This is a genomic window from Paracidovorax sp. (genome assembly GCF_057642795.1).
Window position 1 is genome coordinate 224,779 of sequence record NZ_JBXYZY010000037.1, and the last position, 56,212, is coordinate 280,990.

The window sequence follows — 56,212 nt, forward strand, 5'->3', positions numbered from 1 at the left end:
ACATGAAGTCCTTGATCTCGACGATCGAGGGCACCGCGTCCTTGGCGTTGCCGAAGAATTCGAGGCACACGGTGCGCGTGTGGGCCGGCATGCGGTGCACCACCCAGCGCGCGCTGGTGATCAGGCCGTCGCAGCCTTCCTTCTGGATGCCGGGCAGGCCGGAGAGGAACTTGTCCGTCACGTCCTTGCCCAGGCCTTCCTTGCGGAAGGTGCGGCCGGGGATGGCCAGCCGCTCGGTACGGATCGGCGTCCTACCGTCGGCCTCGAAATACTGCAGCTCGAAGGTGGCCGTCTCCACGTCGTGGATCTTGCCCATGTTGTGATCGAGGCGCGTGACTTCGAGCCACTGCGCCTCGGGCGTCACCATGCGCCAGCTGACCAGGTTGTCCAGCGCCGTGCCCCATAGCACGGCCTTCTTGCCACCCGCGTTCATGGCGATGTTGCCGCCGATGCAGGACGCCTCGGCGCTGGTCGGATCGACCGCGAAGACGAAGCCCGCGCGCTCGGCCGCATCGGCCACGCGCTGGGTGACCACGCCGGCCTCGGTCCAGATGGTGCCCACCTCGCCCTCGATGCCTGGCAGGCGGCGCATCTCCACCTCGGTCATGGCTTCGAGCTTCTCGGTGTTGATGACCGCGCTGCGCCAGGTCAGCGGAATGGCGCCGCCGGTGTAGCCGGTGCCGCCGCCACGCGGGATGATGGTCAGCTCGAGTTCGATGCAGGCCTTGACCAGCGCGGCCATCTCGGCCTCGGAGTCGGGGGTGAGCACCACGAACGGGTATTCGACGCGCCAGTCGGTGGCGTCGGTCACGTGCGAGACGCGCGAGAGGCCGTCGAACTTGATGTTGTCCTTGGCCGTATGACGGCCCAGGCGCTTTTGCACCTGGCGGCGCAGCTGGGCGGCCAGGGCGAAGGTGGCGTCGAACTCGGCGATGGCGCGGCGGGCGGCTTCGACCAGCTGGCCGACCAGGCGGTCGCGCTCCTCGTCTTCGCCCGGGGTGCGGCGCTTGCCGATCTCGGCCAAGCGGTGCTGCAGGGCCTCCACCAGCATCTTGCGGCGGCCCTCGTTATCCAGCAGGTCGTCCTGCAGGTAGGGGTTGCGCTGCACGACCCAGATGTCGCCGAGCACCTCATACAGCATGCGCGCGGAGCGGCCTGTGCGGCGCTCGCGGCGCAGCTGGTCCAGCACATCCCAGGCATCGGAGCCCAGCAGCCGGATGACGATTTCCCGGTCGGAAAACGAGGTGTAGTTGTAGGGAATCTCGCGCAGGCGAGCGGGCTCGGCGACCTGGGCCTGCAGGGTGGCCAGCGCTATCGGAACATTCATGGGGATCAACCTGGGTCGGGCTCGTGGGACGCCCGCTGTGCCTTGGGGGAGGGGACGGGATTTTAAGTCACCCGCCATCCAGGCGCTGCGACGCGGCTCCGTGGGCACCCGCCCGCAGAGCTTGCGGCGCCCCCTGCTCGACCGGATCGACCTGCAGTCCGCCAATAGCGGGCGCTCCGCGCTATTATTTGAATAGCAAAAGGCCCCGCCCCACGTTCAGAAAAGCACCCGGCTGCGCAGGGTGCCGGGCACCTGGGCCAGCTTGTCCAGCGCCAGATCGGACGACTGGGCGTCGATGTCGATCACCACGTAGCCGATCTTCTCGTTGGTCTGCAGGTACTGCGCGGCGATGTTGATGTGGTTGTCGGCGAACACCTGGTTGATGGCCGAGAGCACGCCCGGCACGTTGCGGTGAATGTGCAGGATACGGTGCTTGCCCGGGTGCGCGGGCAGCGCCACCTCGGGAAAGTTCACCGACGTGATCGAGGTGCCGTTGTCGCTGTACTTCACCAGCTTCTCGGCGACCTCCAGCCCGATGTTGGCCTGCGCCTCCATGGTGGAGCCGCCGATGTGCGGCGTGAGGATGACGTTGTCCAGCCCGCGCAGGGGGCTCACGAATTCGTCCTTGTTGGTGCGCGGCTCGACCGGGAAGACGTCGATGGCCGCGCCCAGCAGCTTGCCGGACTTGAGCGCCTCAGCCAGCGGCTCGATCGCCACCACCGTGCCGCGCGAGGCGTTGAGCAGGATGGCGCCGTGCTTCATCGCCGCAATCTCGGCCGCGCCGATCATCCACTGGGTGGAGGGCAGCTCGGGCACGTGCAGGGTCACGATGTCGCTCTGCGCCAGCAGCGCCTGCAGTGAGGGCGCCTGGCGCGCATTGCCCAGCGGCAGCTTGTTGATCACGTCATGGAAGACGACGTGCATGCCCAGCGCCTCGGCCAGCACCGACAGCTGCGTGCCGATGGAGCCGTAGCCCACGATGCCCAGCGTCTTGCCGCGGATCTCGTAGGCGTTCTCGGCGCTCTTGAGCCAGCCGCCGCGGTGCGCCACGGCGCTCTTTTCGGGCACGCCGCGCAGCAGCAGGATGGCTTCGGCCAGCACCAGCTCGGCCACCGAGCGGGTGTTGGAGTACGGCGCATTGAAGACGGCCACGCCGCGCTCGCGGGCCGCATCCAGGTCGATCTGGTTGGTGCCGATGCAGAAGGCCCCCACGGCCACCAGCTTGTGGGCCTGAGCCAAGACCTCGGCCGTCAGCTGCGTGCGCGAGCGGATGCCCAGGAAGTGCACATCGGCGATCTTGCGCTGGAGCTCCTCGTCCGGCAGCGCCCCGGACACCAGCTCAACCTGCGTATAGCCCGCGCCGCGCAGCACCTCTACCGCAGACGGGTGGATGCCTTCGAGCAACAGGAACTTGATCTTGCTTTTGTCCAGAGAGGTTTTGGCCATGGCGATGAGGAAAAAGAAGGAAGAAGGGAAGAAAGACGGAGGGACAAGGGCGGCGACGGCCCGAAGGCAGGCGCAGGGGACGCGCCCCGCTCAGGCTGCAGGCCCACCGCGGCCCCGCTGGCCCGCGCCGCCAACGCCGCAGAGCCGAACCGGGCTGGCCAAATCATTGTGCATCGCACCAATTCCCTTAGGGCAGCACAGTATTCGGCCGCCCTGGGGAGTGGCAGGCCCTGGGCCACACCGTGACTTGTCACAATACCGACACGTCACCGACACGACTGCAAAGGCCGTCCGCGACGGGTTTCCCCCGTTGAACCGCCGGCCGTGGCATGTCACAACGTCACGGGGACGTCACGGAGTGCGCTATACGATGGCTGATCCGTGCCTTCCCGCACCATCCCCTACGCAGGAGTTTTCATGCAATTCAAGCACCTGGCACTGACCGCCGCCCTCGCCGCGTCGGCATGCCTGTCTGCACAAGCCCAGACCGAGATCCAGTGGTGGCACTCGATGACCGCCGTCAACGGCGAATGGGTGAACGATCTGGCCAAGCAGTTCAACGAGAGCCAGAAGGACTACAAGATCGTGCCCACCTACAAGGGCACTTACGACGAATCGATGACGGCCTCGATCGCCGCCTTCCGCGCCGGCAACGCGCCGCACATCCTGCAGGTGTTCGAGGTGGGCACCGCCACCATGATGGCCAGCAAGGGCGCGATCGTGCCCGTGGGCAAGGTCATGCAGGACGCGGGCGCACCGTTCGATCCCAAGGCCTACATCCCGGCCGTCGCGGGTTATTACACGGCTCCTAACGGCCAGATGCTGAGCTTCCCGTTCAACAGCTCCACCACCATCTTCTATTTCAACAAGGACGCCTTCAAGGCCGCCGGCCTGCCCACCGACAAGGCGCCCGCCACCTGGCCCGAAGTGGTCGCCGCCGCCGCCAAGCTCAAGGCCGCCGGCCACAAGTGCCCGTTCACCACCGCCTGGCAGGGCTGGACGCAGCTGGAGAGCTTCTCGGCCTGGCACAACGTGGAGTTCGCGAGCAAGTCCAACGGACTGCAGGGCATGGACGCGCGCCTGAAGGTCGATTCGCCGCTGCACGTGCGCCACATCGAGAACCTGGCCAACATGGCCAAGCAGGGTCTCTTCGTCTATAAGGGCCGCGGCAACGTCCCTGAAGCCAGCTTCGTCTCGGGCGAGTGCGCCATGATCAACACCTCGTCCGGCTTCTACGGCAACGTGGCCAAGAACGCCAAGTTCGCCTACGGCCTCGCGCCCCTGCCCTACTACCCCGACGTGCCCGGCGCACCGCAGAACACCGTCATCGGCGGTGCCAGCCTGTGGGTGATGTCCGGCAAGAAGCCCGCCGAATACAAGGGCGTGGCCGAGTTCTTCAAGTTCATCTCGCGCCCCGAAGTGCAGGCCGCCAGCCACCAGCGCACCGGCTACCTGCCCGTCACCCTGGCCGCCTATGACCTGACCGAAAAGTCCGGCTTCTACAAGCAGCACCCGGGCACCGACGTGGCCGTCACGCAGATGATCCGCAAGGTGACCGACAAGAGCCGCGGCATCCGCCTGGGCAACTACGTGCAGATCCGCGCCATCGAGGACGAAGAACTCGAACAGGTCTGGTCCGGCAAGAAGACGCCCCAGGAAGCGCTGCAGAACATCGTCAAGCGCGGCAACGAGCAGCTCGAACGGTTCCAGAAGGCCAACAAGAGCTGATGCCGCGGGCTGCGGCCGGCCGCCGGCACGTCCGGCACCAGGTCGCAGCTGCCTTCTCGCCCCAACCCTCCCCGCGTGTGCGGGGAGGGTTTTTTGTCGTTCAACCCTTCACCCTGCAAGGATCGCAGCGTGCGGCCCTCGCGAGGGCCTTTCGCAGACATCATGGAAAAACGCGTCCGATTCAAATCCGCCTGGCTGCCGTGGCTGCTGATCGCACCGCAGATGGCCGTCATCGTGGTCTTCTTCTTCTGGCCGGCCAGCCAGGCCCTGGTGCAGTCACTGCAGCTGCAGGACGCCTTCGGCACTTCCACCGAATGGGTGGGGCTTGAGAACTTCCGGCGCCTCTTCGAAGACCCCGGTTACATCGATTCGTTCAAGACCACCGCCTTCTTCTCGGTACTGGTGGCGACCAGCGGCATCGTGCTGTCGCTGCTGCTGGCGGTGTTCGCCGACCGCGTGGTCAAGGGCGCGATGTTCTACAAGACCCTGCTGATCCTGCCCTACGCCGTGGCGCCCGCCGTGGCCGCCGTGCTGTGGGTGTTCATGTTCTCGCCCTCGCTGGGCGTGGTCTCCTACGCGCTGGGCCACTTCGGCATCGACTGGAACCACCTGCTCAATTCAGGCCAGGCCATGGCGCTGATCGTGATGGCCTCGGTCTGGAAGCAGATCTCCTACAACTTCCTCTTCTTCCTGGCCGGGCTGCAGTCGATTCCCAAATCGCTGATCGAGGCCGCTGCCATCGACGGCGCGGGCCCCCTGCGCCGCTTCTGGACGGTGCAGTTCCCTCTGCTTTCGCCCACGACGTTCTTCCTGCTGGTGATCAACGTGGTCTATGCGTTCTTCGACACCTTCGCCATCGTCGATGCCGCCACCCAGGGCGGGCCCGGCAAGGACACCGCCATCCTCGTCTACAAGGTGTATTACGACGGCTTCAAGGCCATGGACCTGGGCGGCTCGGCTGCGCAGTCGGTGGTGCTGATGCTGATCGTGGTCGCGCTCACCGTCGTGCAATTCCGCTACGTCGAAAAGAAGGTTCAGTACTGACATGGTCGAACGCAGCCTCACGCGCGGCATCCTCGCGCACTTCATCATGGTGCTGGGCGTCGTCATCGTCGCCTTCCCCCTGTACCTGGCCTTCGTCGCCTCCACCCACACCGCGCAGGAGATCGTGCAGGCGCCCATGCCCCTGCTGCCCGGTTCGCACTTCTGGGAAACCTACAAGGCCGCGCTCTTCGGGCGCGACCAGGGCGCCGGCTCCACCGCGCCCGTGGCCCGCATGATGTGGGTGAGCTTCGTCTCGGCCATAGTCATCACGGTCGGCAAGATCGCCATTTCTCTGATGTCGGCCTTCGCCATCGTGTACTTCCGCTTCCCGTTCAAGGGCCTGTGCTTCTGGCTGATCTTCATCACCCTGATGCTGCCGGTGGAAGTGCGCATCGGACCGACCTACCAGGTCGTCTCCGACCTGGGGATGCTCAACAGCTATGCGGGCCTCACGGTGCCACTGATCGCCTCGGCCACGGCCACCTTCCTCTTCCGGCAGTTCTTCCTCACGGTGCCCGACGAGCTGGTCGAGGCCGCGCGCATGGACGGCGCCGGGCCGATGCGCTTCTTCAAGGACGTGCTGGTGCCGCTCTCGCGCACTTCCATCGCGGCGCTGTTCGTGATCCAGTTCATCTACGGCTGGAACCAGTACCTCTGGCCGCTGCTGGCCACCACCAGCGAGGACATGTACCCGGTGGTCATCGGCATCAAACGCATGATCGCCGGCGGCGACGGTCAGAACGAATGGAACATCGTCATGGCCACCGCCCTGCTGGCCATGCTGCCACCCGCGCTGGTGGTCATCCTCATGCAGAAATGGTTCGTCAAGGGGCTGGTGGATACCGAGAAGTAATCCACCCAAAACCCCTTGCAGCGCCCATTCCATCAACGCATACAGCTACGGATTCAATAGCAAAATGGCATCTCTTTCCCTGCGCAACGTCATCAAGCGCTACGGCCACGGCCCCAAGGCCAACCAGGTCATCCACGGCGTCAACGCCGAAATCGCCGACGGCGAATTCATCGTCATCGTCGGCCCCTCGGGCTGCGGCAAGTCCACCCTGCTGCGCATGGTCGCGGGCCTGGAGGAAATCTCCGGCGGCGAGATCGCCATCGGCGACCGCGTGGTCAACGACCTGGAGCCCGCCCAGCGCGACATCGCCATGGTGTTCCAGAACTACGCGCTCTACCCGCACATGACGAACTTCGAGAACATGGCCTATGGCCTGAAGATCGCCAAGGTGCCCAAGGACGAGATCCGCGCCCGTGTGGACAAGGCCGCCAAGATCCTCGAACTCGGCCACCTGCTGGAGAGAAAGCCCCGCGAACTCTCCGGCGGCCAGCGCCAGCGCGTGGCCATGGGCCGCGCCATCGTGCGCCAGCCGCAGGTGTTCCTGTTCGACGAGCCGCTCTCCAACCTCGACGCCAAGCTGCGCGCGCAGACCCGCCTGGAAATCCAGAAACTGCACCGCGAGCTGGGCATCACCAGCCTCTTTGTCACCCACGACCAGGTCGAGGCCATGACGCTGGCCCAGCGCATGATCGTGATGAACGGCGGCGTGATGGAGCAGTTCGGCACGCCCGAAGAGGTCTATCACGCACCCGCATCGACCTTCGTGGCGAGCTTCATCGGCTCGCCACCCATGAACCTGCTCAAGAACGCACCGGGCTGCCAGGCCGGCGCGGTGCTGGGCGTGCGCCCCGAACACCTGGACGTCACGGCCGCCGACGGCTGGGAGGTGCGCGTGGACAGCGTGGAGCTGCTGGGCGCCGAACGCCTCGTCTATGCCCGCCTGGGCGACGAGCAGCTCATCGTGCGCGTGGAAGAAGGCACGCTGCACCCGCAGCCCGGCGACACGCTGCGCGTGGCCCCGCGCCCTGACCGCCTGCACTGGTTCGACGCGGCCAGCGGCAAGCGGCGCTAAGCCACAGCCAACGCCACCGGCACAATCCACCTGATGCACGACGACGCCCCCGCCCCTGCCGCCCGCCCGGCCGCGCCCGCCTGGCCCTATCCCCGCTGGATCGCCCACCGCGGCGCCGGCAAGCTCGCCCCGGAGAACACGCTCGCGGCCTTCCGGCTGGGTGCCTCGTACGGCTTCCGGATGTTCGAGTGCGACGCCAAGCTTAGCGCCGACGGCGTGCCCTTTCTGCTGCACGACGCCACGCTGGCGCGCACGACCAACGGCACCGGCACGGCCGGCGACCGGCCCTGGAGCGAGCTGGCGCAGCTCGATGCCGGCGGCTGGCACTCGCGCGCCTGGGCGGGCGAGCCGCCGGCATCGCTGGCGGGCCTGGCGCGCTTTTGCATCGCCAACGGCTATTTGCTGAACATCGAGATCAAGCCCACGCCGGGTACCGAAGAGGCCACCGGCCGCGCCGTCGCCGCCCAGGCCGCACGGCTCTGGCAGGGCCAGGCGGTGCCGCCGCTGCTCACCTCGTTCAAGCCCGCAGCCCTCGCCGGCGCCCGCGACGCCGTGCCCGCGCTGCCGCGCGGCCTGCTCCTCGACACGCTGCCCGACGGCTGGCTCGATACCGCACAGCAGCTGGGCTGCGTGGCCATTGTCTGCAACCACGCCCTCTGGACGGCCGAAACGGTCGCCGCCGCGCAGGGCGCCGGGCTGCGCACGCTGAGCTACACGGTCAACGACGAATGGGCCGCCCAGCGGCTGATCGACCTGGGCACGGACGGCATCATCACCGACCGGGTCGATCTGTTCAGCCCGGCGGCGAACTGAGTCGAGCCCAAGGCGCCCGGCGGCCTTCCGCTGGCGAGCGGGCGGCAGCCAAGGCTACGTGCTCGCCGGCATGCCACCACGGCCCCAAGGCATCGCACAATCCGGGGATGATTTCGCCCCGTCCGACCCGCATTCCCTGCCGCACCGCCTGCGGCGGAATTCCCACCGCCCCCCCCCCCACCCCATTCCTCACCCAGCTCCTGGCCTGCCTGCTGCTGGCCATCGCCTTCCTCGGGCTGGGCGGCGGCCCGGCCCATGCCCAGCCCGGCGGGTCCAGCAGCGGCAACGGCAGCAGCACACAAGCACAGACGGGCAACGACGATGACGGCAACCCTGTCGACACGCCCATGCCGCCCAGCGTCGATGTGCTGCGCAAGCAGTTGGACGCCATCCCGCAAAAGCTCGCCGAAGACGACGACGGACGCAAGCTGCTGGGTGAAGTCAACGCCATCGGCACCGCAGCCGAGCAGCTGGCTACCAGCCGCGCCGCCGATCTGGCCGACATCGACTCGCGCCTGGCTGGCCTGGGGCCCGCGCCTGAAAAAGGCGCGCAGGCCGACTCGCCCGACGTGGCCGCTCAGCGGGCCGCGCTGACCAAGCAGCGCGCCGCCGTCGATGCGGAACTGAAGCTCGCGCGCCTCATCATGGTGGATGCCGAACAACGCGGCGCCGATCTCATCCGCCAGCGCCGCGAGCAGTTCCAGGCGGCGCTGACCCACCGCATCGACTCACCGCTGGGCCGCGTGTTCTGGCGCAACCTGCGCAATGCCCTGCCGGGCGATGCCGTCCGTCTCGAGTCCCTGGCGAACGAAGTGCGTACCGCCGTGCGCGCCGCGATGCAGTCCGAAAGCCGCGGCACCTTCCTCGCAAGCCTGGCGGGGGCGCTGCTGCTCGCGGTCGCCGGCACCTGGCTGGCCGAGCGCTTGCTGATCCGCCTGGTGCCGTCGCGCCTGCCGGGTGGGCGGCTGCGGCGCTCGCTGCTGGCGGCGGCGTCGGTGCTGGTCCACACCCTGCTCATCGGCCTGGCCGCGCAGTGGTTCTGGAGCGCGCTGGAAGCCGGCGCCCCGCTCTCGGATTCCGTGGAGTCGCTGGCCGACAGCAGCGTGCGCTCGGCCGTGTTCGCCGCGGTGCTCATCTCGCTCGGCCATGCGCTGCTCCTGCGAAAGCGCAGCTCCTGGCGGCTGACCGGCATCTCCGACGGTCTGGCCACGCGCCTGAGCCCCTACCCATGGTGCATCGGCATCGTCGCGGCGCTGAGCGCGCTGGTAACGGACATCAACAGCATCATCGGCGCCAGCCTGGCCGCCGAGGTGTCCGTCCACGTGGTGTCGGCCTTGCTGGTGGCGGCCCTGATGGCGCTGGCGCTGCGCCATCTGCGCACCCCCTCGGCGCCCGCCGCCGCCCCTGCTGCCGGCGACGCTGACGGTGGGAATGCCGCAGATGCAGATGCACCGGCAGCCGAGCCCCGCCCGGTCTGGGTCGGCCTGGTCGTCGCCTGCGCCAACCTGGCCACGCTCGCCATTGCGCTGATGGTGGCCGTGGGCTACGTGGCGCTGGCCGGCACCCTGGCGCGGCAGATGGTGTGGACGGGCGTGGTCTTCGCCACCACCTACCTCGCCTTCCAGGTGGTGGACGACGTGTGCGAGGCGCTGCTGTCGTCCAAGAGCGGCTTCGGCGGCCGCCTGCACCGCGGCCTGGGCGTGGATGCCAATTTGCTCGACCAGGTCGCCGTGGTCACCTCGGGCGTGCTGCGCGTGGCGCTCTTCTTCTACATGGTGATTGCCCTGCTGGCACCCTTCGGCACCGGCCCGGACGAAGTCTTCCGCCGCGGCACCAATGCCGACCACAGCCTGAAGGTGGGCAGCGTGGTCATCGCGCCGCAGGCCATGTTCACGGCGATGGCCGTACTGCTCGCCGGCTTTCTCACCATCCGCGTCTTCAAGCGCTGGCTCAGCGACCGGTACTTTCCCAGCACCTCGCTGGAGCCGGGCATGCGCAGCTCCATTACCACGCTGCTGGGCTACGTGGGTGGCGTGGTCGTCATCGCCGTGGCGCTGGCAGGCCTGGGCATCAGCGTGGAACGCATCGCCTGGGTGGCCAGCGCACTGTCGGTGGGTATCGGCTTCGGGCTGCAAGCCATCGTGCAGAACTTCATCTCGGGCCTGATCCTGCTGGCCGAGCGGCCCGTGAAGGTGGGCGACTGGGTGGTGCTCGGCACGACGGAGGGCGACGTGCGCCGGGTGAACGTGCGTGCCACCGAAATCCAGCTGGGCGACCGTTCCACCGTGATCGTCCCCAACTCGGAATTCATCACCAAGACCGTGCGGAACATGACGCTCACCGGCGCCCCCGGCCGCGTGCTCCTGCGCCTGCCTGCTCCGCTGGATGTGGACGCCCGGCGCATGGGCGACCTCATCCTGGCCGCGTTCACTGCGCACGAGGGCATTCTGGACAATCCCGCGCCCGTGGTGCAGCTGGAAGACATCGTCAGCGGTACCCTCACCTTCCTGGCTATCGGCTACGTGAGCAACCCGCGCAACGCCGGCGGGGTGAAGAGCGAACTGCTGTTCTCCATTCTCGAATCGCTGCGCGAAGCCGGCATGGCGCTCTCGCCCCCGGCATCGACCAGTGTGCCGCCCCCCACGATGGCGAGCGCGCAGGCCCTGCCCACCGTGGCCATTCCCCAGCCGAAGGGGCCGGCAGGCGATCCGACGCCGGACGCTACGTAAACCATAGCAATACGCCTGCGCAAATCAAGGGCCTGCAATCCATTCCTGCCGGGATTCGGCCTTGCATAGCGACCCACCCTGCGGCGGCCGGCCGGTGAGCAGCCGCAGGTCCGCAGGCATCGGGCCAGCCGTACGGTGTGGCCGTCGAGCGGCTGGCTAAGAGGGCGCCGGTACCGGTGCGGCGGCGCGGGTGAAGCGGCCTCCGAGGGCGCGCAAGGCCACGACATCGAACCGCAGATCATGAAACTGCCCGGGGCGAGAACGGGCTGCGTGCTGGCGCTGAGGTGCCGGGCGATGGAGCGAAGCCTTGACTGGCTGGCAAGGCCCCGCAGGCTGTCGCGCGACGACGAGCGGCGACCGGAGTGCTCGGCGTGCGGCACCTCCCCGGTGTGTGCGCTGCTCATGTTGCCGGGGCAGCGCCGGGAGCGGAAGCCGGAAGTTCACACCGTGCTCCGGCCCCGGCTCAGGGAGTTTTTCGCTGCAAGCGCTCGCAGATCGGACGCAGGCAGCTATGAAATAAGGAGCGCCCCGCGGCAGGGCGCCCGGCCTCTACCGCCCGGCGCTGGGACAGCTCAATAGAGCTGAAGGCTGACCCAGTAGGCAATGGCCGCGACAAAGGCGCTGGCCGGAATCGTCAGGACCCACGCCCAGACGATGTTGCCCGCCACGCCCCAGCGCACCGCGCTGGCGCGCTGCGTGGAGCCCACGCCGACAATGGCGCCGGTGATGGTGTGGGTGGTGGAGACCGGAATGCCCAGCGCCGTGGCCAGGAACAGGGTCAGCGCTCCGCCGGTTTCGGCGCAGAAGCCGCCCACGGGCTTGAGCTTGGTGATCTTCTGCCCCATGGTCTTCACGATGCGCCAGCCGCCAAACATGGTGCCCAGCCCGATGGCTGCATAGCAGGCAACGATGGCCCAGGTGGGCGGAGAGGCGTCCGAAGCGGAGGCGTAGCCGGTGGCGATCAGCAGCAGCCAGATGATGCCGATGGTCTTCTGCGCATCGTTACCCCCATGGCCCAGACTGTATGCGCCGGCCGAGAGCAGCTGCAGCCGGCGGAACCACTTGTCCACCTTGCCCGGACGCGCGCGGCGGCAGATCCATGCGACGGCCACCATCATGAGCGAGCCCAGCAAGAAGCCCAGCAGCGGCGACACGAAGATGAAGGCCACGGTCTTCAGGATGCCGGCGGACACCAGCGCACTCGCGTCGGCCTTGGCCATCACGGCGCCCACGATGCCACCGATGAGCGCATGCGAGGAGCTGCTGGGAATGCCGTAATACCAAGTGATGAGGTTCCAGCTGATGGCACCGACGAGCGCGCCGAAGACCACGTGCGTATCGACCACGCCCGGCTGCACGATGCCCTTGCCGATGGTGGCCGCCACGCTCAGGTGGAAGATGAAAATGGCGACGAAATTGAAGAAAGCGGCGAAGACCACGGCCTGGCCGGGCTTGAGCACGCCGGTGGAAACGACGGTGGCGATGGAATTGGCCGCGTCGTGGAACCCGTTCATGAAGTCGAACAGGATGGCCAGCGCGACGAGCAGGACCACGACCCAGAGGGCGGTTTGTACGGTTGCCATGGAAAGCTGTTGGGAGCTAGAGGGGACGACCGCTGCGCGTCAGGAGTTCTCGAGGATGATGCCCTCGATCAGATTCGCCACGTCTTCGCACTTGTCGGTGATGGTCTCGAGCAGCTCGTAGATGGCCTTGAGCTTGATGACCTCGCGCACGTCCGGCTCTTCGCGAAAGAGCTTGCTCAACGCGCTGCGCATCACGCGGTCGGCATCGCTTTCCAGCCGGTCGATCTCCTCGCAGGTCTTGAGCGCGGCCTCGGCCACGGACGGCTCCGCGATCTTGTCGAGGAGCTTGACGGCGTCGCGCAGGCGCTCGCAGCACTTGAGGCTGAGATCGGTCAGGCGGGTGATCTCTTCCGTCATGTGGCGCACATCGTAGAGCGCCATGGTTTCGGCCGAATCCTGGATCAGGTCGGCCACGTCATCCATCGTATTGATGAGCGAGTGGATCTGCTCGCGGTCGATGGGCGTGATGAAAGTCTTGTGCAGCGTGCGGTTGACTTCGTGCGTCACCCGGTCGGCCGCACGCTCAGCGTTGTCCACATCCTGGTTGTACTTGTCGCGCAGGTGAGGGTCGTTGTAGTTGGCGACCAACTGGGAAAAGGCACGTGCGGCCTCCACGATGCGGTCCGCATGCTGATTGAACATCTCGAAGAAATTGCCTTCACGCGGCAACAGCTTTCCAAACAACATGCGAACTCCTGAGCAGACCTGGACAAGAAATAATGACGCCGCCGTGAACCTTTTGTGACGATCCGGCGAAAAGCGCGAGTGTAACCGGGCGCCCATAGCGTCGGCGCGGTCCTACAAAAGGCCGTCCTAACCCCTGTGTTTTGCCGATCACGCACCAATGCGCGGACAGCCACGGAAACGACAAGGGCACCCGAAGGTGCCCTTGCTCAACCTTTCGCCGCGGCCATGCCACGGCGGAAAGAATCACTCGCCCAGGTAGGCGGCGCGCACGCGCGGATCGCTCAGCAGGTCCTGGCCGGCGCCGGTCATGCCGATCTGGCCGGATTCCATCACGTATCCACGATCGGCAATGGCCAGCGCGCGGCTGGCATTTTGCTCGACCAGCAGCACGGTCACGCCCAGGGCGTACACATCGCGGACCACCTCGAAGATCTTGTCCACCATGATGGGCGACAGGCCCATGGAGGGTTCGTCGAGCAGCAGCACCTTGGGCTGACTCATCAGCGCGCGGCCCATGGCCAGCATCTGCTGCTCGCCGCCGGACATGGTGCCGGCCAGCTGGTCCTTGCGCTCGCGCAGACGCGGGAAGATGGTGAACATCTTCTCGATATCGGCCTGGATACCGGCCTTGTCCTTGCGGATGTAGGCGCCCATCAGCAGGTTCTCGGTGATGGTCATGCGGGCGAACACGCCGCGGCCTTCCGGCACCATGACCAGGCCCTTCTTGACCAGGTCCCACGCGCCTTTGCCCTTGATGCTCTCGCCCAGGTACTGGATGTCGCCATCGACGAAGGGCAGCGTGCCCGTGATCGCCTTCATGGTGGTGGTCTTGCCGGCGCCGTTGGAGCCGATGAGCGAGACCAACTCGCCCTCACGCACCTCGAAGTCCACGCCCTTGACGGCCTGGATGCCGCCGTAGGCCACCTTCAGTCCCTTGACGGCCAGCAAAACTTTGTTCGATTTCTCGGCCATCTCAGTGTCCTCCGGTGCCCAGATAGGCCTCAATCACTTTTTCGTTCTTCTGCACGTCGGCGGGGTGGCCCTCGGCGATCTGCTTGCCGTAGTCGAGGACGGTCACGCGGTCGCACAGGCCCATCACCAGCTTCACGTCGTGCTCGATCAGCAAGATGGTGCGGTTGTCGTTGCGGATGCGGTCGATCAATTCGCGCAGTTGCACCTTCTCGGTCGCATTCATGCCGGCGGCGGGCTCGTCCAGAGCGATCAGCTGGGGGTCAGTGGCCAGGGCGCGAGCGATTTCCAGGCGGCGCTGGTCGCCGTAGCTCAGCGTGCGCGCCTTGTAGTCGGCGAAGCGGCCGATGCCCACGTAGTCCAGCAGTTCCTGGGCACGGGCACGGATGGCCTGCTCTTCCTGCTTGAAGGCCTTGGTGCGGAAGACCGCGCCCAGCAGCCCTGAACGGGTGCGGATGTGGCGGCCGACCATCACGTTCTCGAGCGCCGTCATGTCGGCGAAGAGGCGGATGTTCTGGAAGGTACGGGCAATACCCGCCTTGGCCACCTCATGGACCGCCGTGGGTTCATAGGGCTTGCCGGCCAACGCGAAGCTGCCGCTGTCGGGCGTGTAGAGCCCGGTGATGACGTTGAAGAACGTCGTCTTGCCGGCCCCGTTGGGACCGATCAGGCCATAGACCTGGCCACGCTGAATGGTGATGCCCACGTCGGAGAGGGCCTGCAGCCCGCCGAAGCGCTTGGAAATGCCGGAGACCTGCAGCACCACATCTTTGGAGTTTTCTGCCATTGCTAACTTTCCGCGGTGTTGTTGTCAGTTCTTCTGCGTGAGGCTCTTGCCGTGCTCGGGAGCAGGCCAGAGACCACGCGGACGCAGCAGCATGATGACGATCATGGCCAGCGCGATGAGCAGCTGGCGCAGGATGGACGCGTCGAGGCGGCCGTCGGTCATGGATTGCAGCGGGCCGGCCACGTAGCGCAGCACCTCGGGCAGCGCCGACAGCAAAACGGCACCCAGGATCACGCCGGGGATGTGGCCGATGCCACCCAGCACCACCATGGCAACGATCATGACCGACTCCATCAGGCTGAAGGATTCGGGCGACACGAAGCCCTGGAAGGCACCGAACATCGCACCCGACACGCCACCAAACGAAGCGCCCATGCCGAAAGCCAGCAGCTTCATGTTGCGGGTGTTGATGCCCATGGCCTTGGCGGCGATTTCGTCTTCACGGATAGCCATCCACGCGCGGCCGATGCGCGAATCCTGCAGGCGGTAGCAGATCACAACGCTGACGATCACCAGCACCAGGAAGAGGTAGTAGTAGAGCGTGACGGAGTTGATGTCGTAGCCGAACAGCTCCAGCCGCCGGCCGAGGTCGAGCCCGAATATCTTGACCGAGTCGATCTGGCCGATGCCCTTGGGGCCGTTGGTCAGGTTGATGGGGTGGTCCAGGTTGTTCAGGAAGATGCGGATGATCTCGCCGAAGCCCAGCGTCACGATGGCCAGGTAGTCGCCCCGCAGCTTGAGCGTGGGCGCCCCGAGCATCGCCCCGCATATCGCCGCAATGAGCGCCGCAAGCGGTATGACGATCCAGAGCGAGGTGTGCAGGCCGTTCGGGAACATCGCCGCGAAACCGGCGAAATTGTCGGACAGCTGGGGGGAAGCCATCAGCGCAAAGAGATACGCGCCCACAGCGTAGAAGGCCACGTAGCCCAGGTCGAGAAGGCCGGCGTAACCGACCACGATGTTCAGGCCGAGGGCCAGCATCACGTAGAGCAGCGCCAGGTCGGCGATCCGCACCCAGGCGTTGCCGAAGAACTGCAGCAGCAGCGGCAGCACCAGCAGTGCGATGCCGCCCAGGATCCATTGGACTTTGGTGTTTTTCATGGTGTGTCCCTCTCGGTCAGGCACGATCGGCCACACGTTCGCCCAGCAGGCCCGAGGGGCGCAGCGTGAGGATGATGATGAGCACGATGAAAGCGAAGATGTCGGCGTAATTGCTGCCCAGGATGCCGCCCGTCAGGGTGCCGATGTAGCCCGAGCCGATGGCTTCGATGAGCCCCAGCAGGATGCCGCCCACCACAGCGCCGGCCAGATTGCCGATGCCGCCGAACACGGCTGCGGTAAAGGCCTTCAGGCCCGGCAGGAAACCCATGGTGTGCTGCGCCGTGCCGTAGTTGGATGCATACATGATGCCGGCGATGGCGGCCAGCACGGCGCCGATGATGAACGTGGCCGAGATGACCATGTCGGGTTTGACGCCCATCAGCGCCGCGACGCGCGGGTTCTCCGCCGTGGCGCGCATGGCACGGCCCAGGCGGGTGTAGTTGACCAGGTACATCAGCGATGCCAGGGCCACCACCGTCACGCCCAGGATCAGGATCTGGGTCGAGGTGATCACCGCGCCGCCGACGTTGAACGGCGTGGTGGGCAGCAGCGTGGGATAGGGCTTGTAGTTCGGCTTCCAGATGATCATCGCCAGCGTCTGCAGCAGGATCGACATGCCGATCGCGGTGATGAGCGGGGCCAGCCGGGGGCTGCTGCGCAGCGGCTTGTAGGCCACCTTTTCGATCACGAAGTTGAGCGTAGCCGCCACGACGCACGCGATGATGGTCGCCAGCAACAGGATCAGCCAGCCTGGCGCGCCAGGCATGGCCTCTTGCATCAGGCCGATGCAGCTCCAACTGGTAAGAGCGCCGATCATGAGCACCTCGCCGTGAGCGAAGTTGATCAGTTGAATGATGCCGTACACCATCGTATAGCCCAGGGCTATCAAGGCGTACATGCTGCCAAGTACCAGACCGTTGATGATCTGTTGCAGCAAGATGTCCATAAGAAAAGGTCCTTCGTTTGTGACGCGCCCATCGCGCAGGCACCAGGGTTCGGTGCAGCGTTGCGGGCAAGCTGCCATGTAGCAAAAAACCCGCCAGGACGAGTACCGTGCGGGTTTAGGTGGCGGGATTGTAGCCAGTTGCTTCCGTGCCGTCGGCGAGCCCACGGACGGGTTTTCCCTGGAAAGACCGAGGCATCAGTCTGGAGCGCAGACCATAAGAAATTGTGATGGGCCGATAGGTGTCAGTCAGCCCCGCCCTCAGGGGCTGCCTGACCGGCGGCCTCGTTGCGAGCGCGCAGTTCGTCCATCTTCTGCCCGATCTTGATCTCCAGCCCGCGCGGCACCGGGCGGTAGAAGCCCGGGGGCTCCATGCCTTCGGGCAGATAGTTCTCGCCGGCCGCAAAGCCGCCCTCCTCGTCGTGCGCGTAGCGGTAGCCTTTGCCGTAGTCCAGCGTCTTCATCAGCTGGGTGGGCGCATTGCGCAGGTGCATGGGCACGGGCCGCGTGCCGTCGGCCTTGATGTGGGCGCGCGCGGCGTTGTAGGCCTTGTAGGCCGCATTGGACTTGGGCGCCACGGCCAGGTAGATCACGCACTCGGCCAGCGCCAGCTCACCCTCGGGCGAACCCAGACGCTCGTAGACCTCGGCCGCATCGAGGGCCAGGCGCAACGCGCGCGGGTCGGCCAGGCCGATGTCTTCGCTGGCCATGCGCACCAGGCGGCGGGCCATGTAGCGCGGGTCCGCACCGCCGTCGAGCATGCGCACGAACCAGTAGAGCGCGGCGTCGGGGTCGGAGCCGCGCACCGACTTGTGCAGCGCGCTGATGGTGTCGTAGAACTGCTCTCCGCCCTTGTCGTAGCGCCGCATGCGCTCGCCCAGCACCTTGAGCAGCCACTCGTCCGCGATGATCTCCAGCCGCTCCTGCGCAGCCGCCATGGCCAGCGTCTCCAGCGTGTTGAGCAGGCGCCGGGCATCGCCGTCGGCATAGGCGATGAGCCGGTCGATTGCTACATCTTCAATAGCAGGCAGCGCTTGCATCTGCTGGGCCAGCGCCACGATGCGCTTGAGGTCTTCGGCCGCGAGCGGCTGCAGCACATAGACCGCTGCACGCGAGAGAAGTGCCGAATTCACCTCGAACGAGGGGTTCTCGGTCGTCGCGCCGATGAAGGTGAAGAGGCCCGACTCGACGTGAGGCAGGAAGGCGTCCTGCTGGCTCTTGTTGAAACGATGCACTTCATCCACGAAGACGATGGTGCGCTGCTGCATCAGCCCATCGCGCGCTGCCTCAGCCCGCTCCACGGCTTCACGGATGTCCTTCACCCCCCCCAGCACCGCGCTGATGCTGATGAACTGCGCATCGAAGGCATCGGCCATCAGCCGCGCGATGGTGGTCTTGCCCACGCCGGGCGGCCCCCAGAGGATGCAGCTGTGCGGGCGGCCCGACTCGAAGGCCAGCCGCAGTGGCATGCCCGGGCCCAGCACCTGCTGCTGGCCGATGACCTCGCCCAGCGTGCGTGGTCGCAGGCGCTCAGCCAGAGGTTGGTGGGCTTGGGGCGATGGCGCGGCGGAAGTTCTGGCGTTCATGGACTGGGGGACAAGAGATTCGGTGGGCGCGGGCGCCGGGCGCGACAGGACTTCAAAAGGCGGGGCCGCTATGCTGCCAGCCTTTGCATTCTTCGTCGGGACCCTGCCCATGCTCTCCACCGCCGCCGCCATCGTCGTCGCGCTGATCGCGCTGCTCCACATCTATATCCTGGTACTGGAGATGTTCCTGTGGGACAAGCCCGCCGGTTTGCGGGCTTTCGGCATGACGCAGGAAAAAGCCACGGCCACCAAGGTGCTGGGCGCCAACCAGGGCCTCTACAACGGCTTCCTGGCGGCGGGGTTGCTGTGGGGCCTGTGGCTGGGCGGTGCTTTCGGGCTGCAGGTGCAGGTGTTCTTCCTGCTCTGCGTGCTGGTGGCCGGCGTGTTCGGCGCGCTGACCGCCAGTCGCAAGATCCTGTTCATCCAGGCCGTGCCGGCGACCATCGGCCTGCTGCTGGTGCTGGCGGCGCGCTGATCCCCCCGCCCGCTGCCTTAGATCGCGAATACGTTCTTACTGCTTCACCACGTCGGCACCGGCCGGCGGCTTGAACTGGAAGACCGAGGCGGGCAGCGCGGTGTTGGTCTGCATGGACGTGAAGCGGATCTGCGAGCGCTGGCCGAAACTGTCCTGGATGTCGAGCGCCGCCAGGTTCTCACCAGCGAAGCCCACGCGCACGCTTTTAAGCTGCCCGTCGGGAGATTTCGGGCTGGCCACCACCCACTGCAGGCCATCCTGATCGGGCGCGGACTGCAGCGTGAATTCCTTCTGCAGCGCCTGCAGATCGGGCGCAGAGGCCAGCAGCGCGGCGGGCGTGGAGCCCAGGGCCTTGTCCTGCGCGCGCTGGGTGACCTGATTCAGGTCGGCGTCGTAGAGCCAGAGCGTCTTGCCGTCGGCGACGATGGTCTGCTCAAAGGGCTTTTTATAGGCGAACTTGAAACGACCCGGGCGCTGGAATTCGAAGCTCCCGGTGGAGGTCTTCACACGCGGGGCCTGGCCATCCTTGGCCGGAGAGGTCACGGTCTGGGTGAAGTCGGACTTGCCGGACTGCACGCCGCGCATGAACGATTCCAGGCTCTTCAGGCCATCAGCGCTGGCGGACTGGGCGCCAGCAGCTATCAAAACAATAGCAATCCACTGCTTCATGGGGTCTCCTATGGGCCAGAGGCCGGGCCTTATCACCTGGGGGCGGACTGCGGGCGATTCAAGCCCCGCCGGTGGCCGGCCCACCGTTCGATGGGCCTCGGTGGCGATGCGGCGGATCACTCGCCGCGGCTGGGCACCAGCACTTCGCGCTGGCCGCTGGCCGTGAGCGCGCTGACGAGGCCCGCCTTTTCCATGTCTTCGAGCAGGCGGGCCGAGCGGTTGTAGCCGATGCGCAGCTTGCGCTGCACGTAGGAGATGCTGGCCTTGCGGTCTTTGAGCACCACCTCCACCGCCTGGTCGTACATCGGGTCCTTCTCGCCACCTTCGCTGCCACCACCCTCGCCAAAGGGGCCGTCCTCGCCATCGACGGTGCCGCCTTCGAGCAGGCCTTCGACATAGTCGGGCTCGCCCTGGCTCTTGAGGTAGCTGACCACGCGGTGGACCTCATCGTCCGAGACGAAGGCGCCGTGCACGCGGATGGGCAGGCCGGTGCCGCTGGCCATGTAGAGCATGTCGCCCATGCCCAGCAGCGCTTCGGCGCCCATCTGGTCCAAGATGGTGCGGCTGTCGATCTTGCTGCTCACCTGGAAGGCGATGCGAGTCGGAATGTTGGCCTTGATGAGGCCCGTGATCACGTCCACGCTGGGCCGCTGCGTGGCCAGAATGAGGTGGATGCCGGCCGCGCGCGCCTTCTGCGCCAGCCGGGCGATCAGCTCTTCGATCTTCTTGCCCACGACCATCATCAGGTCGGCCAGCTCGTCGATGACCACCACGATGTGCGGCAGGCGCTGCAGCGGCTCGGGCTCCTCGGGCGTCAGGCTGAAGGGGTTGTAGATGAACTCCTCGCGCGCCTTGGCCTCGTCGATCTTGACGTTGTAGCCCGCCAGGTTGCGCACGCCCAGCTTGGACATGAGCTTGTAGCGCCGCTCCATCTCGGCCACGCACCAGTTCAGGCCGTTGGCGGCCTGCTTCATGTCGGTGACCACAGGCGCGAGCAGATGCGGGATGCCTTCATAGACCGACATTTCCAGCATCTTGGGGTCGATCATCAAGAGGCGCACGTCGCGCGCCTCGGCCTTGTAGAGCAGCGAGAGGATCATGGCGTTGATCCCCACCGACTTGCCCGAGCCGGTCGTGCCGGCCACCAGCACGTGCGGCATCTTGGCGAGGTCGGCCACCACCGGGTTGCCCACGATGTCCTTGCCCAGGCCCATGGTGAGCATGCTCTTGGCCTCGTGGTAGATGTGCGAGCCCAGGATCTCCGAGAGGCGGATCGACTGGCGCTTGGCATTGGGCAGTTCCAGCGCCATGAAATTCTTGCCGGGAATGGTCTCGATCACGCGGATGGACACCAGCGAGAGCGAGCGGGCCAGATCCTTGGCGAGGTTGACGATCTGCGAGCCCTTCACGCCGGTGGCGGGCTCGATCTCGTAGCGCGTGATGACCGGCCCGGGCATGGCCGCGACCACGCGCACTTCGACGCCGAAATCCTTGAGCTTCTTCTCGATCAGGCGGCTGGTCATCTCCAGCGTCTCGGGCGCCACGGTCTCCTGGCGCGCCAGCGGGCCGTCGAGCAGGTCCACCTGCGGCAGGCGGCTGTCGGGCATTTCGGTGAAGAGCGGCTTTTGCCGCTCCTTGACCACACGTGCGCTCTGCGGCACGTCGTGCAGCACCGGCTCGATGATGTGGACGGGCTGCGGGTGGTGCTCCTCGGCCTCGTGGCGCTCTTCCTGCACCACCTCTTCACGCTCGCGCGCTGCGCGCTTGCCCACCGCCACGTCGCGCGCCTGCTCGCGCTTGGCGCGGCCGAACTGCACCAGCCCTTCGAGGCGCCCACCCAGGCGCTCGGCCACATTGCCCCACGAGAAGCGGAACACCAGGGCTGCACCCAGCACCACCAGCATCACGCCCACCAGGCCCGAGCCGGTGAAACCCAGCCACTTCACGCCGAGCTGGCCCATGGCATAGCCCAGCACGCCACCCGCCTTGCCCGGCAGCAGCGATTCGAAACGGTAGAGGCGCGACCATTCCAGCCCCGTGCTCGCACACAGCAAGATGGCCAGCCCACCCCAGAAAAGGAGGCGCCGCAGCCAGGGCGCATGGGCGCCCGCCGCCACCTCGCCGCCGCCCATCCAGCGCGCCAGCGATGCCAGCCAGGCGCGCACACCGGCCGCCAGGCACCACCAGACGGAAAAGCCGAGCGCGAAATAGCTGCAGTCCGCCAGCCAGGCGCCGGAGCGCCCCGCCCAGTTGGTCACCAGCCGGCCGTCGTTGGCGCCCGAAGTGGACCATGCCGGATCGTGGCCGGAATAGCTGACCAGCGCCAGCAGCCAGAAGACGAGGGCCAGCAGGCCCAGCACGAGGCCGATTTCGTGGCCGAAGCGCGCCGCGCCACTGCGGGGCGCGGACTTCGCGGAGGACGAAGCGTTCAGGGTATTGAGGGAATAGGTCATATGAAAAAATGCGCGGCGAAGCTTACCCGATGGGCTTGTCACGACCTGTCACAGCTGGCCATGCGCCCGAATGGCCTGCCCTCGCCGGGGTCGGTCATCGGTTCTTACAATCGCGGCCATTGATAAGCCGCCGCCCCGGACGGCCCCCGCGCGTCCATACTCGCGGGAGCCGCCTACCGAGGCGATCCGCGCCCAGCCAAACACCCGGTCAGGCGCCAACCAACCCTTTCCTTTCTGATCCCGTCATGTCGAACATCCAGCACGCCAAAGTCATGATCCTCGGCTCCGGCCCCGCCGGCTACACCGCCGCCGTCTATGCCGCCCGCGCCAACCTGAACCCGGTGCTCATCACCGGCATGGCCCAGGGCGGCCAGCTGATGACCACGACCGAGGTGGACAACTGGCCCGCGGACGTGAACGGCGTGCAGGGCCCCGAACTGATGCAGCGCTTCCTGGAGCACGCGGAGCGCTTCAAGACCCAGATCGTGTTCGACCACATCCACACGGTGGACTTCAGCAAGCGCCCCTTCACCCTGACGGGCGACAGCGGCACCTACACCTGCGACTCGCTGATCATCGCCACTGGCGCATCGGCCAAGTACCTGGGCCTGCCCTCCGAAGAAGCCTTCATGGGCAAGGGCGTGTCGGGCTGCGCGACCTGCGACGGCTTCTTCTACCGCGACCAGGACGTGTGCGTGGTGGGCGGCGGCAATACCGCCGTCGAGGAAGCGCTGTACCTCTCCAACATCGCCCGCAAGGTGACGCTTGTACACCGCCGCGACAAGTTCAAGGCCGAGCCCATCCTGGTGGACAAGCTCAACGAGAAGGTCGCCGCCGGCAAGATCGAGCTCAAGACGTTCCACACGCTGGACGAAGTGCTCGGCGACGCCTCCGGCGTGACCGGCATCCGCATCAAGAGCACGCAGGACGGCAGCACGCAGGACATCGCCCTGCAAGGCTGCTTCATCGCCATCGGCCACGCGCCCAACACCGAGATCTTCAACGGCCAGCTGGCGATGGACAACGGCTACATCGTCACGCAGGGCGGCCTCAAGGGCTTCGCCACGCAGACCAGCGTGCCCGGCGTGTTCGCGGCCGGCGACGTGCAGGACCACGTCTATCGCCAGGCCATCACCAGCGCCGGCACGGGCTGCATGGCCGCGCTGGACGCGCAACGCTTCCTTGAGCAGGAAGGCACGATCTAAGCCGCCCTCAGAAGGGCCTTGCGCGGCACTGGCCGGTTTCTCAATTGAGGTGCCAGTCACGTTCAGGCTATAATCTGCGGCTTTGCTGACTTCTGCGCACTTCTTTCACGGGTGCTGCCGGGCTTGGCAATCGGGTTACCGCCACCCTTTCTGGCGAGGTGAGGCCGCATGAGCAGGCCCGGCAGCACAAGCTGCAGGGCACTTCGCTTTCGGCCGTTAAAAACTTTCGGAGTGTCCTCATGGCACGCGTATGTGAAGTCACGGGCAAAGGCCCCATGGTCGGGAACAACGTTTCCCACGCCAACAACAAGACCAAGCGCCGGTTCCTGCCGAACCTGCAATACCGCCGTTTCTGGGTCGAGAGCGAAAACCGCTGGGTGCGTCTGCGCATTTCCAACGCCGGTCTGCGCCTGATCGACAAGAACGGTATCGACGCCGTGCTCGCAGACCTGCGTGCACGCGGCCAGGCTTAAAGGAGAGCGACCATGGCAACCAAAGGCGGACGCGACAAGATCAAGCTGGAATCCACTGCGGGTACCGGCCACTTCTACACCACGACCAAGAACAAGAAGACGATGCCCGAGAAGATGCTGATCGTGAAATTCGATCCCAAGGCTCGCAAACACGTCGAGTACAAGGAAATGAAGCTGAAGTAATCCTTCAGGTTCACTCCCTTGAACGAAGAAACCGCCCCTCGGGGCGGTTTTTTTATGCCCGTAATCCGCCGAGGCGGGCAGCTTGGGGCGCCACGGCGGCCGCGGGGCGCTGCTGGGCCGCCATGAGTTCCCCGAGAACGCGGTAGCCCGCTTCCACCTGGGGCGTGAAGGGCATGCCGCAGCTCATCCGCAGAAAGTGCTCGTAGCGCCCGGTGTTGGAGAACATCGAGCCCGGCGCCACGCGGATGCCGCGCGCCAGCGCCTCGTCGTAGACCCGGCTGGTGGAAATACCCGGAGGCAGCTCCATCCACAGGCTGATGCCGCCCGGCGGCAGGCTCAGGCGCGTGCCCGGCGGAAAGTAGCGTGCGATGGCCCGCGCCGAGGCCTCGCGCTGCTCGCGCAGCTGCAGCCGCATCCGGCGCATGTGGCGCTCGTAATCGGGTGAATCGACGCTGCGCGCCGCCAACAGCTGCGACCACGACTGCATGTTGCGGGTGCGGGCGAACTTCAGCATCTGCACCCGCGCATGCCAGCGGCCAGCACTCATCCAGCCCTGGCGCAGGCCAGGGGCGAAGCTCTTGCTGAGCGATGCGCAGTAGATCACCTGCCCCGCCTCGCCCGGCCGGTCCCAGGCCTTGGCCGGGCGCAGCGGCTGGGGCGATTCGACGAATTCGCGGTAGATGTCGTCTTCGATCAGCGCCAGGCCGTATTCGACACACAGCGCCACCAGCCGCTCCTTGTGGCTGTCGGGCATGACGCTGCCCAGCGGCATCTGCAGGTGCGGCACGACCACCACGCCTTTCAGGCGCGGCTCGTTGCGCGCTGCGAGCTCCAGCGCCTCCAGCGAGATGCCGGTGCGCGGGCTGCTGGGGATCTCCAGCGCACGCAGGCCGCGGACCTCGATGGCCTGCAGGATGCCGAAGAAGGTAGGCGACTCCACTGCGATCACGTCACCTGGCTCGGCGATGGCGTCCAGCGCCAGGTTCACTGCCTCCGAATTGCCGTGCGTGGCGCCGATCTCGTCGGGCGAGAGGCTGACGCCGAAACCCAGCGCATGGCGTGCCATGGCCTGCTGGAATTCGGCGTGCGTGGTCGGCGCGGAGGGGCCATAGACCAGGATGTCGGGCTGCTCGCGCAGCAGGCGCGCAGCCAGGCGGTTGAGTGCCGTCGCGTCGAACAGGCTGGGCGCAGGCATGGCGCTGCCCAGGTCCAGCACGCCGGGGCCGGCGCGGCGGGCCTTTTCGAGGAACAGCGAAATCCGCTCGTTGATGCCCGCGAAGACGTGGGGATCGGGCGCCAGCGGCTCGTGCAGCTCGGGCTCGCGCACGGCAGGCAGCGCATCGGAGCGGCCACTGCTGCGCACGAAATAGCCCACGCGCTCGCGCGCCTCGACGCAGCCCTGCCCTTCCAGGTGGCGCAGCACCTGCAGCGCAGTCGTGAGGCTGACGCCGTGGCGCTGGCACAGCTCGCGCACCGACGGCAGCCGCATGCCGGGCACCAGGCTGCCGGAGGCAATGGCCTGCTCGTAGAGCCCCGCGAGCTGGCGGTAGCGCGGCACCCCCGCAGCAGCCGCTGTCGGGGGCAGCGGCTCATGGACGATGGCGAGAGAAGGCTGGGGGGAGCGCGAGGACATGGGCAGAGGGCGCAGACAGAGGACGGGGCGCAAAGATGATGCCCCAGGCGCGAGGAGTGCGACAGATACAGGCGGGCCTTGCCGGAACCATAACAGCACCGGAAAAAAAGCCGCTGTTACGGCCCGGGGCGACCGCGCCTGTGCCTGTTGCGCAAAGACCGTGCGGCCTACGCTGGAGGCTCTTTTGCAAGCCCCTTGCGCACCGAGGAAACACCATGCCTTCCACCCGCACCGCCCCATCCACGCCATCCGCCGCATCGCCCCTCACCCTGCCCGCCGGCACCTGCACCTGGATGCGCCTGCCGCCCGGCGCCGTCCTGCGCGTGGCCGAAGGCCGGATCGCACTGCAGGCCGGCCCGGCGATGTGCGGGCAGGTGCTGCTGGCGCAGCCCCCGGTGCAGCGGCTGGCCACCAGCCATGGCTGGAGCGCGCCGCAGCCGGGCGAAGCGGCCTGGTTGCAGCTGTCGAGCATGGGCAAGGACGCCGCCGTGCTTCAGGTGATGGAGCCGCCGCCCGCAGAAGCGGCCTGGCCGCTGTGCGCCCTGGCGGGGCTGCTGCAGCGCCTGCGGGGCGGCACGCGGCCTGTCACGGCCGAGAGGGCTGCGGCCTGAGCAGCAGCGCCGCCGCTCAGGGAGAGGCGCTCAGGCCTGGGCTGCGCGCAGCCGCAGCGAGAAATCGCGCAGCGCGGCCACGCCGCTTTCCTCCGCGCGCTGGCACCAGGCCTGCAGGTCGGCGGTGAGCTGCTCGCGGGTGCGCGAGGTGTTGAGCCACAGCTGGCGCAGCTCCTCGCGCATGGAGACCATCTTGTCGAGCACCGGGTGCGCCTGGCGGGCCAGGGCGATGTGCTCGCGGGCACGCGCGGGCACCTTCTCTTCATCGCGGTGCAGCCAGCGCCGCGCAGCGCGCAGTACCGATACGTCGGCCTGGCGGGCCTTGAGTACGGCCAGCTCGTCGCGGCAGGCCTGGCGCACGCTGCGGGCATAGCCGGCCATCATCTCGTAGCGGTGGGCGATCACAGCCTCCAGCGTCTTCTCGTCGGCCACGGCCTTGACCTCGCCCAGGCGCAGCTTGGGCGGCATCTTCTTGACCTTGGCCCAGCCCACGGCCTGCATCAGGCGGATATAGGCCCAGCCGATGTCGAACTCATAGCGCTTGACCGAGAACTTGGCCGAGGTGGGATAGGTGTGGTGGTTGTTGTGCAGCTCTTCGCCGCCGATGACCAGCCCCCAGGGCACAAGGTTGGTGGAGGCATCGGTCGCCTCGAAGTTGCGGTAGCCCCAGAAATGGCCCACGCCGTTGACCACGCCGGCCGCCCAGAACGGAATCCAGAGCATCTGCACGGCCCACACGGTGGCGCCCAGAGCGCCGAAGAGCGCCAGATTGAGCACCAGCATCAGCGACACGCCTAAAGCGCTGTAGCGGCCATAGACGTTGCGCTCCATCCAGTCCTGCGGCGTGCCGTGGCCGAACTTGGCGAGCGTCTCGGCATTGGCCGATTCGGCGCGATACAGCTCGGCGCCGCGCCACATCACGGTGTCGAGCCCGCGGGTCTGCGGGCTGTGGGGGTCGTCTTCGGTCTCGCACTTGGCATGGTGCTTGCGGTGCACAGCCACCCATTCGCGGGTGACCATGCCCGTGCCAAGCCACAGCCAGAAGCGGAAGAAGTGTGAGGGCACCGGCCCGAGGTCCACCGAGCGGTGCGCCTGCGAGCGGTGCAGGAAGATCGTCACCGCGGCGATGGTGATATGGGTAGTGACCAGCGTGTAGAGCAGCACCTGCCACCAGGACAAATCCAGGGTGCCATGGGCCAGCCAGTCGATCGCGGCGTCGAGGAACGCCCAGTCAGGTAGCAGCATCGAAGGTATTCCGTCTCTCAAAAGGGCGCTAGCCCCGCATCAGGGCTTGCGCGTCCACACGGCGGCGAAGAAGCCGTCGGTCTGATGCAGATGGGGCCAGAGGCGCAAATAGCCAGTCCCCGTCTCGCCGCCGCTGCACAGCTGCGCGGCGTTCTCCACCTTGAGCTGGGTCAGCAGCTCGCCCGCATCGGCCGGCACGAAGTCGGAGTGTGCGGCAGAGAAGGCCTGGGCGATCTCCTCGTTTTCCTGCGGGAGCACGCTGCAGGTGGCATAGACCAGCCGGCCACCCGGCTTGAGCAGGCGGGCGGCGCTGGCGAGGATGGCGGTCTGCTTGGCGACCAGCTCCTGCAGCGCCTCGGGCGACTGACGCCACTTCAGGTCGGGGTTGCGGCGCAGCGTGCCCAGGCCGGAACAGGGGGCATCGACCAGCACGCGGTCGATCTTGCCGGCCAGGCGCTTGACGCGGTCGTCACGCTCGTGCGCGATGGCAGCGGGATGCACGTTCGAGAGGCCGCTGCGCGCCAGGCGCGGCTTGAGCGCATCGAGCCGGTGGGCCGACACGTCGAAGGCATAGAGCCGGCCGGTATTGCGCATGCTGGCGCCGATGGCCAGGGTCTTGCCCCCCGCGCCCGCGCAGAAATCGACCACCATCTCGCCGCGCTTGGCGTCCAGCAGCAAGGCCAGCAGCTGCGAACCCTCGTCCTGCACCTCGATGGCGCCGCGCACGAAGGCCGGCAGCTTGGTGAGCGCGGGCTTGCCATCCACGCGCAGGCCCCAGGGCGAATACGGCGTGGCGACGGCCTTGATGCCGGCGGCGGAGAGTTCCTTTTGCACCTCGGCGCGCTTGTCGGCCAGGGCGTTCACGCGCAGATCGAGCGGCGCGCCCTGCTGCAGGCTTTCAGCCAGCGGCCAGAAGCCCGCGTCCAGCTGGGCCTTGAGCGGGCCGGCCAGCCACTCGGGCAGGTTGTGGCGGTGGCGCTCCATCAGGTCGTCGGGCTGGACGGTGTCGCACTGTTCGAGCCAGGTCTTTTCCTGGTCGTTGAGCGCGCTCTTGAGGAAGTCGCGCGGGCCGTGGAAGCCCAGGATGGCCAGGCGTCGCTCCTTGGGGCCGCTGCCGGAGCGGGCCAGCTGCTCGAACAGCAGCTTCTTGCGCAGTACGGTGTAGGTGGTCTCGGCCAGGGTGGCGCGCTCGCGCGGGCCAAGGGCGCGGTTGTCGCGGAAGAAACGGGAAACGACGGAATCCGCGGGGTGTTCGAAGGTCAACGTGAGCCTGACGAGTTCCGCGCAGGCGTCCAAAAGGGCTTTAGGGTGCATGGCCCGATTGTCCCATTGCGGCGGCCTCAGGGCCATTGCCACGCTGCATCGACCGAAAACCGGCAGCAGCCCCTTCGCCGGCAGCGCATGCAGCTACCATTTCCATAGCTTGATAAAGACACCCGCCATGACCGCGCCCACCGACGACGACCTGCCGCCCCTGCCCGCCCTGTCCACGGGCCGTTACCGCCATTACAAGGGCGGCCTCTACGACGTGCTGGGCCTCGTGCGGCACAGCGAGACGCTGGAGCCCATGGTGCTCTACCGCGCACTCTACGGCGCCCACGGCCTCTGGGTACGGCCCGCGGCGATGTTCGAGGAAACCGTGGTGATCGAGGGCGTGGCGCAGCTGCGCTTCACGCGCTGCGGCGACTCAGACACCCAGGATTCGCCCTGAAAATGGCTGCAGCCCGCCTGCAGCCTTCGCCAACCGCTATGAATTGATGAGCAGACCCAGCACCGCCGGTGGGTAGATCGCGTGCTCCTGCGCCAGCACGCGGGCGGCCAGCGCCTGGGCCGTGTCGCCCGGCAGCACGGGCACCACGCCCTGGGCCACGATGGGGCCGGCGTCCAGGTCGGCCGTCACCTGGTGGACGGTGGCGCCCGCCACCTTGCAGCCCGCGTCGATGGCGCGCTGGTGCGTGTGCAGACCCGGAAAGGCCGGCAGCAGCGAGGGGTGAATGTTGACCAGCCGGCCCGCATAGTGCGCGACGAAGCCCTCGGTCAGGATGCGCATGAAGCCCGCGAGCACCACCAGGGCGGGCTCGTGCACGTCGATGGCGGCGGCCAGCGCCGCGTCGAAGCTCTCGCGCGTGGCGTGGGTACGGTGGTCGATGGCCTGGGTGGCGATGCCCTGGCTGCGGGCGAACTCCAGCCCCTGAGCGCTTTCGCGGTTGCTTAGCACGGCGGCCACCCGCACGCCGTGGCGGCCCTCCCAGTCCTGCTGCTGCGCAGTCCGCACGATGGCTGCCATATTGGAGCCACCGCCGGAGATCAAAATCACGATGTTCTTCTTCATTAGCCCGCAATTATCCCCGCCGCCATGTCCTTCGACCCTCGCACCCGCCCGCTGACCGCCACCGAAGCCCGCGTGCTCGCCACGCTGATGGAGAAGTCGCGCACCGTGCCCGACAGCTATCCGCTCACGCTCAACTCCGTCGTCACCGGCTGCAACCAGAAAAGCAGCCGCGACCCGGTCATGCAGATCACCGATGCCCAGGCGCAGGAGGCGCTGGACGGCCTGCGCCAGCGCAGCCTGTCGGTGGAGATCGGCGGCAACCGGGCCACGCGCTTCGAGCACAACTTTCCGCGCGGCGTGGGCGTGCCCGACCAGTCCGCCGTGCTGCTGTCGCTCCTGATGCTGCGCGGCCCACAGACGGCGGGCGAGCTGCGCATCAACTCCGAGCGCTGGCACCGCTTCGCCGACATCTCCTCGGTCGAGGCCTTCCTGAACGAGCTGGCCGAGCGCAGCGACGAGAAGGGCGGCCCGCTGGTCGTGCTGCTGCCGCGCGCGCCCGGCGCCCGCGAGCCGCGCTGGGCGCACCTGCTTTGCGGCCCCGTCGATGCGGCCAGCCTGACGGCCGCGCAGGTGGCGCACGCCCCCGCCGAAGGCGCTGCTGGCAGCGCCCTCGCGCCCCGGGTGGCCGCGCTGGAGGCCGAAGTCGCCCGGCTGCGGGGCGTGGTGCAGCAGCTGTGCCGCGAACTCGGCATCGCTCCGCCCGCCGCACCGGATGAAGGCGAGTCGGGCAGCGCGGACGAAGGGGCCGTGTCGCCACCCTGACAGAGAGGAAAAGCACGCCCGTGCTACAACGGCGAGATCGAAAAAGCCCCGGCTTTCCAAGAATTTTCTGGACAGGAGACAAGCTGCATGGATCTCGCTTTCACCCCCGAAGAACAGGCCTTCCGCGAGGAAGTGCGCAGCTGGGTCCGCGCCCATCTGCCCGCGGATATCGCCCACAAGGTCCACAACGCCCTGCGCCTGTCGCGCGAAGACATGCAGGGCTGGGCCAAGATCCTGGGCAAGAAGGGCTGGCTGGGCTACGGATGGCCTAAGGAATTCGGCGGCCCGGGTTGGACTGCCGTGCAAAAGCACCTCTTTGAGGAGGAATGCGCGCTGGCCGGCGCGCCGCGCATCATTCCCTTCGGGCCGGTGATGGTGGCGCCCGTCATCATGGCCTTCGGTTCGCCCGAGCAGCAAAAGCGCTTCCTGCCCGGCATCGCCAGCGGCGAGGTGTGGTGGAGCCAGGGCTATAGCGAGCCCGGCTCGGGCTCGGATCTGGCCAGCCTCAAGACCCGCGCCGAGCGCGTGGGCGACAAGTACATCGTCAACGGCCAGAAGACCTGGACCACGCTGGGCCAGTACGGCGACTGGATGTTCAACCTGGTGCGCACCAGCACCGAGGGCAAGCCCCAGACCGGCATCTCCTTCTTGCTGCTGGACATGAAGTCGCCCGGCGTCACCGTGCGGCCCATCAAGCTGCTGGACGGCGAATGCGAGGTCAACGAGGTGTTCTTCGACAACGTCGAAGTGCCGGCCGACCAGCTCATCGGCGAGGAGAACAAGGGCTGGACCTACGCCAAGCACCTGCTGTCCCACGAGCGCACTAACATCGCCGACGTGAACCGCAGCAAGCGCGAGCTGGAACGCTTGAAGCGCATCGCCAAGGCCGAGGGCCTCTGGGACGACTTGCGTTTCCGCGACCAGATCGCGCAACTGGAGGTGGACATCGTCGCGCTGGAGATGCTCGTCCTGCGCGTGCTCTCGGCCGAGAAGTCGGGCAAGAACTCGCTGGACATCGCCGGCCTGCTCAAGATCCGCGGCAGCGAGATCCAGCAGCGCTATGCCGAACTGATGATGCTGGCGGCCGGCCCCTTCAGCCTGCCCTTTATCGAAGAAGCGATGGAAGCGGGCTGGCAAGGCGACTTCCCTGGCGGCGTCACCGCCAACGCGCCGCTGGCGTCCACCTACTTCAACCTGCGCAAGACCACGATCTACGGCGGCAGCAACGAGGTGCAACGCAACATCGTGGCGCAGACCGTTCTGGGCTGACGCCCTGAACGGTCCGCGCCCAGCCGACCGGACTGCTCCCCCGGCCCCCTGCGCGAGGGGGTTCCCGCAAGAGCTTCGCCGGGTTTTGCCGGGTGAGCGCAAGTGCTCTGCACTGAACTGCTTTTGGAGACATGCAATGGACTTTGATTTTTCCGATGACCAGCAATCCCTGCGTGACGCGGTGCGCCGCTGGGTGGAGAAGGGCTATGGCTTCGAGCGCCGCAAGGGCATCGTGGCGGCGGGCGGCTTCGACCGCGCGGCCTACGGCGAGCTGGCCGAGCTGGGCCTGACGGCGCTCACCGTGCCCGAGGCGCAGGGCGGCCTGGGCCAGGGCGCCGTGGATGCCATGGTGGCCATGGAAGAGCTGGGCCGCGGCATCGTGCTGGAGCCGCTGGCGCAGACCTTCATCGCCAGCCGCGTTCTGGCCGACTATGCCCCCGAAGCCGTGCAGGCCGACTGGCTGCCGCGCATCGCCAGCGGCGAGGCGCTGGTGGTGCTGGCCCACAAGGAACGCAAGGCCCGCTACCGCCTCGACGTCTGCGAGGCAAAAGCGGCGCAGGCCGGCGACAGCTATACGCTCAGCGCTATGAAAAGCATAGTTCCCGCCGGCGACCAGGCCGATGCCTTCATCGTGCCCGCGCAGCTGGACGGACGCATCGCCCTCTTCCTGGTCGAGCGCACGGCCAGCGGCGTTGCCACCCAGGGCTACCGCACGCAGGACGAAAGCCGCGCCGCCGAGGTCACGCTGACCCACGCGCCGGCCACGCTCGTCACCACCGACGGCCTTGCCGCGCTGGAACTGGCCGCCGACGTGGGCATTGCCGCCACCTGCGCCGAAGCCGTGGGCGTGATGGACCAGACCCTGGCCCTCACCGTGGACTACATGAACCAGCGCAAGCAGTTCGGCGTGCCGATCGCCAGCTTCCAGGCCCTACGCCACCGCGTGGCCGACATGAAGATGCAGTTGGAGCTGGCCCGCTCCATGAGCTACTACGCCAGCCTCAAGCTGGGCGAGGCGCCTGCGGAGCGCCGCCGCGCCCTGTCGCGCGCGAAGGTGCAGCTGGGCCAGTCGATGCGCTTCGTGGGACAGCAGTCGGTGCAGCTGCACGGGGGCATCGGCGTGACCGACGAATACATCGGCAGCCACTATTTCAAGAAGCTCACGCAGATGGAAATGGCCTGGGGCGACACACTGCACCATCTGGGCGAGGTCTCGGCCCGCATGCAGGAGACGGCGGGCGTCTTCGCATAAGCCCGCGCACTTCCGCCCGCCTGCGCTGACGCACATCGGCCGGCTTTCTTTGATCCGAGGCCCAGGGTATCGCTCGCCGCGTTCCCGGGCCTTTCGCTTTTCTTGGAGCGCCCCATGCCCCCTTCCCTGCTGCAGCGCCGGTCGCTGCTGATGGCCGCCGCCGCCACTTCCTTCGTCCTGGCCGGCTGCGGCTCCAGCACGCCTGATCGCCCGCCCATCGTCTTCGTCCATGGCAACGGCGACACCGCGGCGCTGTGGCAGACCACGGCCTGGCGTTTCGAGTCCAACGGCTGGCCGCGCGAACGGCTGCACGCCATCGACGTGCCCTACCCGCTCGCGCGCGATGACGACACCGTGGCCCAGCCAGGCCGCACCTCCACCGCCGAACACATGGCCTACCTCAAAGCCGAGGTGGACAAGGTGCTGCAGGCCACGGGCGCCAGCCAGGTCGTGCTGCTGGGCAATTCGCGCGGTGGCTACGCCATCCGCAACTACCTCCAGAACGGTGGCGGCGACCGCACGGTGAGCCACGTCGTTCTGGGCGGCACGCCCAACCACGGCGTCTGGGCGATTGCGGGCTTTCGCGAAGGCAGCGAGTTCTCGGGCACCGGCCCCTTCCTCACGCGGCTCAACACCCCCCGGAATGCGGCAGGCGACGAAGTGGCCGGCCCGGCGCGGTGGATGACCATCCGCTCCGATGGCAACGACAAGTTCGCCCAGCCCGACGGACTGTGGATCGGCCGGCCCGGCACGCCGACCCATGTCACCGCCGCCGGGCCCGAACTCAAGGGCGCGCAGAACGTGGTGATCCCGCGCATCGACCACCGCGAAACCTCCTTCTCGCCCGCGGCCTTCGATGCCTCCTACCGCTTCATCACCGGCGAAGCCCCCGCCCGCACCGACATCGCCGCTGAAAGCGCGGCGGTGCTCAACGGCAAGATCACCGGGCTCGGCCTGAACTCCACCGACCCCGCCTCGGGCAGCTTCAGCAACAACTTGCCGCTGCGCGGCGCGCAACTGCAGGTGTTCATGACCGATCCGGCAACGGGCGCACGCACCGGTGCGCCGCTGCTCAGCCGCACCGTCGGCGCGGACGGCGTTTGGGGGCCGCTCACCGTCGCGCCGAACGTGCCGGTGGAATTCGTTCTCTCGGCGCCGGGCTATGCCACAACGCACATCTACCGCAGCGGCTTCCCGCGCGGCAGCGACCTGGTGCACCTGCGCGCCGAACGCATCGCCGACGCCGACCGCACGGCCGATGCCATCGTCACCGTCACACGCCCGCGCGGCTACCTGGACCCGGCCCGCGACCGCATGCTGCTGGACGGCGCACCGCCGCCGGGCGTGCCCGCCGGCGCCGGGGTGTCCTCCGCCAAGGTCAAGCCGGCAGGGCCGCAGCGTGCAATCACCGCCGAGTTCAACGGCGAACGGGTGACGGGCCAGACCTGGCCGGCTGCGCAAGGGCATGTGGTGCTGCTGGAGATCAGCCAGTAAGCCGACACCGCGTTGCGCCACTGGCGCATCCCAATAAAAAAGGGGGCTGTGCACAGCCCCCTTTTTTGTTGCCCGCCGTGGGCTCAGAAGCCCAGCGCGTGCGGCAACCAGGTCGAGATCGTCGGCACGAAGGTCAGCAGGATCAGCACCACCAGGTGCGCCACCAGGAAGGGCGGCAGCTCGCGCGTGAGCGCCGCCAGCGGCACCTTGGTGGCCACCGAGGTGACGAAGAGCAGCCCGCCCACCGGCGGCGTGATCATGCCCAGCGTGAGGTTGACGATCACCACCATGGCGAAGTGGATCGGGTCGATGCCCAGCGCGGCCGAGATGGGCGCGAGGATGGGCACCAGAATCATCACGCCCGGCAGCGGCTCCATGAAGATGCCGAACAGCAGCAGCAGGATGTTGACCGCAATGAGGAAGGTCACGGGCGACAGGTTCCAGCCCACGATGGTCTCGGCCAGCTGCTGCGGAATGCCTTCGATGGTCAGCACCCAGGCGAACGCGGCGGATGCGGCCACCACCAGCAGCACCGAGGCGGTGAGCAGGGCTGAGCGCGCGGCGATGTGCGGCAGGGCCTTCCACTCCAGTGTGCGGTAGATCCACTTGCCGCAGAAAAGCGCGTAGAACACGGCCACCACCGAGGCCTCGGTAGGCGTGAAGATGCCGAAGCGGATGCCCACCAGGATCAGCACCACCAGCATCAGGGCCGGAATGGCGCGGATGCTGTTGGCGAGCATCTCCCGGCCGCTCGGGCGCGGCTCGCGCGAGCGGTAGTCGCGCTGCACGCAGACGCGCCAGTTGACGATGGCCATGGCCACGGCGATGAGGATGCCCGGCGCGAAGCCGGCGATGAAGAGCGCGCCGACCGAGACCTGCTCGTCCTGCAGCGCGTAGATGATCATGATGATCGAGGGCGGAATGATCGGCCCGACGATGGCCGTGCTGGCGGTGAGCGCGGCGGCATAGGCGCGCGAGTAGCCCGCCTTGTCCATCATCTTGACCATCATCGAGCCCGGACCCGCCGCATCGGCCAGGGCCGAGCCCGAGATGCCCGAGAACAGCGTGAGCGACAGGATGTTGGCGTGTCCCAGCCCCCCGCGCAGGTGGCCCACGAACTGCGCGGCGAAGCGCAGCAGCACCACGGTGAGCGCCCCGCCCGACATGATCTCGGCCGCGAGGATGAAGAAGGGCACGGCCATCAGCGGAAAGCTGTCGATGCCCGTGAACATCTCCTTAAAGACGATCAGCTGCGGATAGCGCCCGCCCACGAAGACCGCGATGGCGGCCGACATGGCCAGCGCGAACGCGACGGGAAAGCCCAGCGCCATCAGCACGACGGCGGCGATGAAAAGGGTGATGGCCATGGCGTCAGTTCCTTGTGCGTGTTGTGCGGCGGGCCATCACAGGGAGGCCGCCGATTCGGCGTCCATCTCGTCCGATTCGACGTAGCGGCCATCGCGGATGTAGCCGCGCGCCATGAAGAGCAGGTGCACGAACAGCAGCACGAAGCCCGCCGGCATGGCCGCGTAGATCCAGGCGAAGGGGATGTCGGTGGCCGGCGTGGTCTGGAAGCGCGTGGCCCAGACGTACCGCACCGAGAACCAGGCCATCACCAGGAAGAACACGCCCAGCGCCAGCACGATGAAGCCGCGCAGCACGCGTGCGCCGCGCTCGCCCAGCGCATGGTGCAGGTTGTCGATGGCCACGTGGCCGCCGAAGCGCAGCACCAGCCCGGCGCCCAGGAAGGTGCACCAGATCATCAGGTGGCGCGCCACCTCTTCGGCCCAGACGATGGAGTCCCCGGTGGTGTAGCGCAGCACCACGTTGGCGAAGACGATGCAGGCCATGGCCAGCAGCAGCAGGATGAGCAGCCAGCGGTTGCCGGCGACCAGGGCGCGCTCGAAGCGTGAAAGCATGGTGATGAGGTAGGTGGAAAAGACAAAGCCCGGACGCGCCGGGCACAGGGGAACGCAAAAGGAGGAGCAGGCCGGCGGCCGAAGCCGCCAAGGGCTCACTTCACGCTGGCGATCTGGTCCAGCGTCTTCTGGCCAAACTTGGCGGCGTACTGCTTGTAGGCCGGCTCCAGCGCCTTCTGGAAGGCGCTCTTGTCCACCGATTCCACCACCTGCATGCCGGCCGCCTTGACGTCGGCAAGGCCCTTCTGCTCCACGTCATCGACGAACTTGCGAGACGCCAGCGCGCCTGCCTTGGCGCCCTGCGTGAAGGCGGCCTTCTGCGCATCGGAGAGGCCGGCCCAGAAATTGGGCGACACGATCAGAGCCATAGGGGCATAGACGTGGCCGGTGAGCGAAAGGTACTTCTGCACCTGCGGCAGCTTGGCCGAGACGATCACCGACATGGGGTTCTCCTGCCCGTCGATCGTGCCCTGCTGCAGCGCGCCGATCACCTCGGGCCAGGCCATGGGCGTGGGCGAGGCACCCAGCGTGCGGAAGGCGGTGATGTGGACCGGGTTCTCGGTCACGCGGATCTTCAGGCCCTTCAGGTCGGCAGGCGTCTTCACCGGGTGCTTGTTGTTGGTCAGGTGGCGAAAGCCCTGCTCGCCCCAGGCCAGCGCGATCAGGCCGCGCTTCTGGAACTTGCCCAGCAGTTCCTGGCCGAAGGGGCCGTCAAGCACCGCGCGGGCATGGGCTGTGTCGCGGAACAGGAAAGGGATGTCCACCACGCCCACGTCGGGCACAAAGTTGCTGAGGGCGCCGGTGGAGACGATGACGGCTTCGACCGTGCCCAACTGCAGGCCCTCGATCAGCTCGCGCTCGCCGCCCAGGGCGCTGGAGGGGAAGTGCTTGAACTTCACGGCGCCGCTGGTGGCCTTCTCGACCGAGTCCGACCAGGCCTGGGCCGCCGCGCCGTAGTGCGAATTGACGGCCAGCGCGTAGCCGAGCTTGACCTCCTTGGCCGGCTGGGCGAATGCGGAAACGGCGGGCAGGCCGGCCAGCGCGGCAGCGGAAACGGTGGCCAGGGCCAGGCGGCGGGAAACGGCAGTGCGCATGGAATCGATCCGATCGGAGAAAAGACGAAAAAAACGCCCCGTCACGGGGCGCGATGGCAGGAAAAGGGTCGCCAAAAATTATCCCCTTGGCCCTGCGCTCTCCATGTACGGGAAACCACGCAGGCCGGGGCCGGGCTGCGGAATGCGGCAGAAGGCAGCGAAAGGCGGCAGATCGCCGGCTGGGATTGCGGCAGGCCGCCGCGCGGGACGCGGTGCCGTGGACTGGCCCGGTCTCGATGCTGTCAGTCGAGCAGGCGGGACGACTTGGGCACGTGCGCCATGAGGAACTCCATCTGGTCCGCCAGGATGCGGCGGTTGCGCAGGATGAAGTCTTCCCACAGGCTGGGCACGTAGGGCGCATAGAGCAGCGGCATGTGGGCCTGCTCGGGCGTGCGCGGGCCCTTGCGGTGGTTGCAGGGGCGGCAGGCGGTGACCACATTCATCCAGTGGTCCACACCGTTGCGGGCGAAAGGCACGATGTGTTCTCGGGTCAGGTCTTCCTCGTGGAAGTGGCCGCCGCAGTAGGCACAGACGTTGCGGTCGCGCGCGAAGAGCTTGCTGTTGGTGAGCGTGGGCTTGAGGTCGTACGGGTTGATGGCCGGCACGCCCCGGGTGCCGATGATGCTGTTGACGGCGATCACCGACTGCTCGCCCGTCACGGCGTTGTGGCCGCCGCGGAACAGCGCGACCTGCGCGCCGGATTCCCAGCGCACCTCGCCTGCGGCGTAGTGGATCACCGCCTGCTCCAGCGAGATCCACGACTGGGGCAGCCCCTGGGCCGACAACTTCAAGACCTTCACAACACGCCTCCTGCTGAAATTCACAAGAATCGGAACGCTGATGTCTCGCGGTGGCCTGCCAAGCCACCCAGGGAGGCCGCTGAATGAACCGCCGCAGCGTCGTTCGTCCAGCACTTCCCTGGCGCACAATATACTCCTTTCATGACAAATTGGCGTCCAGCGCTTGTTGCGCCTGCGCTTAACGCTATCAAAAACAGAGCAAACGGATGAAGATCTTCCGCGGCTTCCAACACCCCGGCATCGCGCCGGCCTGCGCGCTCACCATCGGCAACTTCGATGGCGTGCATCGCGGCCACCAGGCCATGCTGGCGTTGCTCAACAGCGAGGCCGCGCACCGGGGCGTGCCCAGCTGCGTGCTCACCTTCGAGCCGCACCCGCGCGACTACTTCGCCGCCGCCCGCCAGCGGCCCGAGCTGGCCCCGGCCCGCATCGGCACGCTGCGCGACAAGCTGGCCGAGCTCGCCGCCTGCGGCGTGCAGCAGACTGTGGTGCTGCCCTTCAACGAAAGCCTGGCCCGCCAGCCCGCGCAGGGGTTCATCGACGAAGTGCTGATGGGCGGCCTGGGCGCGCGCTACGTGCTGGTGGGCGACGACTTCCGCTTCGGCGCCCAGCGCGCGGGCGACTACGCCCTGCTGGACAAGGCCGGCCGCGAGCGCGGCTTCGACGTGGCGCGCATGAACAGCTACGAGGTGCACGGCCTGCGCGTATCCAGCTCGGCCGTGCGCGATGCGCTCGCGCGCGGCGACATGGAAGCCGCCGCCGCCCTGCTCGGCCGGCCCTACGCCATCAGCGGCCATGTGGTGCATGGCCGCAAGCTCGGGCGGGACCTGGGCGCCAGCCGCGCGGGCGCGGGCGACGGTTTCCGCACGCTGAACCTGCGCTTCGCGCACTGGAAGCCGGCCGCGAGCGGCATCTTCGCGGTGCGCGTGCACGGCCTGGGCGACGCGCCCCTGCCCGGCGTGGCGAACCTGGGCGTGCGCCCTTCGCTCGACGCGAACGACGTGAACGGGGGCCGCGTTCTGCTGGAGACGCACTGCCTGCAGTGGCCCGCCCACCTGGGGCCGGAAGGGGCCTACGGTAAAATCGTCCGTGTGGAACTCCTGCTCAAACTGCACGACGAGCTGAAATACGACAGCTTCGACGCCCTGACCGCCGGCATCGCCAAGGACTGCGACGACGCGCGGGCGTTCTTCGCCGGCAGCACCCACGCCGAAACCCACCGCCAGACCACGCGCGACCGAATTTGACGATCGCCCACCGCCGCTGCACACGCTGCGGCGGCGCTGCCCCACGGCACACTGCCCCGCCCCTCTTTCCCCGCCTTCCGGGCCGCCGCCACGGAAAGCTCCCCAGGTCTTGCCATGTCCGAACAGAACCCCACCGCCTCCACCCCCGCCAACGGCACGGATTACCGCGCCACGCTGAACCTGCCCGACACGCCCTTCCCCATGCGCGGCGATCTGCCCAAGCGCGAGCCGGGCTGGGTTCAGGAATGGGATGAAAAGGGCATCTACAAGCGCCTGCGCGATGCCCGCCGCGGCGCGCCCAAGTTCATCCTGCACGACGGCCCGCCCTACGCCAACGGCCAGATCCACATCGGCCACGCGGTGAACAAGATCCTCAAGGACATGATCACCAAGGCGCGCCAGCTGGAGGGCTTCGACGCGCTCTACGCCCCGGGCTGGGACTGCCACGGCCTGCCGATCGAGAATGCCATCGAGAAGCTGCATGGCCGCAACCTGCCGCGCGACGAGATGCAGGCCAAGGGCCGCGCCTTCGCCACCGAGCAGATCGCCCAGCAACTGGTGGACTTCCAGCGCCTGGGCGTGCTGGGCGAATGGGACCACCCCTACAAGACCATGAACTTCGCGAGCGAGGCCGGCGAACTGCGCGCGCTCAAGAAGGTGATGGAACGCGGCTTCGTCTATCGCGGCCTGAAACCCGTCTATTGGTGCTTCGACTGCGGCTCCTCGCTGGCCGAGTTCGAGATCGAATACCAGGACAAGAAGAGCACCACGCTGGACGTGGCTTTCAAGGCGCACGACAAGGCCCGGCTGGCCGCGGCCTTCGGCCTGCCCGCGCTCGAGAAAGACGCCTTCGTCGTCATCTGGACTACCACCGCCTGGACCATCCCCGCCAACCAGGCGCTGAACCTGAATCCCGAGATCAGCTACGCGCTGGTGGACACGGGCGAGCGCATCCTGCTGGTGGCCGAGCCGCTGGTGGCCGCCTGCCTGGAGCGCTACGGCCTCACGGGCAGCGTGATCGCCACCGCCGCCGGCAAGCAGCTCGCCGGGCTGGAGTTCGAGCATCCGCTCTACGACGTGGCCAGCGATGACGGCAGCTACGGCTACCGGCGCCTCGCGCCGGTCTATCTGGCCGACTACGCCACCGCCGACGACGGCACGGGTATCGTGCATTCGTCGCCCGCCTACGGCCTGGACGACTTCAACTCCTGCGTGGCCCACGGCATGGCGCTGGACGAAATCCTCAACCCGGTACAGGGCAACGGCACCTACGCGGCCGACTTCCCCCTCTTCGGCGGCCTGCACATCTGGAAGGCCGTCCCGGTCGTGATCGAGGCGCTGAAGAACGCCGGCCGCCTGATGGCCACCAAGGACATCACGCACAGCTACCCGCACTGCTGGCGCCACAAGACGCCGGTGATCTACCGTGCCGCCGCGCAGTGGTTCGTCCGCATGGACGAGGGCGAAGGCGTATTCACCGATCCGGCCCAAAAGCCCGCGCAGACGCTGCGCCAGATCGCGCTGGCCGCCATCGAGGAGACGAAGTTCTACCCCGAGAACGGCAAGTCCCGCCTGCGCGACATGATCGCCGGCCGGCCCGACTGGTGCATCTCGCGCCAGCGCAGCTGGGGCGTTCCCATCCCGTTCTTCTTGCACAAGGATTCGGGCGAGCTGCACCCGCGGACCATGGAAATCATGGACCAGGCGGCCACCATCGTCGAAGCCGGCGGCATCGAGGCCTGGAGCCGCGTGACGGCCGAAGAGATCCTGGGCGCCGAAGACGCGACCCATTACACCAAGAGCACCGACATCCTGGAGGTGTGGTTCGACTCCGGCTCCACCTTCTGGCACGTGCTGCGCGGCACCCACGCCGGCATGCACCACGACAGCGGCCCCGAGGCCGACCTGTACCTGGAAGGCCACGACCAGCACCGAGGCTGGTTCCATTCCTCGCTGCTGCTGGCCAGCGCCATCTTCGGCCGCGCGCCCTACCGCGGCCTGCTCACGCACGGTTTCACGGTGGACGGCCAGGGCAAGAAGATGAGCAAGTCGCTGGGCAACACCGTCTCGCCCCAGCAGGTGAGCGGCAAGCTGGGCGCCGAGATCATCCGCCTCTGGGTGGCCTCCACCGACTATTCGGGCGACCTGGGCATCGACGACAAGATCCTCGCCCGCGTGGTGGACGCCTACCGCCGCATCCGCAACACGCTGCGTTTCCTGCTGGCCAACGTCAGCGACTTCGACCCGGCCACGGACGCCGTGCCCTTCCCCCAGATGCTGGAGATCGACCGCTACGCGCTGACGCGTGCGGCCGCATTCCAGGCCGATCTGCTGGCGCACTACCAGGTCTATGAATTCCACCCCGTGGTCGCCAAGCTGCAGCTCTACTGCTCGGAAGACCTGGGCGGCTTCTACCTCGACGTGCTCAAGGACCGGCTCTACACCACCGCGCCCAAGAGCCTGGCGCGCCGCAGTGCCCAGACCGCGCTCCACCAGATCACGCACGCCATGCTGCGCTGGATGGCGCCCTTCCTGTCCTTCACGGCCGAAGAGGCCTGGAAGACCTTCGGCAGCTCCGAGTCGATCTTCCTGGAGACCTACCAGCCCATCGCCGGTGCCGACGAGGGCCTGGCCGCCAAGTGGACGCGCATCCGCGCCATCCGCGACGTGGTAAACAAGGAGATCGAGGCGCTGCGCGCCACCGGCCAGGTGGGCTCGTCACTGCAGACCAACCTCACGCTCACCGCCGCGCCGGAAGACCATGCCCTGCTGGCCAGCCTGGGCGACGACCTGAAGTTCGTGTTCATCACCTCCGCGATCGAACTGGTCGCAGGCGACGCGCTTTCCATCGGCGTGAAGGCCAGTTCCGACGCCAAGTGCGAGCGCTGCTGGCACTACCGCGCCGACGTGGGCCAGGACCCGGCGCACCCCACCCTCTGCGGCCGTTGCGTGAGCAATCTCTACGGCAGCGGTGAACACCGGGAGCACGCATAAATGGCCCGCACCTCCTCCTCCGCCGCGTCCGCCAAAGGCGGCTCGATCTGGCCCTGGCTCGCCTGGGCCGTGCTGATCCTGGTGGCCGACCAGTTCACCAAGACGCTGATCCTGGGCTACTACCGGCTGGGCGACGCCACGTACGTCACCGACTTCTTCAACATCGTGCGGGCGCACAACACCGGAGCGGCGTTCTCGTTCCTGGCGGATGCGGGCGGCTGGCAGCGCTGGGCCTTCACCGGCATCGGCGTGGCGGCGGCGCTCTTCATCGTCTGGCAGCTGCGTGCCCATCCGGGGCAGAAGCTGTTCTGCTTCGCGCTCTCCAGCATCCTGGGCGGCGCCATCGGCAACGTGGTGGACCGCATGATGCACGGCTACGTGGTGGACTTCCTCGACGTGCACGCGCGCGGCTGGCACTTCCCGGCCTTCAACCTGGCCGATGCGGCCATCACGGTGGGCGCCATCTGCCTCATCGTCGATGAGCTGCTGCGGGTCAAGCGGTCGCGCTGACGCCGCCGAGAGCCCCTTCCCCTCTGCCCCAGGCCCGCCGATCGCGGGCCTTTTTTTTGTCCGCGGCCCGGGCCGGAGCCGCCCGCCATGTCATGAGGGCGTCACAGCGCTGCGCTTCAATGTAAACGTTTACATCACCTCGCAGACAAGGCATCAGCCCCATGAGCATCCAGGAAGTGGCACGGCAGGCCGGCGTTTCGGTCGCCACCGTTTCGCGCGTCTTCAACCTGCCCGACAAGGTCACGCCCGCCACCCGCGACCAGGTGCGCGAGGTGGCGCGCCAGCTCGGCTACCTACCCAATGCCAGCGCCCGCACGCTGCGCACCCAGCGCAGCCGCGTGATCGGCGTGGTGCTGCCCACCCTGCTGAACCCGGTGTTCGCCGAAGCCTTCAGCGGCGTCGCGCGCGCCGCGGCCCAGGCCGGCTACGCCATCCTGCCCTGCACCACCGACTACCGCGTGGATCAGGAAGACCAGGCCGTACAGCAGTTGCTCGCCGCCAATGTCGAAGGCATGGTGCTGGTGGTTTCCAGCCCCGAGACGTCGACTGCGCTGCAGCGGCTGACCGACGCCGGCCTGCCCTACGTGCTGGCCTACAACCGCCATCCGGCCCACCCCTGCGTCTCGGTGGACAGCGAGCAGGCGGTGGCCGATCTGGTGGGGCGCCTGGCCGCCCTGGGCCACCGGCGCATCGCCATGGTGAGCGGGCAGCTGGCCGCCTCCGACCGGGCGCAGCAGCGCTGCCGGGGCTTCCAGCGCGGCATGGCCGCGGCCGGGCTGGGCCCGGGCGCGGTGCTGGAAGTGCCCTTCGTCGAGACCGCCGTCAGCGAGATCGCCGCGCGGCTGCAGGCGCCGGGGCGGCCCACGGCGCTGGTCTGCTCCAACGACCTGCTGGCCATCCGCAGCCTGCGCGCAGCGCACCTGGCGGGCCTGGCCGTGCCTTCGCAGATCAGCATCACCGGCTTCGACGGCATCGCGCTCGGGCAGGACCTCACGCCCACACTCAGCACCATCGCCCAACCCAATGCGGACATCGGCCACCGCAGCGTGGAGCTGCTGGTACAGGCCCTGCAGCCCGGCGGCGCGCCCCTGCGGCCTGCGGCCAGCCTGACGCTGCCACACCAATTCCGCGAAGGTGAATCCTGCGCCGCCGCGATGGCGGGCCGCTAGCGCCTGGCGCCGCCCCTTTTCTCCGTTTCTCCCGCTCTCCCGTTCCTTCCCTTTCAGGAGTCTTTCCATGCAACACCGTTTGATGCGTATCGCCCGCCACACGGCCCTGGCCCTGGGCCTGGCCGCCAGCGCTGCCGCCGCCCTGGCGCAGACCGCCATCTGCTACAACTGCCCGCCCGAATGGGCCGACTGGGGCACGCAGCTCAAGGCCATCAAGGCCAAGACAGGCGTGACCGTGCCGCCCGACAACAAGAACTCCGGCCAGTCGCTGGCACAGCTCTCCGCCGAACGCGCCAGCCCCGTGGCCGACGTGACCTACCTGGGCGTCACCTTCGCCATCCAGGCACAGAAGGACGGCCTGCTGGGCACCTACCAGCCCGCCCACTGGCAGGACATTCCCGATGGCATGAAGGACCCGGCCGGCCACTGGTTCACCATCCACTCGGGCACGCTGGGCTTCATGGTCAACGTCGATGCCCTCAAGGGCAAGCCGGTGCCGAAGTCGTGGGCCGACCTGCTCAAGCCCGAATACAAGGGCCTGATCGGCTACCTGGACCCGGCCTCGGCCTTCGTGGGGTATGTGGGTGCCGTGGCGGCCAACCAGGCGCGCGGCGGCACGCTGGAGAACTTCGGCCCCGGCATCGACTACTTCAAGGCGCTGCAGAAGAACGACCCCATCGTGCCCAAGCAAACCGCCTACGCCCGCGTGCTCTCGGGCGAGATCGCCATCCTGCTGGACTACGACTTCAACGCCTACCGCGCCAAGTACAAGGACGGCGCCAACGTGCAGTTCGTGATCCCCACCGAAGGCACGGTGGCCGTGCCCTACGTGATGGGCCTTGTCGCCAAGGCGCCCCATGCCGCCGACGCGAAGAAGGTGCTGGACTTCGTGCTCTCCGACGAAGGCCAGGCCATCTGGGCCAAGGCCTATCTGCGCCCGGTGCGCGCCGCCGCCATGCCCGCCGACGTGCAGGCCCGCTTCCTGCCCGCCAGCGAATACGCCCGCGCCAGGACGGTGGACTACGGCCGCATGGCCGCCGCGCAGAAGGCGTTCTCCGACCGCTACCTGCAGGAAGTGAAATGAGCGCACGCCACGGCGGTTTCGCCCCCTCGCGCGGGCTGCTCGCCGCCTGCGCTGCGCCGGCCGTGGCATTCTTCGCGGCCTTCTGGCTGCTGCCTACGGCCCTGCTGCTGGCGCTGCCGGCGCGCCAGGGCTGGGCGACCTACTTCGCAGTCGTAACGAACGGCCGCTACCTGCAGAGCCTGCTGCAGACCCTGGGCCTGTCGCTCGCCGTCACGCTGGCCACGCTGGTGCTGGGCGCACTGGTGGGCATCACGCTGGCGCGCCAGCGCTTTCCCGGCCGGCAGCTGCTGCTGTCGCTGCTGACGCTGCCGCTCTCGTTTCCCGGCGTGATCGTGGGCTTCTTCATGATCCTGCTGGGCGGGCGCCAGGGTACGCTGGCGGGGCTCACCGATGCGCTGGGCCTGGGCCGCGTGACCTTCGCCTACGGCCTGCTGGGCCTGTTCCTGGCCTACCTCTACTTCTCGCTGCCGCGCGCCATCGCCACCTACACGGCGGCGGCCGGCGCCATGGAGGCGCAGCTCGAAGAGGCCGCCCGCTCGCTCGGCGCTTCGCGCTGGCGCGTGGCGCGCGACGTGTGGATGCCCGCGCTCGCACCCACCACGCTGGCCTGCGGCGCCATCGTGTTCGCCACCGCCATGGGCGCCTTCGGCACGGCCTTCACGCTGTCGGCCAAGTTCGAGGTGCTGCCCATCACCATCTACGACGAATTCACCAACTACGCCAACTTCGCGCTGGCGGCCAGCCTGTCGATCGCGCTGGGGCTCATCACCTGGCTGGTGCTCTGGCTCTCGCGCCGCTGGGCCGGCACGTCCGCCTTCTGAGAAAGCGCCACGATGAGAAACGCAAGGCAGGCGCCCTGGGCGCTGGTGGCCCTTACGGCCCTGGTGGCCCTCTTCATGGCCGCGCCCATCGCCCTTTCGGTGATGGCGGGGCTGGTCAACAACTACAGCGTCGGCCTGCACAGCGGTCTCACGCTGCGCTGGCTGGGCGAGGTGTGGGAGAACTACGGCAGCACCGTGACCTGGTCGCTCACCCTCGCGCTGCTGTGCGTGGCGGGCAACCTGCTGCTGGGCGTGCCCTGCGCCTATGCGCTGGCGCGCAGCCGCTCGCGCTGGGCGCGGCTCTTCGAGGAGCTGCTGACCCTGCCCGTGGCGGTGCCGGGCCTGGCCAGCGCGCTGGCGCTGATCCTGGCCTACGGGCAGCTGTCGAGCTTCCGCCAGAGCTTCGCCTTCATCCTGGTCGGGCACATGATCTTCACCCTGCCCTTCATGGTGCGCACCGTGGGCTCGGCCTTCCAGAAGGACGAGCTGCGCTCGCTCGAAGAGGCCGCGCGCTCGCTGGGCGCAGGCTTTGCGCAGCGCTTCCTGGGCGTGCTGGTGCCCGCCGTGCTGCCAGCCATCGTGGCGGGCAGCCTGATGGTGTTCACGCTCTCGGTGGGCGAATTCAACCTCACCTGGATGCTGCACACCCCGCTCACCCGCACCCTGCCCGTGGGGCTGGCCGACAGCTATGCCTCCATGCGCATCGAGGTCGGCTCGGCCTACACCCTCGTTTTCCTGCTCGTCATCCTGCCCGTGCTCTGGGGCCTGCAGGCCGTCGGCAACTTCATCGAAAAACACCATGGCAATTGAACTCGAACGCACGCGCGTGGACATCGTCCAGTGCGCCAAGACCTACGCCGGCGGCGCGCGCGGCCTGCATCCCACCGACCTGGCCGTGGAGCCCGGCGAGGTGCTGGCCCTGCTGGGCCCCTCCGGCTGCGGCAAGACCACGCTGCTGCGCCTGATCGCCGGGCTGGAGGCGCCCGACGCCGGCAGCCGCATCGCCTTCGGCGGCACCGACGTGACGCAGCTGCCCATCGAGCGGCGCGGCGTGGGCATGGTGTTCCAGCACTACGCGCTGTTTCCGCAGATGACGGTGGAGGGCAACATCGGCTATGGCCTGAAGATCCGCGGCGTGCCCGAGGCCGAACGCCGCCGCACGGTGGGCGAGCTGGTCGACCTGGTGCGCCTCACCGGCCTGGAAAAGCGCCGCCCGGCCGAGCTCTCCGGCGGCCAGCGCCAGCGCGTGGCCCTGGCCCGCGCGGTGGCCGTGCGCCCGCGGGTGCTGCTGCTGGACGAGCCCCTCACGGCGCTGGACGCCAAGCTCAAGGAGTCGCTGCGCGACGAGCTGGCCGAGCTGCTGCGCCGCCTGCACATCACCGCCATCCACGTCACGCACGACCAGCAGGAGGCCCTCGCCATCGCCGACCGCCTGGCCGTGATGCAGGCCGGCCGCATCGTGCAGGTGGGCGACGGCGAGACGCTCTACCGAACGCCCGCCCACCCCTTCGTCGCCTCGTTCCTGGGCCGGGTGAACCGGCTCGCGCGGCCCACCACCGGGCGGCAAGGCTGCATCGACCTGGGCGGGCTGGAACTGCCCGTGCCGCCCGGCCCGGCCTGCGACGCCTGGCTGGTGCGCCCGGAGGACGTGGAGGTCGAACCCACCGTGCTCGGCCAGCCCGGCTGGGGCCATGCCGACGTGACGCACCGCAGCTTTCTGGGCGACCGCGTGCAGCTCACGCTGGACGTGGCCGGCCAGGCCCCGCTGCGTGCCGACGTGGCCCGCGACCATGCCGCCCGCGCCGGCGACACGGTCGCCATCCGCATCGCCCCGCACCGCCTCATGCCCCTGAACGACGAAGCCCACGCCGCTGCCTGACCCATGACAGCCAACGCACCCCACACCCTCCTGCTGCAGCTTTCCGACCTGCATATCCGCGAGCCCGGCCGCCTGGCCTATGGCCGCATCGACACCGCACCCTATCTGCGCGAAGCCGTGGCCAGCATCGGCCGCCTGCCGCAGCGGCCCGATGCCGTGGTCATCACCGGCGACCTGACCGACTTCGGCCGCGCCGCCGAATACGACCACCTGCGCGAGCTGCTGGCACCGCTCGCGCCCTTGCCCATCTACCTGCTGCCCGGCAACCACGACGAGCGCCAGCAGCTGCGCGCGAGCTTTCCCGAGCATGCGTGGCTGGGCACCGAAGGCTTCGTGCAATACAGCGTGCCGGTGGGCGCGATGCAGCTCATCGCGCTCGACACCGTGGTGCCCGGCGCGAGCGAAGGCAGCCTGTGCGCCGAACGGCTGGACTGGCTGGCCGCGCAGCTCGATGCGCACCGCGACCGGCCAGTGGTCATCGCCATGCACCACCCGCCCTTTCGCACGCTGATCGGCCACATGGACGAGATCGGCCTGCTGCAGGGCGCGGAAGCGCTCGAAGCCCTGGTGGCCCGCCACCCCAACGTGGAGCGCGTGATCTGCGGCCACCTGCACCGCAGCATCCAGGTGCGCTTCGGCGGCAGCGTGGCGCTCACCGTGCCCTCGCCCGCCCACCAGGTCTGCCTGGACCTGGCGCCCGACGCGCCCTCGGCCTGGACGCTGGAGCCGCCCGGCTACGCCGTGCATGCGCTGCCGGCCGGCGGTCGGCTGGTCTCGCACCTGGCCGCGAGCGGGCGCCACGAAGGGCCGCATCCCTTCCACGATGGCGGGCAGCTGATCGACTGAGGCGGGAACGCCGGTGAAATGCTCACCTTTTCATAGCAATAGGCGAACACTCCACCTCGGCTGCAAGCACTTTCAGCCCACCGAACCGCCCAGCGACGCCGCCACACTGGCCACCGCCCTCGGCCGGGGCTTCATCGGCGCAGGACTACGCCGCCGCGCCCGCAGGAGGCGCATGATTCCTCCCCCGGCCCGGGCCGAACCACCATCGCCGCACCCGGCCGCCAGCCCGCCCTGCTGGCGGGCGGTGCGCTATCGAATCAGGAGTATGCTGCACCCATGGCCCGGCCCGCTTTCAGGGCATGGGCGTGCGTCGCATTCTCCGTTGGAGGGTTGGTAGCTTGGCGGGTCCGTTCTTTCGTCCATGAAGCATCTGTTGAATCTGCTGGCAGCCGTGGCGCTGCTCGTCTGGGGTACGCACCTGGTGCGTACCGGCGTGCTGCGCGTGTTCGGCGCCAACCTGCGCAGCATGCTGGCGCGCAGCATGGGCAACCGCTTCTCGGCCGCGCTCTCGGGCATGGGCGTGACGGCGCTGGTGCAGTCCAGCACGGCCACGTCGCTGATGACTTCGTCCTTCGTGGGCCAGGGCCTCATCACCCTGCCCGCCGCGCTGGCCGTGATGCGCGGGGCCGACGTGGGCACGGCGCTCATGTCGGTGCTGTTCTCGTTCGACCTGTCGTGGCTGTCGCCGCTCTTCATCTTCGTGGGCGTGGTGCTGTTCATCACGCGCCAGGCCAGCACCGCCGGCCGCGTGGGCCGCGTGCTGATCGGCCTGGGCCTGATGCTGATGGCGCTGGAGATGGTGGTGCAGGCCAGCGGCCCCATGCTGGCCTCGCCCATCATCCGCGCCATGCTGGGCTCGCTCAACAGCGACATCGTGCTCGAAGTCTTCATGGGCGCGCTGCTGGCGGTGCTGGCCTATTCCAGCCTCGCGATCGTGCTGCTGATCTCGGCCATGGCCGCCTCCCATGTGGTCCCGCTGGACGTGGCGCTGGGCCTGGTGCTGGGCGCCAACCTGGGCAGCGGCCTGCTGGCGGTGCTGACCACAGCCAAGTCGGCGGTCGAGGTGCGCCAGGTCACCGTGGGCAACCTCGCCTTCAAGCTGATGGGCGTGCTGCTGGTGGTGCCCTTCACCGGCCTCTGGATACGGCACGTCCACCCGCTGCTGCCCGGCATGGCCCAGGGTGTGGTGCTGTTCCACCTGGCCTTCAACGTGGTCATCAGCCTGGGCTTCATCGCCTTCACGCAATGGGTGGCGCACTGGGTCACGCGGCTGCTGCCCAAGCCGGCCGGCACGCAGAGCCGCCGCCCTCAGCACCTGGACCCGTCCGCGCTCAGCACCCCGTCGCTGGCCATCGCCTGCGCCACGCGCGAGGCGCTCCACCAGGCCGACGTGGTCGAGACCATGCTGGCCGGCGTGATGGACGTGATCCGCCGCAATGATCTGCAGCTGGCCGAGCGGCTGCGCAAGATGGACGACGAGGTGGACGAGCTGTACTCGTCCATCAAGTACTACCTGACCAAGATCTCCCGAGAGGCGCTGGGCGAGGAGGAAAGCCGGCGCTGGACGGACATCATCAGCTTCACCATCAACATGGAGCAGGTGGGCGACGTGATCGAGCGCGTGCTGATCGACATCGAGGACAAGAAGATCAAGAAGGGCCGCCAGTTCTCCGAAGCCGGCATGGCCGAGATCACCGAGCTGCACCAGCGCCTGGTGGGCAACCTGCGCCTGGGCATGAGCGTGTTCCTCAACGGCAACGTGCGCGACGCACAGAAGCTGCTGGAAGAGAAAGCCCGCTTCCGTGACCTGGAGCGCGCCTACGCGGCCACCCATCTCGTACGCCTGGCGGACAAGACCGTCCACAGCATGGAGACCAGCTCGCTGCACATCGACCTCATCAGCGAATTGAAGCGCATCAACTCGCACATCTGCTCCATCGCCTATCCCATCCTGGATTCGGCGGGCGCCCTGGCGCCCAGCCGGCTGCGCACGGCCGGCGCTTCTCAGGATGCCGGGCCCACCATCTGAGGCCCGCTGAACTACACGGGCGGCAAGCCGCGCCTCCCGCCTACCCCATCTGGCGCGGAGATGGGCGCAAGTTAAGGCGACGCTGAACAAGCCCCCGGCGCGCTGCGGCGCGTGAATGGTTCAGCGCCGCCTCGGGGTTTCCGTCCCGGCTTTCCACCTTGCCTCAGGAGCAGCCATGTCCAGCACACCATCCACCCCTCCCGCCTCCACCGCTCACGACGAGCCCGAAATCACCCAGGAGCGCGACGTGCCGCTCGACGGCACCGACGCCGAAGGCGAAAAGCTGATGAAAGAGGTACGCAACGATCGCCTCGAGGTGCCGCCCGGCGAGGAAGAGGCGAACGAGCATCGCAACGAAGTGCCGCCGAAGAAGTAGGCAGCAGCGTGAGCCCCCCGGGCCCCATAGCACAGGGCCCGGCCCCGCGTGCGGCGCCCGCCGGCAGAGTCCGCAGGCCGCCGGTGGTCGATGCGCCGGCGGGCTGCACCCGTGCCGCCCATCCGCTAACGTGGTGTCCCAATCCACAACAACATTCCCTATTTCGCCATGAGCAACTCCGTCCTCGCCTACGGCGCACAGTCCGCCACCACGCCGCTCGCCCCGCTCACCATCGAGCGGCGCACGCCCGCCGACCGCGACGTCGCCATCGACATCCTCTTTTGCGGCGTCTGCCACTCCGACCTGCACACCGTGCGCGGCGAGTGGGCCGGCACCCAGTTCCCCAGCGTGCCCGGCCACGAGATCGTGGGCCGCGTGACGGCGGTGGGGCCGAAGGTGACGAGGTTCAGCGTCGGCGACATCGTGGGCGTGGGCTGCATGGTGGACAGCTGCCAGCACTGCGCCCCCTGCGAGCAAGGCCTGGAGCAGTACTGCGACAACGGCTTCACCGGCACCTACAACGGCCCCGAGCAGGGCACGGGCGCGAACACCTTCGGCGGCTATTCGGCGCACATCGTGGTGCGCGAGAGCTTCGTGCTGCGCATCACGCACCCCGAGGCGCAGCTGGCCGAAGTGGCGCCGCTGCTGTGCGCGGGCATCACCACCTATTCGCCGCTGCGCCAGTGGAACGCCGGCCCGGGCAAGAAGGTCGGCATCGTGGGCCTGGGCGGCCTGGGCCACATGGGCGTGAAGATCGCCGCCGCGATGGGTGCGCACGTGGTGCTGTTCACCACCTCGGACTCCAAGCGCGAAGACGCCAAGCGGCTGGGTGCGCATGAAGTCGTGGTCTCGAAGAACGCCGATGAAATGGCCGCGCATGCCAACAGCTTCGACCTGATCGTGAACACCGTCGCCGCGCCGCACGGTCTGGACGCCTTCCTCGCGCTGCTCAAGCTCGACGGCACCATGTCGCTGGTGGGCGCGCCGGCCAGCCCCCACCCCTCACCCAACGTGTTCAGCCTGATCATGAAGCGCCGGCGCCTCGCGGGCTCGCTGATCGGCGGCATCCGCGAAACGCAGGAGATGCTGGACTTCTGCGCACAGCACGGCATCGTGGCGGACATCGAATCCATCCGCATGGACCAGATCGAGACCGCCTACGAACGCATGCTCACCAGCGACGTGCGCTACCGCTTCGTGATCGACATGGCGACACTGCGCGCAGCCGCCTGAAGGACACCCGGGGCCTGCGCGGACCGGGAAACAGGGCCCGGCTCAGGGCCTCGCCGCAGGAGCCGCCGCCACCGGCACGGCGCCCTCGGCGGCAGGCTGTGGCCGGCGCGCATAGCGCTGGGCCAGCACGGCGCAGATCATCAGCTGCATCTGGTGGAACAGCATCAGCGGCAGCACCATGGCGCCCACCGCCTGAGGGGCGAACAGCACGTTGGCCATGGGCACGCCGCTGGCCAGGCTCTTCTTGGAGCCGCAGAAGACGATGGTGATTTCGTCTTCCTTCGAGAAACCCAGCCGGCGCGCCAGCAGGGTGGACGAGGTGATGGCCAGCGCCAGAATCACGCCGCACACGAAGAAGAGGCCCAGCAACGCCTTCAGCGGCATCTGCTGCCACAGGCCTTCGATCACCGCCGCGCTGAAAGCTGTGTAGACCACCAGCAGGATGGAGCCCTGGTCCACCAGCTTGAGCACCGAGGCGCGGCGCTTGACGAAGCCGCCGATCCAGGGCCGCAGCAGGTGGCCGGCGACAAAGGGCACCAGCAGCTGCAGCATGATGCGGCCGATGCCGGCCAGCGCGCCCGGGTGCTGCCCGCCGACCGCGCCCGCCACCATCTGCGGCAGCAGCAGATTGACCAGGACGGGCGTGATGAAGATACCCAGCAGCGTGGAGGCCGATGCGCTGCAGATCGCCGCGGGCATGTTGCCCCGCGCCATGGCGGTGAAGGCGATGGCCGACTGCACCGTGGCTGGCAGCACGCAGAGATAGATCACGCCGGCATAGAGCTCGGGCGTGACCAGCGGCTCCAGCACCGGCCGCAGCGCCCAGCCCAGCAGCGGGAACAGCACGAAGGTGCAGGCGATCACCAGCAGGTGCAGCCGCCAGTGCGACAGGCCCGCCACGATGGCCTCGCGCGAGAGCTTGGCGCCGTGCAGGAAGAAGAGCAGCGCGATGGCAGCGACGGTCAGGTTTTCAAACACATGCGCGGCCATGCCGGAGGCCGGCAGCACGCTGGCCAGCGCGACGGTGGAAAGCAGCGCCAGCACGTAGTTGTCGGGCAGGAAACGGGGGCGGACCATGGCGTATCTCAGATCGGAAAGAATGGGAATGCGCCGATTGGAACCCACCGCCATCTAGAAGTGAAATGGATTCTTCTGATGGTTCTATGATCGCAGCGCATGAATGTCACCCTGCGCCAGCTGCATGTTTTCCAGGCCGTGGCCGCCACCCGCAACTTCAGCCGCGCGGGCGATGCGGTGGGGCTGACGCAGCCTGCCGTGAGCCGCTCCATCACCGAGCTGGAGGCGCAGCTGGGCCTGAAGCTGCTGCACCGTACCACCCGCGAGGTCGAGCTGACCGAGGCCGGCCGCAGCCTGGCAGCCCGCCTGCCGCGCCTGCTCGACGAGCTCGAAGGCATGCTGCTGGACGTGCGCGGCATGGGCAGCGCGCGCCGCAGCCGCGTGCGCGTGGCCAGCAGCCCCACGCTGTCGGCCCACCTCATGCCCGAATGCATCGCCCGCTGCCGCGACTCGCTGCCGGGCGTGGAGCTGCTGCTGCTCGACCGCATCCAGAACGACGTGCTGGCGAGCGTGCTCTCGGGCGAAGTGGATTTCGGCGTGGTCATCGACCCCAGCGACCGGGATGCCCTGCACTGCGAGCCGATCCTGACCGACCCGTTCTGCCTGGCCTGCCCGCCCGGCCACCGGCTGGCGGCCAAGGCCCGCGTGCGCTGGGCAGACCTCGCCGGCGAATCGCTGGTGCTGCTGGACCACGCCTCCGGCAGCCGCCGCCTGATCGACCAGGCCCTGGCCGCGCAGGCCGTGCCGCATACCGTGGCGCAGGAGGTGGGCCATGCCACCACCATCTTCCGCATGCTCGATGCGGGCCTGGGCATCTCCGTCATCCCTACGCTGGCCGTGCCGCCCGAAGGCCTGCCGCGCCTGGCCGTGCGCCCGCTCGTGCCGCGCGTGGACCGCGAGATCGTGCTGGCCCGGCGCCGGCACCGCGAGCTGGCGCCCATGGCCCAGGCCGTGTGGGAGCTGGTGGGCGAGGTGGCGCGGCAGCGCAAGGGCCTATCGACCGGCTGAGCCGCTCGCCCCGGCGATACTTTCGGCTCCTGCCTACCCCGACACATGCCATGTCCGAAACCCGCGCGCTCTACCCCGACATCGAACCCTACGAGACCGGCCTGCTCGACGTGGGCGACGGCCACTGCGTGTACTACGAGCGAGTGGGAACGCCCGGGGCCAAGCCGGCCGTGTTTCTGCACGGCGGCCCAGGCGGCGGCATCTCGCCAGCGCACCGGCGCCTGTTCGACCCGGCCCGCTACGACCTGCTGCTGTTCGACCAGCGCGGCTGCGGCCGCTCGACACCGCACGCGGGGCTGGAGGCCAACACCACCTGGCATCTGGTGGATGACATCGAGGCCCTGCGCCAGTTGCGCCCCGGCACCGAGCGTTGGCTGGTGTTCGGGGGCTCCTGGGGCTCGACCCTGGCACTGGCCTACGCACAAAAGCACCCGCAACGCGTGAGCGAATTGGTGCTGCGCGGGGTCTACACCGTGACCAAAGCCGAGCTGGACTGGTACTACCAGTACGGGGTATCGGAGATGTTTCCCGAAAAGTGGGCACGCTTCCAGGCACCTGTGCCGCCGGCCGAGCGCGGTCACATGATCGCGGCCTACCACCGGCTGCTGACGGGCCCGGACCTGGCCCGCCAACAAGAAGCGGCCCTGGCCTGGAGCCTGTGGGAGGGCGAGACCATCACGCTGCTGCCCAGCGCCGCCAATCACGACCAGCATGCCGACGCCCACTTCGCCCTGGCCTTCGCCCGGCTGGAGAACCACTATTTCATGCATGGCGCCTGGCTGGAAGACGGCCAGCTGCTGCGCGAGGCCCATCGCCTGTCCGGCATTCCGGGCGTCATCGTGCATGGCCGCTACGACATGCCCTGCCCGGCGCGTTATGCGTACGCGCTGCATCAGGCCTGGCCCGGTTCGGAGTTCCACCTGGTCGAGGGTGCCGGCCATGCCTGGACCGAACCCGGCATCCTGAGCCGCCTGCTGGACGCGACGGACCGCTTCGCTGCGCTCTAGTGTGCGGCGGTCCGGCAGACAGCTACCCATGCAATGGCGTCCTGCCCCGGGACGCGATCCCTCCATTTCATGGGCGGCAGCTGTCTGCGGGCGAGCGCACGGGTTGGTGCCCACCTACCGGGCCGACATCCACGTTTGACGTGGCCGCCAGATCTCAGTTCCTGGCATGCGCAGTGGCGCGCGCGGCTGCCGCTGCGCAAGGCACTGGCAGCGGAAGGCCTGCAGGCATGCACGGTCATGGCCTTCAACCACCTCGTTTCGCGCCATCCCGAGACCCGCCGCGAGCGCCCGCCGGAAAGGTCTCCCTCGCCCCTCCTCATGCCGGCACGCCCGCCCTCTCGGCCAGATACCGCTGCAGGCCTGCCACCAGCGCGTCGAAGGTCGCACGGCAGCGC

Annotated in this window: 51 protein-coding genes (2 of these 51 running past the window's edge); 30 read left to right on the top strand and 21 right to left on the bottom strand. The window is 68.0% G+C overall.

Annotated features, from left to right (window positions below; translation table 11 throughout):
* Positions 1-1,327 carry the start of a DUF3683 domain-containing protein gene (locus AC3A84_RS15655; protein WP_487970955.1) on the bottom strand. Its footprint begins 2,588 nt before the window's first position, so 1,327 of the gene's 3,915 nt are visible here — the first part of the coding sequence; it begins with the start codon at positions 1,325-1,327; its stop codon lies off the left edge, out of view.
* Positions 1,328-1,543: 216 nt separating this feature from the next.
* The gene (gene serA / locus AC3A84_RS15660; protein ID WP_487970956.1) at positions 1,544-2,773 is read right to left on the bottom strand and encodes a phosphoglycerate dehydrogenase; all 1,230 of its coding nucleotides are present in this window, start codon (positions 2,771-2,773) and stop codon (positions 1,544-1,546) included.
* Positions 2,774-3,190: 417 nt separating this feature from the next.
* On the opposite strand from serA, the gene ugpB reads away from it, so the two are divergent.
* The 6 genes from ugpB (at position 3,191) to AC3A84_RS15690 (ending at position 11,012) form a co-directional block, all read left to right on the top strand.
* Complete coding sequence (gene ugpB / locus AC3A84_RS15665; protein ID WP_487970957.1) at positions 3,191-4,501, top strand: sn-glycerol-3-phosphate ABC transporter substrate-binding protein UgpB; 1,311 nt, start codon at positions 3,191-3,193, stop codon at positions 4,499-4,501.
* A 162-nt stretch (positions 4,502-4,663) separates the two neighbouring features.
* Positions 4,664-5,545: a sn-glycerol-3-phosphate ABC transporter permease UgpA gene (gene ugpA / locus AC3A84_RS15670; RefSeq protein WP_487970958.1), complete on the top strand. Its 882-nt coding sequence runs from the start codon at positions 4,664-4,666 to the stop codon at positions 5,543-5,545.
* Position 5,546: 1 nt separating this feature from the next.
* Entirely contained in the window at positions 5,547-6,398 is an 852-nt protein-coding gene (gene ugpE, locus AC3A84_RS15675; protein WP_487970959.1) for a sn-glycerol-3-phosphate ABC transporter permease UgpE, read from the top strand.
* Between the two features lie 64 nt (positions 6,399-6,462).
* Positions 6,463-7,470, top strand: a complete 1,008-nt coding sequence (locus tag AC3A84_RS15680) for a sn-glycerol-3-phosphate import ATP-binding protein UgpC (RefSeq protein WP_487970960.1) — start codon at positions 6,463-6,465, stop codon at positions 7,468-7,470.
* A 33-nt stretch (positions 7,471-7,503) separates the two neighbouring features.
* Positions 7,504-8,283 carry a glycerophosphodiester phosphodiesterase gene (ugpQ, locus tag AC3A84_RS15685; protein ID WP_487970961.1) on the top strand — a complete coding sequence of 260 codons (780 nt, stop codon included), beginning with the start codon at positions 7,504-7,506 and terminating at the stop codon, positions 8,281-8,283.
* Positions 8,284-8,390: 107 nt separating this feature from the next.
* Positions 8,391-11,012, top strand: coding sequence for a DUF3772 domain-containing protein (locus AC3A84_RS15690; RefSeq protein WP_487970962.1), 2,622 nt, complete (start codon positions 8,391-8,393; stop codon positions 11,010-11,012).
* A 572-nt stretch (positions 11,013-11,584) separates the two neighbouring features.
* Here the strand turns inward: AC3A84_RS15690 and AC3A84_RS15695 are convergent.
* The 7 genes from AC3A84_RS15695 to AC3A84_RS15725 all read right to left on the bottom strand — a co-directional run bounded on the left by AC3A84_RS15695 (position 11,585) and on the right by AC3A84_RS15725 (position 18,668).
* On the bottom strand, positions 11,585-12,595 hold the full coding sequence (locus tag AC3A84_RS15695; protein WP_487970963.1) for an anion permease: 1,011 nt from the start codon (positions 12,593-12,595) through the stop codon (positions 11,585-11,587).
* A 39-nt stretch (positions 12,596-12,634) separates the two neighbouring features.
* Positions 12,635-13,282, bottom strand: a complete 648-nt coding sequence (locus AC3A84_RS15700) for a DUF47 domain-containing protein (RefSeq protein WP_487970964.1) — start codon at positions 13,280-13,282, stop codon at positions 12,635-12,637.
* A gap of 243 nt (positions 13,283-13,525) precedes the next feature.
* The gene (locus AC3A84_RS15705; protein WP_487970965.1) at positions 13,526-14,254 is read right to left on the bottom strand and encodes an ABC transporter ATP-binding protein; all 729 of its coding nucleotides are present in this window, start codon (positions 14,252-14,254) and stop codon (positions 13,526-13,528) included.
* A gap of 1 nt (position 14,255) precedes the next feature.
* A complete protein-coding gene (locus AC3A84_RS15710) occupies positions 14,256-15,038 on the bottom strand; it encodes an ABC transporter ATP-binding protein (protein ID WP_486160565.1) in 783 nt (260 codons plus the stop codon).
* 24 nt (positions 15,039-15,062) lie between these two features.
* The gene (locus AC3A84_RS15715) at positions 15,063-16,139 is read right to left on the bottom strand and encodes an ABC transporter permease subunit (RefSeq protein ID WP_487970966.1); all 1,077 of its coding nucleotides are present in this window, start codon (positions 16,137-16,139) and stop codon (positions 15,063-15,065) included.
* A 16-nt stretch (positions 16,140-16,155) separates the two neighbouring features.
* The gene (locus AC3A84_RS15720; protein ID WP_487970967.1) at positions 16,156-17,085 is read right to left on the bottom strand and encodes a branched-chain amino acid ABC transporter permease; all 930 of its coding nucleotides are present in this window, start codon (positions 17,083-17,085) and stop codon (positions 16,156-16,158) included.
* Between the two features lie 242 nt (positions 17,086-17,327).
* Positions 17,328-18,668, bottom strand: a complete 1,341-nt coding sequence (locus AC3A84_RS15725; RefSeq protein ID WP_487970968.1) for a replication-associated recombination protein A — start codon at positions 18,666-18,668, stop codon at positions 17,328-17,330.
* A 109-nt stretch (positions 18,669-18,777) separates the two neighbouring features.
* Here AC3A84_RS15725 and AC3A84_RS15730 point away from each other — a divergent pair, with 109 nt between their 5' ends.
* On the top strand, positions 18,778-19,143 hold the full coding sequence (locus AC3A84_RS15730; RefSeq protein ID WP_487970969.1) for a DUF1304 domain-containing protein: 366 nt from the start codon (positions 18,778-18,780) through the stop codon (positions 19,141-19,143).
* Between the two features lie 36 nt (positions 19,144-19,179).
* Here the strand turns inward: AC3A84_RS15730 and lolA are convergent, their stop codons facing one another.
* A complete protein-coding gene (lolA, locus tag AC3A84_RS15735) occupies positions 19,180-19,812 on the bottom strand; it encodes an outer membrane lipoprotein periplasmic chaperone LolA (protein WP_487970970.1) in 633 nt (210 codons plus the stop codon).
* 116 nt (positions 19,813-19,928) lie between these two features.
* Positions 19,929-22,265, bottom strand: coding sequence for a DNA translocase FtsK (locus AC3A84_RS15740; protein WP_487970971.1), 2,337 nt, complete (start codon positions 22,263-22,265; stop codon positions 19,929-19,931).
* 245 nt (positions 22,266-22,510) lie between these two features.
* On the opposite strand from AC3A84_RS15740, the gene trxB reads away from it, so the two are divergent.
* The 3 genes from trxB (at position 22,511) to rpmG (ending at position 24,126) form a co-directional block, all read left to right on the top strand.
* Positions 22,511-23,470, top strand: coding sequence for a thioredoxin-disulfide reductase (trxB, locus tag AC3A84_RS15745; RefSeq protein WP_487970972.1), 960 nt, complete (start codon positions 22,511-22,513; stop codon positions 23,468-23,470).
* A 239-nt stretch (positions 23,471-23,709) separates the two neighbouring features.
* Positions 23,710-23,943 carry a 50S ribosomal protein L28 gene (rpmB, locus tag AC3A84_RS15750; protein WP_056667014.1) on the top strand — a complete coding sequence of 78 codons (234 nt, stop codon included), beginning with the start codon at positions 23,710-23,712 and terminating at the stop codon, positions 23,941-23,943.
* A gap of 12 nt (positions 23,944-23,955) precedes the next feature.
* On the top strand, positions 23,956-24,126 hold the full coding sequence (gene rpmG / locus AC3A84_RS15755) for a 50S ribosomal protein L33 (RefSeq protein ID WP_092941986.1): 171 nt from the start codon (positions 23,956-23,958) through the stop codon (positions 24,124-24,126).
* A gap of 52 nt (positions 24,127-24,178) precedes the next feature.
* Here the strand turns inward: rpmG and AC3A84_RS15760 are convergent, their stop codons facing one another.
* Entirely contained in the window at positions 24,179-25,759 is a 1,581-nt protein-coding gene (locus AC3A84_RS15760; RefSeq protein ID WP_487970973.1) for an aminotransferase-like domain-containing protein, read from the bottom strand.
* A 215-nt stretch (positions 25,760-25,974) separates the two neighbouring features.
* Here AC3A84_RS15760 and AC3A84_RS15765 point away from each other — a divergent pair, with 215 nt between their 5' ends.
* On the top strand, positions 25,975-26,370 hold the full coding sequence (locus AC3A84_RS15765) for a hypothetical protein (protein ID WP_487970974.1): 396 nt from the start codon (positions 25,975-25,977) through the stop codon (positions 26,368-26,370).
* A 30-nt stretch (positions 26,371-26,400) separates the two neighbouring features.
* On the opposite strand, the gene AC3A84_RS15770 is transcribed toward AC3A84_RS15765, so the two are convergent.
* The gene (locus AC3A84_RS15770) at positions 26,401-27,615 is read right to left on the bottom strand and encodes a DesA family fatty acid desaturase (RefSeq protein WP_487970975.1); all 1,215 of its coding nucleotides are present in this window, start codon (positions 27,613-27,615) and stop codon (positions 26,401-26,403) included.
* 39 nt (positions 27,616-27,654) lie between these two features.
* Entirely contained in the window at positions 27,655-28,929 is a 1,275-nt protein-coding gene (locus AC3A84_RS15775) for an RsmB/NOP family class I SAM-dependent RNA methyltransferase (protein ID WP_487970976.1), read from the bottom strand.
* Positions 28,930-29,056: 127 nt separating this feature from the next.
* Between AC3A84_RS15775 and AC3A84_RS15780 the strand changes: the two genes are divergently transcribed.
* On the top strand, positions 29,057-29,326 hold the full coding sequence (locus tag AC3A84_RS15780) for a DUF1653 domain-containing protein (RefSeq protein ID WP_487970977.1): 270 nt from the start codon (positions 29,057-29,059) through the stop codon (positions 29,324-29,326).
* A 36-nt stretch (positions 29,327-29,362) separates the two neighbouring features.
* Here AC3A84_RS15780 and purN read toward each other — a convergent pair whose 3' ends face one another.
* Positions 29,363-29,947 carry a phosphoribosylglycinamide formyltransferase gene (gene purN / locus AC3A84_RS15785; RefSeq protein WP_487970978.1) on the bottom strand — a complete coding sequence of 195 codons (585 nt, stop codon included), beginning with the start codon at positions 29,945-29,947 and terminating at the stop codon, positions 29,363-29,365.
* 24 nt (positions 29,948-29,971) lie between these two features.
* Between purN and AC3A84_RS15790 the strand changes: the two genes are divergently transcribed.
* The 4 genes from AC3A84_RS15790 (at position 29,972) to AC3A84_RS15805 (ending at position 34,724) form a co-directional block, all read left to right on the top strand.
* The gene (locus tag AC3A84_RS15790) at positions 29,972-30,709 is read left to right on the top strand and encodes a YceH family protein (protein WP_487970979.1); all 738 of its coding nucleotides are present in this window, start codon (positions 29,972-29,974) and stop codon (positions 30,707-30,709) included.
* Between the two features lie 87 nt (positions 30,710-30,796).
* Positions 30,797-31,978 carry an acyl-CoA dehydrogenase family protein gene (locus AC3A84_RS15795; RefSeq protein WP_487970980.1) on the top strand — a complete coding sequence of 394 codons (1,182 nt, stop codon included), beginning with the start codon at positions 30,797-30,799 and terminating at the stop codon, positions 31,976-31,978.
* A gap of 136 nt (positions 31,979-32,114) precedes the next feature.
* Positions 32,115-33,230 carry an acyl-CoA dehydrogenase family protein gene (locus AC3A84_RS15800; protein ID WP_487970981.1) on the top strand — a complete coding sequence of 372 codons (1,116 nt, stop codon included), beginning with the start codon at positions 32,115-32,117 and terminating at the stop codon, positions 33,228-33,230.
* Positions 33,231-33,344: 114 nt separating this feature from the next.
* Positions 33,345-34,724, top strand: a complete 1,380-nt coding sequence (locus AC3A84_RS15805) for an alpha/beta fold hydrolase (protein ID WP_487970982.1) — start codon at positions 33,345-33,347, stop codon at positions 34,722-34,724.
* Between the two features lie 83 nt (positions 34,725-34,807).
* On the opposite strand, the gene AC3A84_RS15810 is transcribed toward AC3A84_RS15805, so the two are convergent.
* From AC3A84_RS15810 to AC3A84_RS15825, 4 genes are all read right to left on the bottom strand, one after another.
* Complete coding sequence (locus AC3A84_RS15810) at positions 34,808-36,091, bottom strand: TRAP transporter large permease (protein WP_487970983.1); 1,284 nt, start codon at positions 36,089-36,091, stop codon at positions 34,808-34,810.
* A 36-nt stretch (positions 36,092-36,127) separates the two neighbouring features.
* On the bottom strand, positions 36,128-36,643 hold the full coding sequence (locus AC3A84_RS15815) for a TRAP transporter small permease (RefSeq protein WP_487970984.1): 516 nt from the start codon (positions 36,641-36,643) through the stop codon (positions 36,128-36,130).
* Between the two features lie 95 nt (positions 36,644-36,738).
* Complete coding sequence (locus AC3A84_RS15820; RefSeq protein WP_487970985.1) at positions 36,739-37,737, bottom strand: TRAP transporter substrate-binding protein; 999 nt, start codon at positions 37,735-37,737, stop codon at positions 36,739-36,741.
* A gap of 242 nt (positions 37,738-37,979) precedes the next feature.
* A complete protein-coding gene (locus tag AC3A84_RS15825; protein WP_092938179.1) occupies positions 37,980-38,537 on the bottom strand; it encodes an HNH endonuclease in 558 nt (185 codons plus the stop codon).
* Positions 38,538-38,743: 206 nt separating this feature from the next.
* Between AC3A84_RS15825 and AC3A84_RS15830 the strand changes: the two genes are divergently transcribed.
* From AC3A84_RS15830 to AC3A84_RS15885, 12 genes are all read left to right on the top strand, one after another.
* Complete coding sequence (locus AC3A84_RS15830) at positions 38,744-39,784, top strand: bifunctional riboflavin kinase/FAD synthetase (RefSeq protein ID WP_487970986.1); 1,041 nt, start codon at positions 38,744-38,746, stop codon at positions 39,782-39,784.
* A gap of 114 nt (positions 39,785-39,898) precedes the next feature.
* Positions 39,899-42,778, top strand: coding sequence for an isoleucine--tRNA ligase (gene ileS / locus AC3A84_RS15835; protein WP_487970987.1), 2,880 nt, complete (start codon positions 39,899-39,901; stop codon positions 42,776-42,778).
* Positions 42,779-43,288 (top strand): signal peptidase II, encoded by a 510-nt coding sequence (gene lspA, locus AC3A84_RS15840; protein ID WP_487970988.1) that lies wholly within the window; start codon positions 42,779-42,781, stop codon positions 43,286-43,288.
* 161 nt (positions 43,289-43,449) lie between these two features.
* Complete coding sequence (locus AC3A84_RS15845; RefSeq protein WP_487970989.1) at positions 43,450-44,457, top strand: LacI family DNA-binding transcriptional regulator; 1,008 nt, start codon at positions 43,450-43,452, stop codon at positions 44,455-44,457.
* A gap of 82 nt (positions 44,458-44,539) precedes the next feature.
* On the top strand, positions 44,540-45,541 hold the full coding sequence (locus AC3A84_RS15850; RefSeq protein WP_487971060.1) for an ABC transporter substrate-binding protein: 1,002 nt from the start codon (positions 44,540-44,542) through the stop codon (positions 45,539-45,541).
* Positions 45,538-46,362, top strand: coding sequence for an ABC transporter permease (locus AC3A84_RS15855; protein ID WP_487970990.1), 825 nt, complete (start codon positions 45,538-45,540; stop codon positions 46,360-46,362). Before AC3A84_RS15850 ends, AC3A84_RS15855 begins: the two co-directional genes overlap by 4 nt.
* 12 nt (positions 46,363-46,374) lie before the next feature.
* Positions 46,375-47,172: an ABC transporter permease gene (locus AC3A84_RS15860; RefSeq protein WP_487970991.1), complete on the top strand. Its 798-nt coding sequence runs from the start codon at positions 46,375-46,377 to the stop codon at positions 47,170-47,172.
* The gene (locus AC3A84_RS15865; protein WP_487970992.1) at positions 47,162-48,241 is read left to right on the top strand and encodes an ABC transporter ATP-binding protein; all 1,080 of its coding nucleotides are present in this window, start codon (positions 47,162-47,164) and stop codon (positions 48,239-48,241) included. Before AC3A84_RS15860 ends, AC3A84_RS15865 begins: the two co-directional genes overlap by 11 nt.
* A gap of 3 nt (positions 48,242-48,244) precedes the next feature.
* A complete protein-coding gene (locus AC3A84_RS15870) occupies positions 48,245-49,087 on the top strand; it encodes a phosphodiesterase (protein ID WP_487970993.1) in 843 nt (280 codons plus the stop codon).
* Between the two features lie 361 nt (positions 49,088-49,448).
* Positions 49,449-51,116: a Na/Pi cotransporter family protein gene (locus AC3A84_RS15875; protein WP_487970994.1), complete on the top strand. Its 1,668-nt coding sequence runs from the start codon at positions 49,449-49,451 to the stop codon at positions 51,114-51,116.
* Between the two features lie 175 nt (positions 51,117-51,291).
* Complete coding sequence (locus tag AC3A84_RS15880) at positions 51,292-51,492, top strand: hypothetical protein (protein WP_487970995.1); 201 nt, start codon at positions 51,292-51,294, stop codon at positions 51,490-51,492.
* Positions 51,493-51,660: 168 nt separating this feature from the next.
* Complete coding sequence (locus AC3A84_RS15885) at positions 51,661-52,725, top strand: NAD(P)-dependent alcohol dehydrogenase (protein ID WP_487970996.1); 1,065 nt, start codon at positions 51,661-51,663, stop codon at positions 52,723-52,725.
* A gap of 42 nt (positions 52,726-52,767) precedes the next feature.
* Here the strand turns inward: AC3A84_RS15885 and AC3A84_RS15890 are convergent, their stop codons facing one another.
* Entirely contained in the window at positions 52,768-53,802 is a 1,035-nt protein-coding gene (locus tag AC3A84_RS15890; RefSeq protein ID WP_487970997.1) for a bile acid:sodium symporter family protein, read from the bottom strand.
* Positions 53,803-53,901: 99 nt separating this feature from the next.
* On the opposite strand from AC3A84_RS15890, the gene AC3A84_RS15895 reads away from it, so the two are divergent.
* Together AC3A84_RS15895 and pip are read left to right on the top strand one after the other, a co-directional pair.
* Positions 53,902-54,810, top strand: a complete 909-nt coding sequence (locus tag AC3A84_RS15895; protein ID WP_487970998.1) for a LysR family transcriptional regulator — start codon at positions 53,902-53,904, stop codon at positions 54,808-54,810.
* 50 nt (positions 54,811-54,860) lie between these two features.
* Complete coding sequence (gene pip, locus AC3A84_RS15900) at positions 54,861-55,817, top strand: prolyl aminopeptidase (RefSeq protein ID WP_487970999.1); 957 nt, start codon at positions 54,861-54,863, stop codon at positions 55,815-55,817.
* Between the two features lie 316 nt (positions 55,818-56,133).
* On the opposite strand, the gene AC3A84_RS15905 is transcribed toward pip, so the two are convergent.
* A protein-coding gene (locus tag AC3A84_RS15905; RefSeq protein ID WP_487971000.1) for a LysR family transcriptional regulator crosses the window boundary here: on the bottom strand, positions 56,134-56,212 show its end. It continues 842 nt past the right edge of the window; 79 of the gene's 921 nt are visible here — the last part of the coding sequence; the start codon falls outside the window, past its right edge; the stop codon is at positions 56,134-56,136.

Bases quoted from the DNA above. Each gene is read 5' to 3' on its own strand.
- AC3A84_RS15805 (WP_487970982.1), top strand. From the start codon at position 33,345: ATGCCCCCTTCCCTGCTGCAGCGCCGGTCGCTGCTGATGGCCGCCGCC.
- AC3A84_RS15700 (WP_487970964.1), bottom strand. From the start codon at position 13,282: ATGTTGTTTGGAAAGCTGTTGCCGCGTGAAGGCAATTTCTTCGAGATG.
- AC3A84_RS15855 (WP_487970990.1), top strand. From the start codon at position 45,538: ATGAGCGCACGCCACGGCGGTTTCGCCCCCTCGCGCGGGCTGCTCGCC.
- AC3A84_RS15865 (WP_487970992.1), top strand. From the start codon at position 47,162: ATGGCAATTGAACTCGAACGCACGCGCGTGGACATCGTCCAGTGCGCC.
- AC3A84_RS15845 (WP_487970989.1), top strand. From the start codon at position 43,450: ATGAGCATCCAGGAAGTGGCACGGCAGGCCGGCGTTTCGGTCGCCACC.
- AC3A84_RS15795 (WP_487970980.1), top strand. From the start codon at position 30,797: ATGGATCTCGCTTTCACCCCCGAAGAACAGGCCTTCCGCGAGGAAGTG.
- AC3A84_RS15695 (WP_487970963.1), bottom strand. From the start codon at position 12,595: ATGGCAACCGTACAAACCGCCCTCTGGGTCGTGGTCCTGCTCGTCGCG.
- ugpQ (WP_487970961.1), top strand. From the start codon at position 7,504: ATGCACGACGACGCCCCCGCCCCTGCCGCCCGCCCGGCCGCGCCCGCC.
- AC3A84_RS15715 (WP_487970966.1), bottom strand. From the start codon at position 16,139: ATGAAAAACACCAAAGTCCAATGGATCCTGGGCGGCATCGCACTGCTG.
- AC3A84_RS15680 (WP_487970960.1), top strand. From the start codon at position 6,463: ATGGCATCTCTTTCCCTGCGCAACGTCATCAAGCGCTACGGCCACGGC.
- AC3A84_RS15850 (WP_487971060.1), top strand. From the start codon at position 44,540: ATGCGTATCGCCCGCCACACGGCCCTGGCCCTGGGCCTGGCCGCCAGC.
- rpmG (WP_092941986.1), top strand. From the start codon at position 23,956: ATGGCAACCAAAGGCGGACGCGACAAGATCAAGCTGGAATCCACTGCG.
- ugpE (WP_487970959.1), top strand. From the start codon at position 5,547: ATGGTCGAACGCAGCCTCACGCGCGGCATCCTCGCGCACTTCATCATG.
- purN (WP_487970978.1), bottom strand. From the start codon at position 29,947: ATGAAGAAGAACATCGTGATTTTGATCTCCGGCGGTGGCTCCAATATG.
- AC3A84_RS15765 (WP_487970974.1), top strand. From the start codon at position 25,975: ATGCCTTCCACCCGCACCGCCCCATCCACGCCATCCGCCGCATCGCCC.
- AC3A84_RS15895 (WP_487970998.1), top strand. From the start codon at position 53,902: ATGAATGTCACCCTGCGCCAGCTGCATGTTTTCCAGGCCGTGGCCGCC.
- AC3A84_RS15790 (WP_487970979.1), top strand. From the start codon at position 29,972: ATGTCCTTCGACCCTCGCACCCGCCCGCTGACCGCCACCGAAGCCCGC.
- AC3A84_RS15800 (WP_487970981.1), top strand. From the start codon at position 32,115: ATGGACTTTGATTTTTCCGATGACCAGCAATCCCTGCGTGACGCGGTG.
- AC3A84_RS15860 (WP_487970991.1), top strand. From the start codon at position 46,375: ATGAGAAACGCAAGGCAGGCGCCCTGGGCGCTGGTGGCCCTTACGGCC.
- ileS (WP_487970987.1), top strand. From the start codon at position 39,899: ATGTCCGAACAGAACCCCACCGCCTCCACCCCCGCCAACGGCACGGAT.
- AC3A84_RS15780 (WP_487970977.1), top strand. From the start codon at position 29,057: ATGACCGCGCCCACCGACGACGACCTGCCGCCCCTGCCCGCCCTGTCC.
- AC3A84_RS15740 (WP_487970971.1), bottom strand. From the start codon at position 22,265: ATGACCTATTCCCTCAATACCCTGAACGCTTCGTCCTCCGCGAAGTCC.
- AC3A84_RS15810 (WP_487970983.1), bottom strand. From the start codon at position 36,091: ATGGCCATCACCCTTTTCATCGCCGCCGTCGTGCTGATGGCGCTGGGC.
- AC3A84_RS15880 (WP_487970995.1), top strand. From the start codon at position 51,292: ATGTCCAGCACACCATCCACCCCTCCCGCCTCCACCGCTCACGACGAG.
- AC3A84_RS15705 (WP_487970965.1), bottom strand. From the start codon at position 14,254: ATGGCCGAGAAATCGAACAAAGTTTTGCTGGCCGTCAAGGGACTGAAG.
- AC3A84_RS15820 (WP_487970985.1), bottom strand. From the start codon at position 37,737: ATGCGCACTGCCGTTTCCCGCCGCCTGGCCCTGGCCACCGTTTCCGCT.
- lspA (WP_487970988.1), top strand. From the start codon at position 42,779: ATGGCCCGCACCTCCTCCTCCGCCGCGTCCGCCAAAGGCGGCTCGATC.
- AC3A84_RS15730 (WP_487970969.1), top strand. From the start codon at position 18,778: ATGCTCTCCACCGCCGCCGCCATCGTCGTCGCGCTGATCGCGCTGCTC.
- trxB (WP_487970972.1), top strand. From the start codon at position 22,511: ATGTCGAACATCCAGCACGCCAAAGTCATGATCCTCGGCTCCGGCCCC.
- lolA (WP_487970970.1), bottom strand. From the start codon at position 19,812: ATGAAGCAGTGGATTGCTATTGTTTTGATAGCTGCTGGCGCCCAGTCC.
- ugpA (WP_487970958.1), top strand. From the start codon at position 4,664: ATGGAAAAACGCGTCCGATTCAAATCCGCCTGGCTGCCGTGGCTGCTG.
- AC3A84_RS15815 (WP_487970984.1), bottom strand. From the start codon at position 36,643: ATGCTTTCACGCTTCGAGCGCGCCCTGGTCGCCGGCAACCGCTGGCTG.
- AC3A84_RS15885 (WP_487970996.1), top strand. From the start codon at position 51,661: ATGAGCAACTCCGTCCTCGCCTACGGCGCACAGTCCGCCACCACGCCG.
- AC3A84_RS15710 (WP_486160565.1), bottom strand. From the start codon at position 15,038: ATGGCAGAAAACTCCAAAGATGTGGTGCTGCAGGTCTCCGGCATTTCC.
- ugpB (WP_487970957.1), top strand. From the start codon at position 3,191: ATGCAATTCAAGCACCTGGCACTGACCGCCGCCCTCGCCGCGTCGGCA.
- AC3A84_RS15720 (WP_487970967.1), bottom strand. From the start codon at position 17,085: ATGGACATCTTGCTGCAACAGATCATCAACGGTCTGGTACTTGGCAGC.
- rpmB (WP_056667014.1), top strand. From the start codon at position 23,710: ATGGCACGCGTATGTGAAGTCACGGGCAAAGGCCCCATGGTCGGGAAC.
- AC3A84_RS15875 (WP_487970994.1), top strand. From the start codon at position 49,449: ATGAAGCATCTGTTGAATCTGCTGGCAGCCGTGGCGCTGCTCGTCTGG.
- pip (WP_487970999.1), top strand. From the start codon at position 54,861: ATGTCCGAAACCCGCGCGCTCTACCCCGACATCGAACCCTACGAGACC.
- AC3A84_RS15760 (WP_487970973.1), bottom strand. From the start codon at position 25,759: ATGTCCTCGCGCTCCCCCCAGCCTTCTCTCGCCATCGTCCATGAGCCG.
- serA (WP_487970956.1), bottom strand. From the start codon at position 2,773: ATGGCCAAAACCTCTCTGGACAAAAGCAAGATCAAGTTCCTGTTGCTC.
- AC3A84_RS15775 (WP_487970976.1), bottom strand. From the start codon at position 28,929: ATGCACCCTAAAGCCCTTTTGGACGCCTGCGCGGAACTCGTCAGGCTC.
- AC3A84_RS15770 (WP_487970975.1), bottom strand. From the start codon at position 27,615: ATGCTGCTACCTGACTGGGCGTTCCTCGACGCCGCGATCGACTGGCTG.
- AC3A84_RS15870 (WP_487970993.1), top strand. From the start codon at position 48,245: ATGACAGCCAACGCACCCCACACCCTCCTGCTGCAGCTTTCCGACCTG.
- AC3A84_RS15830 (WP_487970986.1), top strand. From the start codon at position 38,744: ATGAAGATCTTCCGCGGCTTCCAACACCCCGGCATCGCGCCGGCCTGC.
- AC3A84_RS15890 (WP_487970997.1), bottom strand. From the start codon at position 53,802: ATGGTCCGCCCCCGTTTCCTGCCCGACAACTACGTGCTGGCGCTGCTT.
- AC3A84_RS15725 (WP_487970968.1), bottom strand. From the start codon at position 18,668: ATGAACGCCAGAACTTCCGCCGCGCCATCGCCCCAAGCCCACCAACCT.
- AC3A84_RS15690 (WP_487970962.1), top strand. From the start codon at position 8,391: ATGATTTCGCCCCGTCCGACCCGCATTCCCTGCCGCACCGCCTGCGGC.